This window comes from Sulfitobacter sp. SK011, from assembly GCF_003352065.1.
Taxonomy (GTDB): Bacteria; Pseudomonadota; Alphaproteobacteria; order Rhodobacterales; family Rhodobacteraceae; genus Sulfitobacter.
The window spans coordinates 2,167,562-2,224,561 of record NZ_CP025803.1 but is presented as its reverse complement, the minus strand read 5'-3'; the positions used below and the strand labels follow the sequence as shown (position 1 = coordinate 2,224,561).

Genomic DNA, 57,000 nt, shown 5'->3' with positions numbered 1-57,000 from the left:
TATCTGGATTATGCCATGTCGGTCATCGTCAGCCGTGCCATTCCAGACCTGCGCGATGGTCTGAAACCGGTCCATCGGCGGATCATTTATTCGATGTACGAAAAGGGCATTACCCACGACAAAACATACCGTAAATCCGCAAAATCGGTTGGCGATGTGATGGGCTCGTATCACCCGCATGGTGATTCAGCGATTTACGACGCGCTTGTGCGGATGGCGCAGGACTTCTCGATGTCGGTGCCGCTGATTGATGGTCAGGGCAACTTTGGCTCCATGGATGGCGATTCTGCTGCGGCGATGCGGTATACTGAATCCCGGCTCGACAAGGTCGCGTCGTACATGACCAGTGATCTGGACAAAGACACTGTCGATTTCATGGACAACTACGATGGCAAGGAACGCGAGCCATCGGTGCTGCCGTCACGTTTCCCGAACATGCTGGTGAATGGCGCTGGCGGGATTGCGGTTGGTATGGCCACCAACATTCCGCCGCACAATCTGGGTGAGGTTATTGATGCCTGTCAGGCGTTGATCGAAGACCCTGATCTGACCACGGAACAGTTGATCGAATATGTCCCCGGCCCCGACTTTCCGACGGGTGGCATCATGTTGGGCCGGGCCGGTGCGCGCAAAGCCTATCTTGAAGGGCGCGGCAGCGTGATCATTCGTGCCAAAACGCGGGTTGAGGAAATCCGCAAGGACCGCTGGGCCATTGTCATCGACGAGATCCCCTATCAGGTCAACAAATCCGCGATGATCGAAAAGATCGCCGAACAGGTACGTGAAAAGAAGATCGACGGCATTGCCCATGTTCAGGACGAAAGCGATCGCAACGGCGTGCGCGTGGTGATCGAACTCAAGCGCGACGCGACGGCCGAAGTGGTGATGAACCAATTGTTCCGCTTCACCCAGATGCAGACCTATTTTGGCTGTAACATGCTGGCGCTCAACGGCGGTCGGCCGGAAACACTGACGCTGCGCAAGTTTCTGACCGCGTTCATTGATTTCCGCGAAGACGTGGTGGCCCGCCGCACTGCGTTTTTGCTGCGCAAGGCACGTGAACGCAGCCATATCTTGTGTGGTCTGGCCGTGGCTGTGACCAATATTGACGAGGTGGTCGCCAGCATCCGGTCGTCGGCTGATGCCGCTGAGGCCCGTGAAAAACTGATGACCCGGCGCTGGCCTGCGCGCGATATCCTGCCCTACATCGCGCTGATTGACGATCCAACCCACACGGCCAACGACGATGGCACCTATAACCTGTCCGAGGCCCAAGCCCGCGCCATTTTGGAGCTGCGGTTGCAGCGCCTGACCCAGATCGGTGTCAAGGAAGTCACGGATGAACTGGAAGAACTTGCCTCTAAGATCAAGGAATACCTTGAGATTCTGGGCAGCCGTGAGCGGATCATGAGCATCATCGCGGATGAGCTGAAAGAGGTGCGTGATCTCTTTGCCGTGCCGCGTCGCACCGAGATTGTCGACTGGTCCGGCGATATGGAAGACGAAGACCTGATCGCACGCGAGGACATGGTCGTGACCGTCACCTCCGGCGGCTACATCAAACGCACGCCTTTGGCCGATTTCCGCAGCCAGCGCCGCGGTGGTAAGGGCGTTTCGGGCATGGCCACCAAAGAAGAAGACGTGGTGACCACGCTTTTTGTCGCCAACACCCATACGCAACTGTTGTTCTTTACGACCGACGGTATGGTCTACAAGCTCAAGACATGGCGCCTGCCGCAAGGGGGCCGCACGTCCAAGGGCAAGGCGATTGTGAACATCCTGCCGATCCCGACAGGTGTCAGCATTGCCGCGATCATGCCGGTGGACCGTGCCGAGGATGAGTGGGACGATTTGCAGGTGGTTTTCGCCACATCGGCAGGCACCGTGCGCCGCAACAAGCTGAGTGATTTCACCAATGTGATGCGCAATGGCAAGATCGCGATGAAGTTCGAGGATGACCACGCCGATACCACGCTGATCAATGCACGCATCGCGTCAAACGATGATGACGTGATGCTGGTCACAAACTCTGGCCGTGCAATCCGGTTCCGCGCAACAGATGTAAGGGTGTTCAATTCACGCGCCTCCGTGGGTGTGCGCGGCATCAAGTTGAGCGGCAAAGACAAAGTGGTGTCCATGTCGATCATCCGTCATTTCGACGCAACATCCGATGAACGGCAGGCCTATCTCAAGATGCGCCGTGCGGTCGCCGGGTTGGCCGATGATGCGGACATGTCTGACGAAGAAGAGATCAACGCAAACGCAACAATCTCACCCGACAAATATGCGGAAATGTCCGCCGTTGAGAACCTTATCCTGACGATCAGTGCCAAGGGCGCGGGCAAGCTCAGCTCCAGTCACGACTATCCTTTGCGCGGTCGCGGTGGTCTTGGCGTCACGGCGATGGACAAGGCGATGCGCGGTGGCGACATTGTGGCGTCCTTCCCCGTCGAGCTGGATGATCAGATTATGCTGGCCACATCCAAAGGCCAATCCATCCGGGTGCCGGTTGAGGGTATCTCGTTCCGCTCGCGCAGTGCTGGAGGCGTCAAGGTTTTTGATACCGGCAAAGGTGAAGTCGTCGTCAGCGTGGCATGGATTGCCGATCAGGGCGACGAAGTTGACGAGGATGTAGAAGCACCAGAGGCCTAAATCAGCTTCGGTTTCACACTCGATGTGCAGCGCACCCCCAAAAAAATACGCCCTCCGGCATCAAGCCTGAGGGCGTTTGTCATTCATCCATCCAGTTCGTGGATTTATGAGGTCGGGAATCACCCGTTCCTGAGGGGCGCATCAAACGTGTTTTTCCGTCCGTTCCGGCCCTATAACGCGTAAATATCTGCAAACTTGGTTTTCAGATACGACAGCAATGGCGCTTCTGATGGGGCGGTTCCTGAGGCGCGTTCAATGACGTCACGCGGTTCATAAAGCCCACCATGAATCTGCACATTTTCGCGCAGCCATGATGTTGCACTGCTGGTGTCGCCCTGGGCAAGTTCATCGTCCAGCCCCGGCACCGCCTTTCGCAGCGCCTCATTCAGACATCCGGCGTAGACATTGCCCAGACTATAGGTCGGGAAATACCCAATCAGACCTACGGCCCAATGCACATCCTGCAAGACGCCGTCAGAGGGACGGTCGACGGCAAAGCCAAAGTCAGCCTCAAACCGGTCATTCCATGCCGCCTCAAGGTCATCGACCTGCAGATCATGGGTGATCAGCGCCCGTTCCAGATCAAAGCGCATCAGCACATGCAGGTTATATTGCAGTTCGTCAGCCTCGGTTCGGATGAACCCGTCCGAGACACGATTGACTATGCGATAGAAGGTTTCCGCATCAGCCACACCGAAATCACCAAAGGCTTCTTTCATCTGGCCGTAAAGCCAGCCGGTGAACGCACGGCTGCGGCCCAACTGGTTTTCGTAGATGCGGCTTTGGCTTTCGTGTACGCCCATCGACACGCCCCGCCCCAAAGGCGTCAGCAGATAGTCAGGGTCGATGCCCTGTTCATAGGCGGCATGGCCGACCTCGTGAATGGTGGAATAAAGGCAGTTGAACGGGTCCAGTTCGTTGGTGCGCGTGGTGATGCGCACATCAAGGCCGCCACCGGACGAGAATGGATGCACCGCCTTGTCCACGCGGCCCCGGCTCATGTCATAGCCAAAGGTCTTGGCCAATTGCCGCGTCAGTTTCATCTGCGCGCCTTCGTCAAACACGCCTTCCAGCACGGGCGGTGCCTCCGCCTCGCGCACGGCGGCACGCAGCGCGCTCAATTCGGGACGCAGGGCACCGAACATCGCTGCCAGATCAGCGCCAGTGGTGCCCGGTTCGTAATCTTCCAGCATCGCGTCATAGACATCACCGCCAGCGGATAGGGCCTGACCCTCCTCGCGCTTCAGCCCGATGACTTCGGTCAAGGTTGGGGCAAAGGACGCAAAATTGTCCTTCGCACGGGCTTCTGCCCAGATGCCCTGGGCTTCGGATGTCACGCGGGCAATGCGGGCGGCCAATTGGGCGGGCACTTTGCTCGCGCGGTCATAGCTGCGTTGAATAAGACGCATATTGGCGCGGCCCACATCATCCAATGTTGCCTGGTCAATACCTGACAGCCAATCGCCGACGCGCGGGTCAACGCGGCGGGCGTGCAACATGCTTTCCATTGCGGCCATTTCTTCACCGCGCTGCGGGGCGGCGGCACGGGGCATCACGGTTTCCTGATCCCAGCCAAGGCGCCCGGCCACCTGCGACAGCGCTTCGGTTTCGCGTTGAAATGCCATCAGGTCGTCATATGCAGTCATGGTTTCGTTCCTCTCAAAGATGTGGCGATCGGATAGGCGCTCAGGAACCGCGCCCGCAGGATAAGCACCCACAGGACCACGGCCAGTGTCTGATGACAAAGGGCGATGTGCACCGGTGCGGCATAAAGAACGGTGGTGATGCCCAGCACGACCTGCAAGGCCAAAGCGGCCATCACCGCATTGAAGGCAAAGCGGGTGTGGGGGTGCGCCGATTTGCGCCCGCGTAGCCAAACGACAATACCAAATGCGAGCAGCAGGTAGCCCACAACGCGGTGAATGAATTGCACCAGACCGGGGTTTTCAAAGAAATTGCGCCAACCGGGGGTCAGATTGAACGCATCGGGCGGGAAGAACTGCCCCTGCATGAGCGGCCAATCGACAAAATACCGGCCCGCATCAATTCCCGCGACCAGCGCCCCGATCAGGATTTGCAGAAACGCGAAATGCAGCAACCCGGTGGCAAGGCCAAATTGCCGGGTCTCTTTTGCGCGGCGGGCCTGCATCAGGTCACGCTCTGACCGGCCCAGCATCAGCATGTACCAGGTGATAAAACCCAGAATGACAAAGGCCAGCCCCAGATGGGTGGCCAATCGGTAGCTCGCCACATCTGTGGTCCCTGCCCCGGTTGTGACACCGGATGCGACCATCCACCACCCGATGGCTCCCTGGGCACCGCCAAGCGCGCCCAGCAACAGCAATCGTCCGGTCCAGCCGTTGGGGATCTGCTTGCGCAGCAAGAACCAGAAAAAACCAACGGCCCAGACCAGACCGATCACCCGGCCCAATTGCCGGTGGCCCCATTCCCACCAATAGATGCGCTTGAAATCGGCCAGTTGCATCCATGAGTTCTGCACCTGAAATTCGTCAATCTCTTGATACTTGGCAAATTCAGATTGCCAGTCTGCGTCATTCATCGGCGGCATTGCCCCGGTGATGGGACGCCATTCGGTGATCGACAGGCCAGAATCCGTCAGGCGCGTGGCACCGCCAACAGCGATCATCACAAACACCAGTGCAAAAAGGATCATCAACCAGATGCGAATGGCCCCGCGCGCGCCGCCGCGCCCGCGGTCAATCACGCCGGTCGCCACCACGGGTCGCGCAGCCTCGGGCGTGCCGACTTCCTCAAATAACTTGCGTTTTTCTGCCATTGGCGGGCCTCATATCTCAGCTTTCCTTGATAGGTAGGCCACCACAGCGCGAAGGTCTAGTCGCGCTCTTTCCAACGTACCATTTGCCGCATCATGCCATGCAGCATCTGCACGTCTGCACGGGTCAGCGGCATCCGAGACCACATGTTGCGCAGGTTCAGCTTCATTGAGGTGGCCTTGTGTTCGGGGAAAAAGAACCCGGCCTCGTTCAGGCGGTCCTCAAAATGCGCGCCCAGATGCTCAATCTCACTGTTGTTGGCCCAATCGGTGCCTGCCATCTCAACCGATTGCGCCGTCACATCGCCCTGTGCGCGCATCCATTCATACCCCGTCAGCAACACGCATTGCGCAAGGTTCAGTGAGGCAAAATTCGGATTGACCGGCACCGAGATGATCGCGTTCGAGCGCGCGATATCGTCGTTTTCCAACCCGGCCCGCTCGGGGCCAAAAAGCACTGCAACCCGCTGTCCGGACCCAATGCGCGTCGCGGCTTCTTTCATTGCGGCCTCTGGGCTGAACACGGGTTTGGTCAGGTCACGGCCCCGCGCCGTGGTGGCAAACACAAAATCGCAATCCCCCAGGGCAGAGGGCAGATCGCCAAACAGGGCCGCCTCGTCCAGCAGCCGCCCGGCCCCGGACGCCAGTGCGTCAGCCGCCGGATTGGGCCAGCCATCCCGCGGGGCCACCAGCCGCATGTGATCAAGGCCAAAGTTCCACATCGCGCGCGCCGCAGCGCCGATGTTTTCGCCCATTTGCGGGCGCACCAGAACAAAGGCCGGGATCGTGGGGGGCTGTGTCGTTTCTGTCATGTCCGCCTCTTACGCGCCGCACCACGGTATCGCAAGAACGCCTTGGCTTCGCGTTTCAATAGACGTTTTCTTTTTGCCCACCTTCGGCTAGGGACTGATTAAGAAACCAAAGGACTTTGAGCATGGACACGCCCGAGCAGCCGCAGATCTATCTGATCACCCCGCCCGAGATTGAACTCAGCAGCTTTCCCAGCACTTTGGCCGCTGTTTTGGACGCCCATCCGATTGCCTGTGTGCGTCTTGCCCTGTCAACAAAGGATGAAGACCGTCTGAGCCGCGCTGCCGATGCGCTGCGTGAAGTGACCCATGCCCGCGATGTGGCACTGGTGATCAGCGATCATTTGCTGTTGGTCGAACGGCTGGGTCTGGACGGCGTGCACCTGAGCGATGCGGCGCGGTCGGTGCGCTATACCCGCAAGGAACTGGGCGACGACGCGATTGTCGGCAGCTTTTGTGGCACCTCGCGTCACGAGGGCATGGCGGCGGGCGAAGCAGGTGCGGATTACGTCAGCTTTGGCTCCGTGCAGGCCAGCACATTGGGTGATGGCAGTTTTGCCGAACTGGACCTGTTCCAGTGGTGGTCTGAGGTGATCGAGGTTCCGGTCGTGGCCGAAGGCGCGCTTGACGAGGGTATGATGCGCACGCTGACGCCTTTCACTGACTTCTTTGGTCTGGGCGACGAGATCTGGCAGGCCGACGATCCAAAGGCCGCTTTGAAAACCCTGATTGCGGCGATGGCGTAAGGCGCTTTAGAAAAACGCCCGTTCTATGAACCAATAGGCACCGACACCGGCGATCACGCAAGACGCGGGTATCGAAATCAGGCGGCGGTACCAATCACGCCTGATTGCCCAGCCAACCAGAAAAAAGGCGATGGCGATCACCGTTAACTGGCCAAGCTCAACCCCAATGTTGAACCCGACAAGTGCCGGGATAAACTGCCCTTCAGGCAAGCCAAATTCGCCAAGCACGGAGGCAAAGCCAAGACCGTGCAACAACCCAAACCCAAAGATCACCAAAGGCCGCCACCTCGTCAGTCCCGACGTAAAGACGTTTTCAATCGCCACATAGGTAATCGAGGCGGCAATCAACGGCTCCACAATCGAGGCCGGCACCGACACCCAGCCCATGGCCCCCAAGGCCAATGTCACTGTGTGGGCCAACGTGAATGCCGAGACCTGCCAGATCAGTGGGCGCAAATGGGTGGACAAAAAGAACAGCCCCAGCACGAACAGAATATGGTCTAGTCCTTTGGGCAGGATGTGATCAAAGCCCACCGGGATATAGTTTGCGAAAGCCTGCCACGTGGTCTGTTGGCCACCGCCGCCAAGGTCAATTTCGGGGCTGGTTTCGCCGCCGCTCAGATAACCGGTAAAGGGCTCTTCCACACCCTGCTGGCGCAGCACCATCGCGCCTGCACCTACAGGCCAGGTGACGGTAACTTTGCCTGCGTTCTGCGACAGGTTGCCAACCAGCCGCCAGGTCGAAATGCGCGGCAGTTCGATATCCACCTCCTCAGGAATATCCAAATACGCCGCGCGCAGGGTCACAGGCGTGCCATCCACAACCACCAGCGGCACCGCGTTCCAGCGGGTCAGCAGATCAGGTGCGCGGGCGGCAATATCGTTGCCGGACAGGGCGCGCAGGGCGTCGTAATCGTCGGCATTCTCTGCGTTGTTGGTGTCATCCACTGTATCGAGATCGATACCAGCCAGAAAAGTTTCCACATTGAGGCGCAGATCAAATGAAAGCTGCCCGTCTTCCACTGTCATGTCAGCAATGGTCGGCTGCACTTCGTGGGCGTTCACAATGGTGCCACAGATCAACAGCATGCTTGACAAAACGCTCAACAAGGCCAGCTTTGCCCTATCTCTAATGAAAGTGTTTGCCATGTTCTTGTCCCGTCTGCTGCTTGTCGCCTCTTGCGCCCTACCGCTTACGCCAGCGGCTGCACATGAATACTGGATTGAGCCTCAGACGTATCAAGTGGCACCGGGCGACACAATCCAGGCGGACTTCAAAAATGGCCAGAATTTTGTCGGGACCACGCTGGCGTATTTTGACCGCAGCAGCACGCGGTTCGAGACGGTCTTTGATGGTGAGGTCAATCCAGTGGCGGCCCGCACCGGGGATGCGCCGGCCTTGCAGTTGGACGCCCTGAATGCGGACGGCCTGTTGGTAGTGGTCTATGAGACAGCACCGTCAACGCTTACCTACAAGGAATGGGAGAAGTTTCTAAAGTTCGCAACGCACAAGGATTTTCCCAATGCTGCGACAGACCACATCGCAAAGGGCTGGTCGCAGGAAAAGTTCAAGGAAAGCTATACCCGCCACGCCAAAGCGTTGATCGGGGTTGGCAGCGGCGCGGGCGCTGATGCAGCACTTGGGCTGGCAACCGAATTCGTCGCGCTAAGCAACCCTTATGCCGCGGGGTTTGACGGACAGATGTCGGTGGCCTTGCGCTATCAGGATCAGCCGCGTCCGGATGCCCAGATCGAGGTTTTTGACCGGTCCCCGGATGACAGTGTGGCCATCACATTGCACCGCACCGATGCGATGGGCGAGGCGACGATTCCCGTGACACCCGGACACGACTATCTCTTTGATGCGGTGGTTCTGCGCCCTGCCCCGGACGCCGCTGACGACCCCGATGCACCGGTTTGGGAAACGCTTTGGGCGGCGCTGACCTTTGCGGTGCCGCAATAAGCCTGCTTGCATGACCCCCGCAGGCCCGGCTAAATCCGGGACATGACTGACACACCTGACATTTTATGCATCGGCTCTGTCCTTTGGGATGTCATTGGCCGTTCTGAAACGGCCATGCGCCAAGGCTCTGACATGCCGGGACGGATCACGCGATTGCCCGGCGGTGTTGCGCTTAATATTGGCATGGCGCTGGCGCGTTTCGGGCTGACGCCTGCATTGCTCAGCGCGGTGGGCCGTGACGCTGAAGGCGATGAGTTGATCAGCGCTTGTGCCACACGCGGGTTGATCACCGATTACGTCTATCGCTCCGATGATCTGCCCACAGACCGCTACATGGCCGTCGAAGGTGCCAACGGGTTGATCGCAGCGATCGCAGACGCCCATTCGCTGGAGGCGGCGGGTGACAAGATTTTGCGACCCCTGTCGGATGGCACCCTGCCCGCGCCCTACACTGGTGCGGTTGCTCTGGATGGCAATCTGACGCTGGATCTGTTGTCTCAGGTGGCGCGTAGCCCCTTGATGGCAAAAGCAGATCTGCGTGTGGCCCCGGCATCCCCCGGCAAGGCGCTGCGGCTTAGCCCGTTTTTGCAAGCGCGGCGCGGCACGCTTTACGTGAACCTCGAAGAGGCCGGGCTGCTGTGTCAGACCGGATTTACCGATTCCACCCAGGCCGCGACGGGTTTGCTGGCCCGCGGGGCGGCACGTGCGGTTGTGACCAACGGTGGCAACCCCGCCACTTTGGCCGAGGGCAGCGATGTCATCACCCAAAGCCCGCCGCCTGTGCATGTTGCCCGTGTCACTGGGGCTGGCGATACGTTCATGGCAGCGCATATTGCCGCCGAACTGAAAGGCCAAAGCGCTGCTGATGCCTTGCACGATGCGCTGCAGGCCGCCGCCCTTTATGTATCTGGAGAGACCAAAATATGAGTAAATTTCCCATGACCTTCAGCGCCGAAGTGGCCAAGGCCCGCAAGGACGGGACGCCCATTGTGGCGCTGGAAAGCACCATCATCACCCATGGCATGCCCTATCCGCAAAACCTTGAAGTCGCACAACAGGTCGAAGCGGATGTGCGCGCATCCGGCGCGACACCTGCGACCATCGCCGTTATCAATGGCGCGTTGCATATCGGGCTGGACGCGGATCAGCTCAGTGACCTGGCGCAGGCCAAAGGTGTCGCAAAGCTCAGCCGGGCCGATATGGCCGTGTGCATTGCATCGGGTCGAACAGGTGCGACGACCGTTGCAGCCACAATGATCGCGGCCCATCTGGCGGGCATCGCTGTTTTTGCCACGGGCGGCATTGGCGGTGTGCACAAAGGGGCCGAAAACAGTTTTGATATCTCGGCCGACCTGATGGAACTGGGTCTGACCCCCGTGACTGTGGTCGCCGCCGGGGCCAAGGCCATTCTCGACGTGGCCAAGACGCTTGAGGTCCTCGAAACCCAAGGGGTGCCGGTGATTGCCTTCGGGCAGGACAGCTTTCCAGCCTTTTGGAGCGCGACATCACCGCTCAAGGCACCGTTGCGGATGGATGACCCTGCCGACATAGCACGGGCGCATAAGACCCGCGCTGCATTGGGCCTGCCGGGGGGACAGTTGGTCGCAAACCCGATCCCAAAGGACGCCGAAATCCCTGCTGCTGACTTGGCACCGGTGATTGCCCAAGCCCATAGGGATGCCAATGCCCATGGGATCAGCGGCAAGGCGGTCACGCCCTATCTGTTGCAACGGATATTTGAACTGACGGAAGGGCGGTCACTGACGGCGAATATCGCTTTGGTGCGCAACAACGCACGGTTGGCGTCGCAAATTGCGGCATATTTGAATGCTGAATAAAGCTATTACACACTGTTGATGGCTCGGTTATTGTAGCAGGCCACCAAAACACTTAGCTATATTGGATTCCAATACGGACAACGACGATCCATGAACACGCCCTTTGATACTGAACAACCCATCCAACACCGCCGCAGTCTGGTCGGTCGGCTGCGCGCATCATTCCTGACCGGTCTGGTGGTTATTGCGCCGGTTGGCCTGACCATGTGGCTGATCTGGACGGTGGTCGGCTGGATCGACGGCTGGGTGTTGCCGCTGGTGCCCCAGGCCTATCACCCCGACCGGATGATTCAGGACTTCTTTGGCCTCGATCCGTCGTCGCAGATCAACGTGCGCGGCCTTGGCGTTGTGATCTTTTTGATCTTTACCATCATCGTCGGCTGGACCGCCAAGGGCCTCTTGGGCCGCTCTTTTATCAGGTTCGCGGAAAGCCTTGTTGAACGCACCCCGGTGGTGCGCACGATCTATTCAGGGATCAAACAGATTTCCGAGACGATCTTTGCCCAGTCCGAGCGCAGCTTTGAAACGGCGTGTCTGATCGAATACCCACGGCGGGGCATCTGGGCGCTTGGGTTCATATCGACCAGTGCCAAGGGCGAAGTGGCCGAAAAATCGGACCCGTCGGGCGAGGTGATGTCGGTCTTTTTACCTACCACGCCCAACCCTACGTCCGGCTTTTTGCTGTTTGTCCCCAAGAAAGACGTGATTGAACTGGACATGAGCGTTGAGGATTCCGCGAAACTGGTGATTTCAGCCGGGCTTGTCTACCCAAGCGGCTTGCCTGATCCGAATGGACAGCAGGATCTGCTGAAATTGGTGGAAAACGTCAAAGCCAAGGAACAGCAGAAGACGGAAGAAACCGTCAACTGAACATGCCCGGCAGATCAGTGGAGCTGCGCTTGCCGATATCCTGGCCATGATTGGCCAGAAACTGATCCGCCGCGTTGAACCCTGCTTCTTTGAGGCTGGCAATGACCGCTGGGTTTGGTGTCATCTTGGTTGCCACTGACAATTGTTCCATCAGCGCATCATCTGCGATCATGTGAACATTGACCCGCGCCATCTTTCCTTGCGGGATTGTGCCATCGTCCAGCAATCGTTGCACAAATTCGATGGCGCGCAGTTCTCGCAGCAAGCTTGAATTAAAGCTGATCTCGTTGATCCGGTTCTGGATCTGTTGCGGTGTCTTGGGGATGCTGTCGCGCTCCAGTGGATTGATGTTGATCACCACGATATCGTCGGGCAAATCATTGCCAAAAAAGGGAAATAGCGCGGGATTCCCGGTATATCCTCCATCCCAGAATGCTTCGCGGCGCCCGGTGCTGGGGTCGTCAATCTCAACGGCCTGAAATACGGTTGGCAGGCAGGCCGATGCCATCAAGGCTTGGGGGGTGATTTCATCGCCACTGAAAACCTTGATCTTGCCATTGCGCACCCGCGTGGCGCAGACAAACAGCAAGGGACCAATCCTGTTGCACACTTTCTCATAGTCAAACTTTGCCACGATATCGGACAGCGGATTGCGGTAGAACGGCCCGTAGGCATAGGGCGACGTGATACTGGTCAGGGTGTTCGACAGCGCCTGTGGCAAGGAATATTCCATCGCCTGACTTAAGGCCCCAACCCCAAAAGGAGCCATCCAATAGGCCATACGCAAATCACTGACGCCTGATACTTGCGCCCACAGCCACGCCAGATTTTCGCGCGCGCTGTCCCGACCACCGGTGATCATCCCGGCCTTGAGCGCTGCTCCATTTAATGCTCCTGCCGATGTGCCCGATATCCCGCAAATCTCAATGTCATCATCTTGAAGCAACCGATCAAGCGCACCCCAGGTGAACGCACCATGCGCGCCACCCCCCTGAAGCGCGAGATTGATGCGTTTTTTGGCCATCTACAGCGCCGTCCATCCGCCATCGACACTGATTGTCGTGCCGGTGATCTGAGCCGCCGCATGAGAGCAGAGGAATGTCGCTGTACCGCCCATCTGTTCAACCGTTGCGAATTCCTTGCTGGGCTGGCGGGTCAGCATCACGTTTTCGATGACCTCTTCGCGGGTCATGTTGTATTCCTTCATCGTGTCGGGGATTTGCTTTTCCACGATTGGGGTCAGCACATAGCCCGGACAGATCGCGTTGCAGGTGATGTCTTCTTTGGCCGTCTCAAGGGCCGTGGTCTTGGTCAATCCGACAATACCGTGTTTTGCCGCGATATAGGCCGCTTTGAAGGGTGACGCGGTCAGCCCGTGCGCCGAGGCGATGTTGATCACCCTGCCCCAGCCCGCGTCGCGCATCATTGGCAGGGCAACAGCGGTGGTATGAAACGCCGATGACATGTTGATCGCGATAATGGCATCCCATTTCTCAACCGGGAAATCGGGGATCGGGGCGACATGTTGAATACCGGCGTTGTTCACCAGAATATCGCAGACACCTGCGTCTTTGATCAACTGCCGGCACTGGTCGCCCTTGGACATGTCCGCTTTGATATAGCGCGCCTTGACCCCGGTCTCGTTCGCGATCTTTTTGGCCAATGCGTGATCTTCGTCATGATCGGTGAAAGAGTTCAGCACAATATCCGCCCCGGCGCGGGCCAGTTCCCATGCGATACCAAGGCCAATGCCAGAGTTTGATCCGGTGATCACCGCGGTTTTACCGCTGAGGTCGATTGTATAGGCCATGGGTCTTTTCCTTGTCTTTATGCTGCATGTGCATCATGCCTTGCCGCACACGCAAAGGGAACGCACAATTGCGTGGCGTGTCGCAGACCAAGGTAACAGGGTGCCAAAAAAAAAACGCCAGCACGAAGCTGGCGTTAAGTTATTGAGGCAGGTTTCATACAGGCAAGAAACCTATCGAGCAGTAACTTCCTTATAAGCGCTCAGTCGCCGCGCGCCAAGTTAAAAGTTTGATTACACTAGAATCCCCGGTTATGGATTGGCTCAATGAAACAAGGGCTGAGCGGGATTGTTGCAATAATGGCAATAAATATTTTCCAAAAGATGCGGTGCGTTGCGGGCGTTTCTTCACTGATTCTCTGGGGTGCGATGGCGGCGGCAGAACCTCAACATGGGATATCTATGTACGGTGACCCTGCCCTACCACCTGATTTTGTGTCATTGCCTTATGTGAACGCCGATGCCCCCAAGGGCGGCAAGATCACCCTTGGCAATACGGGCGGCTTTGACAGCCTCAATCCGTTCGTGCGCAAAGGCACGGTGCCATGGCAGTTGTCATTCTTCACCCACGAGAGCCTGATGGGCCGATCCTGGGATGAACCGTTTGCTCTTTATGGTCTTTTGGCCGAATCGGTTGAGACACCCGATGACCGGTCCTGGGTCGAATTCACGTTGCGGGAGGACGCCCGCTTTTCCGACGATTCTCCCGTTACGGTTGAAGATGTGATTTTTTCCTACGACACGCTCGGCACTGTTGGGCACCCAAAATACCACGGGCTGCGGTCGCAGATTGAAAAGATTGAACAAACCGGCCCGCGTTCTGTCAGGTTCACCTTCAACACCGACAACCGTGAGTTGGCGCTTTTGGCAGGCATGCGCCCGATCCTTTCCAAGGCCCAGTGGGATGGCAAGGATTTTGCCAATGCCCCGCTGGCTGAGATCCCGATTGGCTCTGGCCCCTACGTCGTCCGCGACTATCAGGCGGGTCGGCAAGTGGTGCTGGACCGGAACGCAGATTATTGGGGGGTCGATGTGCCGTTTCGCAAAGGCACCAACAACTTTGACCAGATCGTCATCGATTTTTACGGCGATGCCGCGGTGCTTTTTGAGGCGTTCAAAGCAGGCGAGATTTCGGCGGTGCGCGAATTCAACGCCGAGACCTGGGCCAGCCAATACACCTTTCCTGCCATTGAACGTGGTGACGTGGTCAAATCCAGCTTTGCCCATCAAAAGCCATCCGGCATGACCGGTTTTGTGATGAACACCCGGCGTGCACCTTTTGACGACTGGCGGGTGCGTGATGCGCTGATTGCGGCGTTCAATTTTGAATACATCAACGAGACATTGACCGGCGGCGCGTTGCCGCGGATTTCGTCCTATTATTCCAATTCCCAACTGGCGATGCAGCCCGGTCCGGCCCCGACCGAGGTCGCGTCATTGCTGGCACCCTTTGCAGATGAGTTGTTGCCCGGCACAATCGACGGCTACGCTTTGCCTGTGGCCGACGGCTCAGTGCGCAACCGTGCGGGCATCCGGTTGGCTCTCAAGCAATTGGAGGCCGCCGGATATTCCGCCAAGGATGGCACCATGCGCGGCGCGGATGGCGCACCGTTGTCGTTCAAGATCCTCATGTCAAAAGGCAGCAGTCAGGATCTCGCCATCGCCGAGCTGTACCTGCAAGCGCTCAACCGTCTTGGCATCGCGGCCGAGATCGAAACAGTGGATGATGCGCAGTTTGTGGCACGCACCAACGAGTTTGACTTCGACATGACCACCTTTCGCCGTGCGCTGTCGCTGAGCCCCGGCAATGAACAAAAGTTCTATTGGGGCTCAGAGGCCGCTGACCAACCCGGATCGCGCAATCTGATGGGGGTTAAATCACCTGCGATTGATGCCTTGATCGACACGATGCTGTCGGCGCGCGATGCGACGGATTTCACCGCTGCCGTGCGTGCGCTTGACCGAGTCCTGACGGCGGGCCGCTATGTGATCCCGTTCTGGCAATATAACGAGGGGTTGATCGCGCATGACGCCCAGATGAAATACCCCGAAACCTTGCCGATCTATGGCGATGGCCCGAATTTCATGCCCGAGGTTTGGTGGTGGGAGCCCAAAGGCTGAGTGTCATAAAACCGTAACGTCGTGCGGATAGGCGACTAGGTATCCTTCTATCTTTCCAAAGGCGCGTTGTACCACATGAACATCCTTGTCCTCTGTACGGGCAATTCCGCCCGCTCCATCTTGTTGGAATCACTGCTTAACCATGATGGAAAGGGCCGTGTCACCGCCTATTCCGCGGGCAGCCAGCCAGCGGGTCAGGTGAACCCGCATGCCATCGCTCTGCTCAGCGCCAAGGGGCATGACACGATTGGCTTCAGATCAAAAAGCTGGGATGAGTTTGGCACTGACGATGCACCCGAGATGGACATTGTGATCACCGTGTGTGGATCTGCCGCCGCAGAGACCTGTCCGATCTGGCCCGGCGCACCGCTGCGCGCGCATTGGGGTGTCGAAGACCCTGCCGCCGCATCCCCCGATCAGGCAGAAGCTGCATTTGCAGATGCCTTTGACATATTGCAGCGCCGCGCAGAGGCGTTCTTGGCCGCCCCACTAGAAACAATGGACCGTGCCACCCTGCAGGACCACCTGAACACAAGCGGGTTGATCGCATGATCCGCCGATTGGTCGCCGAAGGGCTTGGCACCGCGCTGCTGCTGGTCTCTGTCATTGGCTCTGGCGTGATGGGGGCGTCGCTGGCGCAAGGCAATGTGGCGATCACACTTCTGGCCAATGCGATTGCCACGGGCTGCATGCTTTATGTGATCATCGCGGTTCTGGGGCCGATTTCCGGGGCGCATTTCAATCCTGCAGTAAGCCTGGCCTTTGCGTTGCGTGGTCGCATGCCGATGCGCGATATGCTGGGATACATCGCGGCTCAGATCATGGGCGGGATCATCGGCGTGTTGGTCACGCACCTCATGTTTGAACTGCCGGTTTGGCAATGGTCGATGACTTTGCACCGAACAGGCGGCGCGCAGTGGCTGTCAGAGATGATTGCGACTTTTGGCCTGCTGATGGTGATCTTTGGCGGCCTCAAGGCGCGCGCCGAAGCCGTACCAACCCTGGTGGCACTTTATATCACCGGGGCCTATTGGTTCACCGCCTCAACCAGTTTTGCCAATCCGGCTGTCACCATTGCACGCGGGTTTTCCGATACGTTCGCGGGCATCAATCCGGCACATATTCCGGCCTTTATCGTGGCGCAGCTGGTTGCGGTGGGCATTGGTCATTTCGCCCTCAAGGCGTTGTTCGACGAACAATGACAAAAAGCTAGACCAGGGACGTGACCCAGAGAATGGTCGCATCTTCATGGCTGATTGATATGACGTTGTGCCCCATTGCCGCATCGTAATAGGCACTGTCACCACGGCGCATGTCCACGGGTTCATAAAATTCTGTGTAAAGCCGGATGACCCCGGTCAGGACATAGAGGAATTCTTCGCCGTCGTGGCGCACCCAGCCGTCAAATTCTTCCATGGCGCGGGCCCGAATGAGGGCGCGGTAGGGTAACATCTGTTTCTTGCGCAGCGTATCGGCCAAGAGTTCATGTTCATAGGTGGTGGTGGCCTTGGCCGCCCCTTCCCCTGATTTGGTCAGGGCCATGCGCCCGGTGATCTTGTCCGCCGCAGGGGGTGTAAACAGTTGCGGCACCGAAATTTCCAACCCCACCGCGAGCTTTTTCAGCGCATCATAGGTCGGTGACATCTGTCCATTTTCGATCTTGGACAAAGTGGACCGCGCAAGGCCCGCCTGTTTTGCCGCCTGTTCAAGCGTCCATTTGCGCGCCTTGCGCAATTCGCGGACCCGCGCGCCCAGATCGATGGGGGGCACCACGTCAGTTTCGCCAGACGTGCGGGCAACCTGGATCAGGGTTTTTGGGCTCTCAACGCTCATGATGGTGGCTATAGCGGCCCGTGTGCTCTCTTGCAACGCGCACGATGCTGCGCTAGCGCGGGGGGCATGTCAGAACCCCTGCAATCCAGCCCCTTTGGCCCCTGCCCCAGCCCGTTCAATCTGGCGGCGCATGTGCTGGCGCGGGCGGATGATCTGCGCGACAAAGTTGCCCTGTCACTGCTGTCGCCTGATGGCGATCAGGATTGGACATTCGGTGCGGTCGAGCGTGCGGTGCGTGGCATTGCCACCGGGCTGATCCGTGCGGGGTTTATCCCCGGTGACACCCTGTTGATGCGGCTTGGCAATACCGTTGATTTCCCGCTTTGCTATTTGGGCGCATTGGCCGCCGGCATGGTGCCGGTTCCGACCTCTGCAGCGCTGACAGAAGCTGAGGTGGTCAAGATCATCGACGATCTGAACCCCCGCGCCATTCTGCGGGATGCGCAGGTCGCCTGCCCCGCGTTCGGTTGCATCCTGACTGTGCCGGAGTTGCAGGCCATGTGGGCCTTGCCCGCTGCCGACTGGCACATGGGGGATGCGGATCGGCTTGGCTATATCATCTATACCTCGGGCACATCGGGCAAATCCACGGCTGTGATGCACGCGCACCGTGCCATATGGGCGCGGCAGATGATGTTTGACGGCTGGTATGGCTTGCGCCAATCGGACCGGGTGCTGCACGCAGGCGCGTTCAATTGGACCTATACGCTTGGCACCGGGTTGATGGACCCCTGGACAATCGGGGCAACGGCGCTGATCCCGGCACCCGGCACCTTAGCCGATGACATCCCTGCCTTACTGGCGCGTCACGAGGCGACGATTTTTGCCGCGGCACCGGGTGTGTATCGGCACGTTCTGGCAGCTCAGGAACTGCCGCCAAATTTGCCGCATCTGCGACATGGCCTGAGTGCTGGTGAAAAAATGGCGGGCACCGTCAGGGCAGCTTGGGAAAAGGCCACCGGAACCGCCGTTTATGAAGCCTTTGGCATGTCGGAATGTTCGACCTTTATCTCGGCCAGCCCCAGTGCCCCGGCCACTGGGAGCACGATTGGACGACCGCAACCGGGCCGCCTGGTCGCAATCATGGGCGATGATGGACCTCAGCCCGCAGATACCCCCGGCACCATCGCCATTCACCGCAGTGATCCGGGACTGATGCTGGGCTATCTCGGCGCGCCTGATCAAACTGCGGCACGCTTTCAGGGTGATTGGTTCTTGACGGGCGACCAAGGCGTGATGGACGCAACAGGCCAGATCACGTATCTGGGCCGCAACGATGACATGATGAACGCAGGTGGCTTTCGGGTATCGCCCCTTGAGGTTGAGGCCGCATTGGCAGATGCTCCCGGCGTGGACAGTATCGGGGTCTGTCAGGTGCAGATCAAACCGGATGTGTTTGTGATCGCGGCTTTTTATACCGCCACCGCCGCACTGGACGAGGCCGCCCTGCACCTTTATGCCCGGAGCAAGCTGGCGCGTTACAAACAGCCGCGTCTTTATGTTCACCTGCCAGCGTTGCCCTTGGGTGCCAATGGCAAATTGCTGCGACGGTCCCTCAGGGCCGCATTTGAGGCTCAGAACCATGCGTGAACCGATCAAGCTTGATGTGATGTCCGACCCGATTTGCCCGTGGTGCTATATTGGCAAGGCGCATCTGGACCGCGCACTGACGGAGCACCCCAACCATCCGTTTGTCATTGAATGGCATCCCTTTCAGCTGAACCCCGATATGCCGCCCGAAGGCATGGACAGACGCGCGTATCTGGAAGGGAAATTTGGCGGCAAGGAAGGTGCGGTGCGCGCCTATGCGCCGGTTGTCGAACACGCCAAGGCGGCGGGCCTGACCATCAATTTCGAAGCGATGAAGCGCACGCCAAACACGCTCAATGCCCACCGCCTGATCCATTGGGCGGGGATTGAAGGACGTCAGACAGCGGCGGTATCCGCGCTTTTCAAGGCCTATTTTGTCGATGCCCGTGATATCGGTGATGTCGAGGTTCTGGCAGATATCGCTGACAGCATCGAGATGGACGCCGCCGTCACCACAAAGCTTTTGCAAACGGATGTGGACTCCCAGGACATTCGGGATCGCGATGCGCACAGCCGCAAGATGGGCATCACTTCGGTCCCCACCTTCATCGTTGCTGGCACACACGCCGTCCCCGGTGCGCAATCGCCAGAGCTTTGGGCACAGGTGATCGCGGAAATCGCTGCGCAACAGCAATAATCAGCGACCAATGTGACGGCCCCAGGGGACAGCCGCCGCAGTGAAATACCCAATTTCCTTTTGCGTCTGAGAAAATGTTGCCGTAGTCTGGTGTCAATGAGGGGCAAAAGCCTCCATCCAATAAAAAATTGAGCGGGTAATATGGCAGACGAGCACACAACACCGGACGCGGTGGTCAAAATACGTCCATCTGAACATCAAAGATCTGTGGCAGTTGGGGCCTTTGGGCGATCGTTTGACACGATCGGCGGGCAATCCGGCACGGCACGCGCGATCAAGGCCGTTTGGCGCAATGAAACGGGCCCCTGTTCTGGCGCGTCCTCGGAAACAGAAACACCGTGACCCAGATTGCAGGCCGACACCGTGTCATTTTGACATACGGTCGCTTTGATCAGTTTGGCCAGAATCACATCAGACTTTTGCGCGGTCTGGCGGCACTTGGGGATGAATTGATCGTTGGTTGCGCCAGCGATAATTTCGCCCAGCTTCAAGGGCACCCTTGTCTGCAGTCTTTTAAGATGCGCCGGGCAATGCTGGACAAATGCCGGTTCGTGTCTCGTGTCATTACGGAAGAGAGCTTTGAACAAAAGCATACCGACGTGATCAACTACAATGTTTCTGTTCTTGCGATACGCGCTGCATGGGCCGGTCAGTGTGATGATTTGCGTGATATTACCCAAGTGCATTACCTGCCGGACCATGAAGAGGTGAATGCCCATTTGGGGACACGCCATACAGCTTTGGCATAATTAACGTTTGTTGATTGTGCAGCGCGCAACCTTAGGTTAAGTCTGACGCCAAGTCGCGTCACAAATGGCCCGATTATTTTTCGGAGCGTTGCGTGCCGTTTAAAGACAATAATTTCAAATTGGGCCGTGTTGAATTTGTCGCGATGATCGCAATGCTGTTTGCGACCATAGCATTCTCGATGGATGCAATGTTGCCTGCACTGCCTGAAATCGCGGCAGAACTTGCCCCTGATATGGCGCAACGCGCGCCGTTGATCCTCACGGCATTCTTTCTGGGCATGGGTATCGGGACGTTCGTCGCAGGCCCGCTTTCCGATGCATATGGACGGCGCACAGTCGTTTTTGTCGGTCTTGCAATTTACATCATCTCTGCGGCCGTTGCTTGGTACAGTTCCACCCTTGAGATCATGCTGATTGCCCGCATCTTTCAGGGGCTGGGCGCATCCGGCCCGCGGGTCGTGTCCGCCGCGATCATTCGCGATCTGTTTGTAGGGCGTGAAATGGCGCGGATCATTTCGTTTGTGATGCTGGTCTTTACGCTGGTTCCTGTGCTTGCACCGGCGATTGGGGCGCTGATCATTTCCGTATCCGGGTGGCGCGGTATTTTTCTGGCGTTTATCATCTTTGCGGTGACAATTGCTGGTTGGATGGCCATCCGCCTGCCTGAAACCTTGCCGGTCGAGCGCCGTCGCCCGCTCAGGTTGCGCCTGATGTGGGTTGCTGTGGTCGAGATTTTCAGCCACCCCACCGTGCGGATATCCATTCTGGTGCAGACACTTGCGATGTCGATGCTGATTATCACACTGATGCTGGTGCAACCGATCTATTCTCAGGTCTTCGACCGCTCCACCAGCTTTCCGTTTTGGTTCGGCGGCATCGCCCTTGTGGCGGGCAGCGCCAGTATCATCAACGCGCTGCTTGTTGTCCGCTATGGCATGCGTCGGTTGGTAACGATCACGCTGGGGGCGCAAATCCTGTTGTCCGGGGCGATGCTGATGTTCAGCCTTGCAAGCCTGACAGAGCCTTATGGCTTTGTGGCATTTGTGGTCTGGCAGACCTGTCTGTTCTTTCAGGCCGGACTGACCTTGGGCAATCTGAATGCCATCGCGATGGAACCGATGGGCCATATCGCTGGCATGGCGGCGTCGGTCACGGGGGCTTTCTCAACAGTCATTGCCGCCTTGGTGGTTGTGCCAATCAGCGCATTGTTCGATGGCACCACAACGCCTTTGGTCATGTCGGTGCTGTTTATGGCAGCGGTCGGTTTTGCACTCATGCTGCAGATGGGCCGCGTGGAGGCGCAGCAAACCTCAAATGCAGCGTAACCCGCAGGCCCGAGCCATCTGTGCCCATTTAATGGGCGGATAACTGCCAGATTAACTTTTGATTCACTTTCAGGTTGATATGATTCAGCTTAAGCGCGCAACTTGCTGCATATTGTTGCTTTGGTCAGGTCCACGTCTGCGCTGCTGAAATGACATGTTCGCCTGACCCGAATGATCTGCTTAATCTGCATCAAAAGGGACACTGCCATGACCTCCACAACCCTCGATGACAACATCTCTGCTTTGGAACGCATCCTGTCGCGTGCCAGTGACCAGGAGAAAGCAACGCTGGCAAGACGCCTGCACGATTTGCTTAACCAAAAGAGACCTCCAAGATACGCGGCTGTCAGCACCGCCGACGAGGAAGAAGATTTTTTTGACAATATGCCAGTCTAGAACGGGCCATCGTTGGTGCCGGTTTATCCGCGCTTTGCGATCGTCTTTTCCTTGGCAATCACGTGCTCTGCCAGATCACGGGCGATGGCAAATGCGCCTTTGATCTTGTCGACATCGTTCTTCCAGTCCCGGCGCACGACAATCTTGTTGTCTTTGACCTTTGCCAAACCACGTTGATCCTGAATGAACGACACCAACCCTTCGGGTGATGCGAATTTGTCGTTGTGAAACTGGATCGTGGCCCCCTTCGGCCCACCATCCAGTTTTGCAATGCCGGCGCGTTTGCACATCGCCTTGATCCGCACCACCAACATCAATGTGTTCACCTCGCGTGGCAGCTTGCCAAAGCGGTCAATCAATTCGGCCGCGAAACCTTCCAGCTCGACCTTGGTGCTTAGGCTGCTCAGGCGGCGGTAAAGGCCAAGCCGGACATCCAGATCGGGGACGAATGCCTCGGGGATCAACACCGGCACACCCAGATTGATCTGCGGGGCCCATTGATCATCTGCTTCGCTCAGGCCCTCCATTTCGCCCGCTTTGATCTTGGCAATCGCTTCTTCCAGCATGCTTTGATACATTTCAAAGCCAACATCGCGCATCTGGCCTGATTGTTCTTCACCCAGCAGATTTCCGGCCCCGCGAATGTCCATGTCCTGCGATGCGATGGTGAACCCGGCCCCCAAGGTATCAAGTGAGCCCAGCACCCGCAGACGCTTTTCGGCGGTGGCGGTCAGTTTTGCCCGTGGTTTGGTGGTCAGATAGGCATAGGCGCGGGTTTTGGAGCGCCCTACCCGGCCCCGGATCTGATAGAGCTGTGCAAGACCAAACATATCGGCGCGGTGTATGACCATCGTGTTCGCTGTGGGGATATCGAGGCCGGATTCAACAATCGTGGTGGCCAGCAGGATGTCATATTTACCGTCATAAAAGGTGTTCATGCGGTCGTCCAGTTCACCCGCCGCCATCTGACCATGCGCCACCACATAGCTCAGTTCAGGCAGTTGCGATTTGAGGAATTCCTCAATCTCGGGCAGATCACTGATGCGCGGCACCACATAGAATGATTGCCCGCCGCGGTAATGTTCGCGCAACAGGGCTTCGCGCAGTGTCACGGTGTCGAATTCGCTGACATACGTCCGGATCGCCAGTCGGTCGACGGGCGGTGTGCCGATGATGCTGAGGTCGCGCACCCCTGTCAGGCTCAGTTGCAGGGTGCGTGGGATTGGTGTTGCGGTCAGGGTCAACACGTGAATGTCCGTCCGCAATGCCTTGAGGCGCTCTTTATGGCCGACGCCAAAGTGCTGCTCTTCGTCGATGACCAGCAAGCCGAGGTTCTGAAACCGGATGCCTTTGGCCAACAGCGCATGGGTGCCAATCACGATGTCCACGGTGCCGCGCGCCATGCCATCGCGGGTCAATGCGGCGTCCTTGGCGCTGACAAACCGGCTGAGCTGGCGCACGTTGATTGGAAAGCCGCGAAACCGTTCGGCAAAGCTCTTGTAATGTTGGCGCGCCAGCAAGGTCGTGGGCGCGATGACCGCCACCTGAACCCCTGACATGGCCGCGACAAACGCGGCGCGCATGGCCACTTCGGTTTTGCCAAATCCCACGTCCCCACAGATCAGTCGATCCATCGGCGTGCCGCTGGTCAGATCATCAATCACGTCGCCAATGGCGCGCAATTGATCGTCGGTCTCGGTATAAGGAAAACGCGCGCTGAATGCGTCCCACATGCCGGGCGGTGGTTCCAAGACCGGGGCCTTGCGCAGGGCACGTTCGGCAGCAATGCGAATAAGCTTATCGGCCATCTCGCGGATGCGTTCCTTGAGCTTGGCCTTTTTCGACTGCCATGCGCCGCCGCCCAACCGATCAAGCAGACCTTCTTCGTGGCCGTATTTTGACAGCAGTTCGATGTTCTCAACCGGCAGATAAAGCTTGGATTTTTCTGCGTATTCAAGCACCAGACATTCATGCGCGGCCCCGGCGGCGGTGATTACCTCCATGCCGTGGTATCGGCCGATGCCGTGGTCCACATGTACAACCAGATCGCCGGGTGTGAGGCTTTGTGCTTCGGTCAGGAAATTCTCGGCGCGGCGCTTGCGTTTGGGAGCGCGGATCAGGCGGTCACCCAGCACATCCTGTTCGGAAATGACCGTCAGCTGGCCCTCACCAAACGGTGCCTCAAATCCATGTTCCAACGCCCAGACCGCCAGATGCAGCCCGCGTTTGCCCAGGCGTTTGGCATTGGATATCGGAATGGCTTCGGCCAACCCTTCATCCTCTATCAACCCGGTCAGGCGTTCGCGCGCGCCCTCAGAATAGCTGGCAATCAGTACCGGCCCGTCTTGAAGTTTCGCTTTAATATGCGCTGCCAAGGCCCCAAAAAGGCTGATGGATTCCTGTTGCCGTTCTGGGGAAAAGTTGCGCCCGATCCGCGCGCCAGTGTCCAACACCCCTGGCCCCGTGGGTTGTGGCAATGGGTTGAACTGGATCAACCGGTGGTCCGCTGTGGCCAACAACCACGCCTCATCGGTCAGGTATAAACCTTCGGGTGGGCTTGGCTTGTAAACGCTGTCCATTCTGGACCGGTTCGCCATCGCCAAACGCCGAGTTTCATATTGATCCGCAATGCTGTCCCAGCGGGCCAACCGCGTGGGCGTTGTCTGATCATCGAGCGTGACCGTGGCACCTGGCACGTAATCAAAGAGCGTTTCCAGATCGTCGTGAAAGAATGGCAGCCAGTGTTCGGCACCTTGATGTTTGCGCCCCGCCGAGATTGCCTCGTAAAGAGGATCATCGGTGCCTGCCGCACCAAATTCAATGCGATAGTTCTGCCGAAACCGGGTGATTGCGGGCTCATCCAATATAACCTCGCTCACCGGGGCAAGCTCAATCAAGTCCAGTTTTTCGGTGGTGCGCTGCGTGACCGGGTCAAATCGGCGCGCCCCGTCCAATGTGTCACCAAATAGATCCAGACGCACCGGGCCCAGATCACCGGGCGGATAGATATCAATGATGCCACCGCGAATGGCATAATCACCCGGTTCCATCACCGTGGGGCTTTGGACAAATCCCATCCGCACCAGAAATGTGCGCAAGGCCGCCTCGTCAATGCGGTGGCCCACCTGGGCACTGAACGCGGCATCGCGCAGGATCGCGCGCGCAGGCACGCGTTGGGTTGCGGCGTTGAGGGTTGTCAGCAGGATGTATTTGTCCGGCATCCCATGCACCAACCCGGCCAGCGTGGCCATGCGTTGTGCGGAAATATCGGCATTGGGCGATACCCGATCATAGGGCAGACAATCCCAGCCGGGAAATGTGACCACGGGCATGTCAGGTGCGAAAAACCGCAACGCCGCGTGCATCGCCGCCATGCGTTTGTCATCGCGCGCGACATGCACGACAGGCACGCCCTTTTTGGCAATCTCATCCAGGATTGCCTTTGCGTCATAACCTTCTGGGGTGCCGGAAAGGGTGATTTTGGTCTGTTCAGCCATGGGGCCTCATTTGGCACCGATGGGCGCGCTGTCAACCACCAAGAGGGCCAATTGCCATATTTTGATACATGCCCCACAGGGCCGTTACAAAAATCGCAACCATCCCAATGATCTGGGTGTAAAGACGATGCCGTAACAGGCGTTTGTGCAACCGTTCGCCCTTGGCATCCTCAAGCTGGATCAGCCGCGCGGTCGATATGCTCAGAATGCCGACAATCGACAGCGGAAAGGCCAGCAAGAACACCGCCTGTGCAAATTCCATATTGTAGTAAAATGCGAGAAGCCCCAGCATGGTCAGACCAAAGCACCCGAAACCCAGTAACCACAGGCCCGACAGCTGGGCGATGTACATCATCCGGTTCACCATGATGCGCACCATGTCTTCAAGGTCGACCTGCGCCTGACCACCTTGTCTGCGCGCGCGCAACACCATGTCATAGGGCACGCCAATCACCCAGTGGCTGGCAGTTGACCACACAACTGCAAGCACGATCCAGAACCACAGGTTCGAGAAGGATCGCATGTCAATCAGTTCAAAAAGTATCTGATACCAGTCCAAGGTTTGGCGTCCATCATTGGCAAAGTCCGGTCGTCATAGCGGGGGTTTGCGGCAATTCCTACCCTTGAGGCGCGTGATTTTTCGTGGCAAGCCAAGGTGGCCACCATTTGAGGTATTTTTGCATGCACCCTGTTCACGCCCCCTTTCCCGCTATGCGTTTACGCCGAACCCGCGCGACCCCCGCCATCCGGGCTTTGGTGCGTGAAAATGCCCTGTCGGTTGGGGATCTGATCTGGCCGGTATTTGCGCGCAGTGGCGAGGGCATTGAAGAACCGGTGCCGTCGATGCCCGGCGTGATGCGGCGGTCCGTGGATAAGGTGGCCGAGGCCGCGCGCGCCGCTGCCGATCTGGGGATCGGGGCGATGTGCGTCTTTCCCTACAGCGGACTTGCCGACCGGACCGAAGATTGCGCCGGGGCCTGGGACCCCCAAAACCCCGCCAACCGCGCGATCCGTGCGATCAAAGCTGCGGTGCCTCAGATGGCGGTGATGAGCGATGTGGCACTGGACACCTATAACATCAATGGCCATGACGGTTTTGTGGAGGATGGTATCATCGTGAACGACCGCACCGTCGAGGCACTGGTCAAGATGGCGCTGGCGCAGGCCGACGCGGGGGCCGATATCATTGGGCCATCGGACATGATGGATGGCCGGATTGGCGCGATCCGCAACGCGCTTGAAAGTGCCGGGCATTCAGATGTGATGATCCTGAGCTATGCCGCCAAATATGCCTCGGCGTTCTATGGCCCGTTCCGTGATGCGGTGGGCGCGTCGGGCGCGCTGACCGGCGACAAGAAAACCTATCAGATGGACCCGGCCAATGGTGATGAAGCGCTGCGTCTTGTGGCGCGCGACCTCAGCGAAGGGGCGGATATGGTCATGGTCAAACCCGGCCTGCCCTATCTCGACATTTGCCGGCGCGTCAAAGACGCATTTGGCGCACCGACGTTTGCCTATCAGGTGTCAGGCGAATACGCGATGATCAAAGCCGCCAGCGCGAACGGTTGGATCGATGAAGAGCGGGTGATGATGGAAAGCCTGATGGCGTTCAAACGCGCTGGCTGCGACGGGGTGCTGACATATTTTGCACCGGACGCGGCAAAAGTATTGTCTGCGTGAATGGCTGGTTTGAGGCCAGACCTACGCGGTTTCTTCAGCGTGAAGAATGTCCGCTATGATTGGCGGCGCGAAGCCCTCTCATAAAAGGTTTACGTCGCTAGCATACCAGGATCAGTTTTCCACGACGGCCTTCAGCTCTGCGTTGAAAATTTGATACATGGGTAAAAGCTGCGCGACGAAATCCGTGGCATATGGATTGTCGACAACCTCGTCTGATTGAATGAATAAGGTCTGATACCCGCAAGTCTCAACACGATAGATATGATTATCGCGACCGCCGCCGATATCCTCCGGGAAAGGGTCAGACCAACCGAATTTCTCGCCCTCTTGATAGATCAGCGTATGTGGAATTTCGTTCGAATTCGGTTGACCGTTTTCGCCGACACCAAAGATGAAGGTGATCACCACATTTCCACCATCTTTGATGTCGCCGGTCATGGTTTGCAACGTGCCGGTGCTCCAACTTGCCATGTTTTCGAAATCCGTCAGGGTTGCCCATACATCTGCGGCCGCGGCATCAATGAGAACCGATGTGTTCACCGTCGCATGGGTCGCGCTCAGCTGGGCGATGCTGGCGCTCATCATGGTCGCGTCACACGAGGTTTCTGCGGACAGCGGCGCACCTAGCGCAACCGCCAACAGCGGTGCGGCAAGAAAAGTCGAGGTGATAAGGCAAGATCGTTTCATGATCGCTCCATTTGCGTCTGGTTTTAAAAGATTTGCAGGCAGGAAAGAGGCCGCGTCTACTTGCTTGGGTCGCCAGACGCCCAAGCCACACCCTCGCCGCGGTCCATAGTTGCCATTGTCGCCATATCGGCCTCATCAATGGAAAAGGAGAACAGATCGATGTTTTGTCGCATCCGGTCAGGGTTCAGGCTTTTGGGCAGCACGGCATACCCATTCTGCACCCCCCAACGCAGCAGAAGCTGCGCTTCTGAAACACCGTATTTCTCGGCCATGGCTTTGAACGCGGTGCTATCCGCTTTCATATCGTCGGTCTTGGCGCTGTCCTGCCCTTTTTCGACCCGCCATGTCGAGAGCGGCACGAGGCTGCTATAGGCAATCGGCGCAATGTCGTGCGCCTTCATATAGGAAAGCAGTTTCGGTTTCTGGGACCAAGGATGCAATTCGATCTGATTGGCATCGGGCATTGGCAAGCCAGCGGCCTTTATCTCGTCAAGATGGCCCTCATTAAAGTTGCTCACCCCGACGGATCGGGCTTTTCCGCGCGCTTTCAGTTCCAACAGGGCACGCCATTGTTCCAGCCGCATGTTACCGCCGTAGGGGGCGTGGATAAGATAGAGGTCCACATAATCCAATCCAAGACGCGCAAGGCTTGCGTCGCACTCCTCAAGCGTTTGCTCCCCGGTCTTGGGCGCGTCGCCCCAAGCCGGATTTCCGGGCCAAAGCTTGGCGGTCACAAACAGATCGGCGCGTGCAATGCCTTCTTTATGCAGACCACTCTTGATCCCGGCACCGACGGTTTCTTCGTTCCGGTAACCGGAGGCAGTGTCGATGTGCCTGTAGCCCGCTGCGATGGCGGAACTGATCGTCAACTCAGCATCGTCGTTTGAGATCAGATAGGTGCCGAAGCCGACCGCCGGGATGGCCGTCTCAGAGTTCAATGGAAAGGTGATTGTTGGTCCAGACATGAGGTGCTCCGCGCGTTATCTTGCTCGATGAGAAGCTAGGAGTTGGGCCGGGTCCTGTCCTGCCAATTTCTCCGTCATATCTGCCAATTCCTCCAATCATTCGGCATAAAGCGTGATTTCAACGAGGGGATTTGTTATGGATGAGACGAGGAGGCCGCGATGTCTTTTGAAAAACTACAACAGCTGGCAACAGAGCTTGCTTTAAGAGAAAGCAAGCATTCCGGCAGAGTTCTTCCCTCTGCGCATGTATTTCAACGCCGTGAAGTCAGTGCGTTCGAGGCGGTCGTCTACAATCCTGTCATCTGCCTAATTCTACAGGGAAAGAAAGAAATGCATATCGGCGACAGGCGCGTGTCTCTTGCTGAGGGCGACGCTCTCGTGGTCAGCCATGACTTACCAGTGGTGTCAAAGATCACCGAAGCCAGCCCGGAAACGCCTTATCGAGCGCTCATACTTTCCCTCGACTTAGGTGTCCTACGCAGTCTCTATGAACAGGTTGGCGAAGCGGTATCAGAAGCCCATCATGCAACGTCCCTTTCAGCCAGCGCGGCCGATCCCGCATGGATAGAGCCAATGGAACGCTACCTCGATTTGATGGACGCGCCGCTGGATGCGCAGGTCCTCGGGCCGATGATCCTGAAGGAAATACACTTTCGCCTTCTTATGTCGCCGATTGGCGGCATGTTGAGGAACCTGTTGTCGGTGGACAGCCATGCCAGCCGTATTTCCAGAGCAATTCAGCAAATCAGAGCTAATTTTTGCGACCCATTGGTGGTGGGTGACCTCGCCCAAATAGCAGGCATGAGCCAGTCGTCGTTTCACGAACACTTCAAATCAGTGACTGGAACCACACCGCTACAATATCAAAAGGACTTGCGGATGATCCAAGCGCGCGCGCTTTTGGCAAAGGGCGTCCCTTCGGTTTCCGTTGCGAGTTTTGAAGTTGGCTACGAGAGCCCCACACACTTTAGCCGGGACTATTCCCGCAAATTCGGTTGCTCGCCAAAACACCATCTTGCCCGGGCATCATAGGTTCCCAATATTGCAGATGCGGACGTTCAGATTTCAACGAATAACGGCGACTTCGTCCGTTTAGCCGTCCTCGCGTTGGTTCTTTTCCCCATGAAAAGGCACTAATCCGCCAACTTTATCGTTACCTGCCCCAAAACGCATGACAACCGGCATATTTTTGCTTAATGTTCCTGACAAGTCGGGCGAACCGGCAGCAGGCAACAATTACAGGCAGTACATGATGAAAAATCCGATTTTCTCGCGGCGCGTATTCACTTTTGGCGCGTTGGCAAGTGTGGGCGTGACCGCAGCATGCGGCAACGGCGTGGGCGGTCGCGGTGGGGCGATGATTGATGCGCGGGTCGATGCGACATTGTCAGAGATGTACCGCAGCTTTCCAAACACCCAAAACCTTGCCGCCAAGGCCAATGGCCTGCTGGTCATGCCGCTGGTGACAGAAGCGGGTCTGGGCTTTGGCGGTGCCTATGGTCGGGGTGCCTTGCGCGTTAATGACACCACCGTTGATTATTATTCCGTGACCAAGGCATCCGGTGGTCTGCAAATCGGCGCGCAGCAATATGCGCATGTGCTGTTTTTCATGACCGAACAGGCGCTGACCGATTTCCGCCGTTCCCCCGGTTGGGCGGCGGGTGCCGATCTGGAATACGTGATCTCTGACAAGGGCGACAGCGTGGCCGCAGACACAACCACCGTCCTGGCCCCGGTTCTGGCAGCGGTCTTTGGTCGGGCCGGCCTGCGCATTGGCGCGACGCTGGAGGGCACCAAATATTCGCGGATTATTCCGTAACTTCTTTCGAGAAGATCATGCTTTTGGAAGCGGGCGATTTATTTGTCCGCTTTTTTATCAGATGTGTCTGAATTGTTCGCTATAATACCGGCTGTGCGGACAAAGTTAGCTTTCGCTGCGGCTACGCCAATGACTGCTTTGTGCAAAAGCATTTTGGGCCAAAAGCTATAAAGAACCGAAAATTTGTGCGCCTAGAGAACGCGTTGTGTTGTTTGCCTTATCCGGCAAACCCATTTCGTCACGGATTGTGATCAAATGCTGCCGCGCCGGCTGCGTCACTCCATCCACTAAGGTTGTGAAGGAACCGCTGACGTGTTTTCGGGCAGTTACTCTGCCATGCCTGTATTCTTCGATCACTTCGCCCACATCAAAGCCTGTGGCAGTCATAGGCGGGATTTCCTCACCAGCCGGGTCGCCAAGCCTACACCAGGCCTCTTCGAATTCAGGCAGCATGTAATTCTTAGCCTCAAGCCAGAACGCACGGTTTTTGCCGTTGTCTTGACTCGCGTGCTCTTTCACTTCGTCCAAAGTCAGTACATAGCAAACGGGCGTGTCTGACCCGGCTCCTACCGTGATCACCCACCACCTTGACCGCAGCCGTTCTAAACTAGTGCCAAGAGGCACAGCGGACTTTTTTGAGAGGCCCTTCGACTGTATCGGATGGACACCGCTTTCGTCCTTGTTGACCGCAAACATGTCTGCACCGCGGGCGTTACGAGTCGTCATTGACACCGCCCATGCAAGTCGCGACAGCTTTGCCGCGACATGATAAATCGCACAGTTGCCCGTAATCTGGGCAGCGTTGCTCATGCTGACTTGGCCCATTGAATGCAAGCTAACCGGTGCTCGTCATAAATCGCTCTCGGTTCGCCCTTGTAATCAATTCCTGCTGCGTCCAGCCCTTTTAAGAAGCCTATCGTAACAGCATCGTTTACCTTGCCACCTGCATTGCCGAGCATCGCCGTAAGTTGCGGCAAGTTGTGAGACCTGCAATATATGCACATCCGATCAAGGCTCAACGCGCTGTTCACCCATTGGCCCCACTTCTGCGTATCCGGATCGAACACACCTGACGCAATCGCAATCTGCTTAAAGTCGGTGGGCGTTTCCGTTCTTGCCGCTTCGATCAGATGATCAACCGCCAGCTTTAAATTGAAGCCCTTAACAGTTCGCGTTGACAACTCGGCCATCGCTTTGACGCAAAGAGGCTCGCCCATCTTCCCGGCTTCGCGATGGCGGATAATAATTGTTTCGAGTTGTTCAGGCGTTCGTGTTCTTAGATGCTCAGGTGTCATGAACTACCACTACAACAAATCTAGCATTGCCAACAGCCTTGTATGCAGACCCGTCATTCATGCAGGCTGCAGCATCAGTGACTTAGGGCTCTAAGCAGACCTTGGAAGTGGGGCCACCAATACAAGCAAAACCTAGCAACCGCTACCCCATTGCCCGCAACCGTTTGATCAGGCTGGACGTGTCCCAGCGTGCACCACCCAGTTTTTGCACATCCTTGTAGAATTGATCGACCAGCGCGGTGATGGGCAGGCTGGCACCGGTTTCATCGGCGGTATCCAGACAGATGCCGAGGTCTTTGCGCATCCAATCCACAGCGAAACCGTGGTCAAACTTGTCGTCCAGCATCGTCTCATAGCGGTTGGCCATTTGCCACGAGCCGGCGGCCCCCTGGCTGATCACTTCAACCACTGCACGGCCATCAAGGCCCGCCTTCTCGGCAAAATGCAGCGCTTCGGACAAGCCCTGCACCACGCCCGCGATGGCGATCTGATTGCACATCTTGGTCATTTGGCCCGCGCCGCTGTCGCCAATGCGCCGGCAAATCTTTGAATAGACGTCCATCACCGGCTGTGCGCGGTCAAACGCCCCCTGATCGCCGCCACACATGATCGACAATTGCGCATTTTCCGCGCCGGCCTGACCGCCGGATATGGGTGCGTCGACAAAACTGATCTGTACTGCATCCGCAGCCTCGTAAAGTTCGCGGGTCACGGCGGCTGAAACAGTGGTGTGATCGACAAATACCGCGCCTTTGGTCATGCCCGCAAACGCGCCCTCATCGCCCAGACAGACCGAGCGCAAATCATCGTCATTGCCGACACATGCCAGGACAAAATCAGCATCCTTTGCGGCCTCGCGTGGTGTTGACGCGGCGGTGCCACCATATGACTTGGCCCATGCATGCGCCTTTTCGGCGGTGCGGTTATAGACGGTCACATCATGGCCCGCCTTTTGCAGATGCCCGGCCATTGGACCGCCCATTACCCCAAGTCCCAAAAATGCGAGCTTTGCCATCTGCTTTTCCTTGTCATTCAGTTGCGATATTGCGAGACCCAACACCTAACACCTCATGCGCCTTGGTCAATCGGCGCCCTGCATTTACCCGGAGCAATCCATGGCCCTGATCTTTCGTTGGCTTGTGCGTCTAGCGGCCTTGCTGATTGTGCTGACAGTTGTGGTCACGGGGCTGGTCTATTGGCTCGCCTCGCGGTCCCTGCCCGATTACAATGACGAGGTTGCGGTTTATGGGCTGACTGCGCCTGTGGAAATCGTGCGCGACAATGCCAATGTGCCGCATATTTTCGGCGCGGTTGATCGGGACGTGTACTATGGCCTTGGCTTTGCCCATGCACAGGACCGCATGTGGCAAATGATCATGCTGCGGCGCACCGCCCAAGGGCGTCTGAGCGAAGTCTTTGGCACTGCCACATTGAACACCGACCAATTGTTGCGCCGCTTTGATATCTACAGGGCTGCCGTGAGGTCGGTTGAGGCGTTGGATCCGAAGACCCGCGCCGCACTTGAGGCCTATGCCACCGGTGTCAACGCGCGTCTGGATCAGATCAATTCCGAAGCACTGGGTCGCGGTGCCCCTGAAATGTGGTTGTTCAACGCGCCAATGGCCCCGTGGAGCCCTGCGGATTCCGTCGCAATTGTGAAACTCATGGGATTGCAGCTCTCCGGCCATCTGGAGGCCGAAGTGATCCGGGCGCGGACCTCGCTGGCGTTGCCGGATCAAAAGCGTCTGGTCGATATCCTGCCCGATGCCCCGGGAACGGGGGTTGCCGCATTACCGGAATATGCCGCCCTTGCACCGGGGGTCAAACGCTTTGCCGACAACATCCCGCTTGATGCGCATCCACTCTCGCCGTTCAAACATCTGGCGTTTTCCGGGGCGTCAAATGCCTGGGCGGCGGCACCGTCGCGGTCGGCGTCTGGCGGGACACTTCTGGCCAATGACCCGCATCTTGGCTTCACGGCACCGTCGATCTGGTATCTGGCGCGGCTTGAGCTTTCCTCTGGCGGGGTGATTGGGGCGACCATTCCGGGGATGCCGGTGGTCTTGACCGGGCGCAGTGCCGATTTGGGCTGGGGTCTGACTTCCGCCAATGTCGACGATCAAGATGTCTATATCGAAGAGATCAACCCGTACAACCCAGAGGAATACCGCACACCAGACGGGTTCAAAAAGTTTGTGACCCGGTCGTCCATTATCACCGTAAAAGACGCCGATCCGGTGACCGTGACCCTGCGCTGGACCGATAATGGCCCGGTGTTGCCCGGCAGTCATTACAATCTATCCTCCATCACGCCGCCCGGCCATGTCACATCCGTCAACTGGACTGTGCTTAGCGAGAACGACACGTCGCTGTCCGCCGCCATGGCCCTGATGGAGGCAAAAACCATCGAGGATGGCATCGCCGCTTCGGCGGGCTATGTGGCCCCGGCGCAGAACCTGATGCTGGCGGACCGCGATCGCATCGCCATGAAAACCATCGGTGCCTTGCCGCGCCGGGATGCCGGTCATCAAAGCAAGGGACGCATGCCCTCGCCCGGTTGGATCGCATCAAACCGCTGGGACGGCATCATGCCGTTCACCGCCAACCCCGAATTTGTCGCACCCTCGGGTGGTATTCTTGGCAATACCAACAACAAAACCGTGGACCGACCGTTCCCCAACCATGTGTCTTACCTGTGGGGCGACACCCAGCGGGTGCAGCGCTGGCAACGGTTGATGCAGAACCGGCAGGTTCACACCCGAGACAGTTTTATCGAAGCGCAACTTGATACGGTGAGTTTTACCGCACGGTCGCTGCTGCCGCTGATCGGTGCCGAGTTGTGGTTCACCGGAGAGGCCGCGGCGGACGGCACTGCCGAACGGCAACGCCAGCGCGCCCTGTCTTTGCTGGCCGGATGGTCGGGCGAAATGAACGAACACCTGCCGGAACCTTTGATCTATGCCGCATGGATACGGGCCTTGCAGGACCGGCTGATCCAGGACGAACTGGGGCCGCTTGCGGATGAGTTTGACCATGTTGAGCCATTGTTTATCGAGCGGGTCTATCGTGACGTTGACGGTGCTGCGGTCTGGTGTGACGTGCTGCAATCAGCCCCGGTGGAGACCTGCTCGGACATGGCGCGTCTGGCGTTGGATGATGCACTTTTGTGGATCAATGAGACATGGGGATCACAACTTGAATCCCTGCGCTGGGGGGACGCGCATCAGGCAACACACAATCACGCTGTGCTGGGTGAGGTGCCGGTGCTGCGGTATTTTGTGAACATCCTGCAATCGACATCAGGCGGCGACCACACCCTGCAGCGCGGGCGGACCAAGGGCACTGACCCTGATCCTTTCCAGAACGTGCACGGTGCGGGCTATCGCGGGGTTTATGATTTTGCCGATCCGGATTCGTCGGTCTTTGTCACCTCCACCGGGCAGTCGGGGCATTTTCTGTCGCGTCACTATGACGACATGGCCCAGCTGTGGCGGCGCGGGGAATACATCCCCATGTCGCTGGACGAAGGGCTTGCGCGGGCGGCGGCGGTTGGCGTGACTGTGCTCACGCCTGCGCAATAATGAACCGGGTTATCCTATTCAACAAACCTTACGGTGTGCTGTCGCAGTTCACTGACAAGGGCACAGCTGGCACAGCGCGGCCCACCTTGTCGGCTTATATTGAGGAACCGGGGTTCTATCCCGCAGGACGGCTCGACAAAGACAGCGAGGGATTGCTGGTGCTGACGGATAATGGCGCGCTGCAGGCCCGCATCGCCCACCCCAAATACAAGCGCCCCAAAACCTATCTGGTTCAGGTCGAAGGGACGCCAGATGCCGCAGCATTGGATGATCTGCGCAGGGGCGTGGTGCTCAAAGACGGCAAGACAGCCCCGGCAGTGGTCACTCAAATTGATCCGCCGGCCGGGCTTTGGGACCGCGATCCACCAGTCAGGTTTCGCAAGTCCGTGCCAGATGCCTGGTTGCAGATTACCATTCGCGAGGGGCGCAACAGGCAGGTGCGCCGCATGACCGCGCATGTCGGGCTGCCCACCCTGCGGTTGATCCGCAGCCAGATCGGCGATTGGCACCTGAATGATCTGCGCCCCGGCGCGTGGCGCTGGTCGTCTGAAACAGGTGCTTGAGGCTCAGGTCACGGCCCGCGCGATCCACACACCACCCGTGGCCGACACCGCCGTCAGGCAAATCCCCCAGGTGAAATCAGTTGCCACCATGGCCCAGGTCCAGTCCTTAAGCGTCGCCAGATTGGTAAACTCATAGGTCCCATAGGCCATCGCGCCGATCAGTGCTGCATTGCCCAAGACCCACATGAGGCTCTTGTCCCCGTCCAGCGCGGGCAGCGACACAAACCACAACAGCACCGCGATGTAGAATGCATAGAACACAAATGCAGGCAGAACGCGGAACTGGTCAAGCAACAACCCGCCAATATCTTTTTCAAAGGTCGGCTTGATGAGATAGCTCAGGCCGAGATAATCGAGACCCAGAAAGATCGCGAATGTTGCGATGTATAAGATGATGTACGTCATTTGGAACCCCGGCAATTTCATGTCTGGCAAACGATATGGGGCGGTGCTTGGGGAATCCGACCCATTTCGTGAAAAAATTTGGGAAAGGCATCAACCTACAGTCTTTGAAACTGAGCTTCCTGAGCAGCGGACCAGCGCACAGTCAGATCAAAACCCTCATCTGTCTGGCGTTCATCCTCAACAACCTCTTGCGCAAAGAGCCATGCACGCTTTTTGCCATCGGCAAAGCTCAGGGTGAGTTCCGCCTCGCGCACAGCACCCTGCAACGCCTTCGCAATCACCTTTTGCAGCGTATCAAGTCCTTCGCCGCTGATCGCTGAGATTGCCAGCACGTTTTCGTCCCGCTCAGCGCGGGCGCGCACCGCTTCGGCGGCCTCAGCCGGCAAGAGATCCAGTTTGTTCCACACCTCGAAAGTCCGGGTTTCGGCGGGAACGCCCAATGATGCCAGAATGTCGCGCACATCCTGCGCCTGTTCTTCGGTCTCGGCATGGGAAATATCACGCACATGACAGACGATATCAGCGGCCAGCACCTCTTCCAGAGTGGCGCGAAACGCCGCAACCAGTTCGGGCGGCAGATCGCTGATAAATCCAACTGTGTCACTGAGAATAATCTCTGGCCCGTCAGGCAGCACCAGCGACCGCATCGTGGGGTCCAGCGTGGCAAAGAGCATGTCTTTCGCCATGACGTCCGCGCCGGTTAAGCGATTGAACAGCGTCGATTTCCCGGCGTTTGTATAGCCCACAAGAGCCACAATCGGATAGGGCACTTTGGCACGCGCAGCGCGGTGCAATGCGCGGGTTTTCACCACCTTGTCCAACTGGCGGCGCAAGCGCACCAATTGTTCGTCGATGGCGCGTCTGTCTGATTCAATCTGGGTTTCGCCCGGACCACCGACAAACCCCAATCCGCCGCGCTGGCGTTCAAGGTGGGTCCATGCCCGCACCAGTCGCGTGCGCTGATAGTTGAGGGCGGCCATTTCGACCTGCAACACCCCTTCGCGGGTCGCTGCGCGGTCACTGAAAATTTCCAAGATCAACCCAGTACGATCAAGCAGTTTGACGCCCCAGGCTTTTTCCAGATTGCGCTGCTGCACCGGGCTGACATGGCCATCAACCAACACCAGTTCGATCTCGGCCTCTTCCAACGTGTCGTGCAGTTCCTTGACCTTGCCAGAGCCAAACAGCATCCCGGCACTCACCGTGCGCAGCGGCACAACGTCGGCACCGACCACTTCAAGTTGCGGCAGCGCCTTGGCCAATGCCACGGCTTCGGCCAGTGCCGGCACCGGGGCGCGGCGGTCATTGTCTGATTTTATCTCTGGATGCAGAACCCAAGCACGGGTGACGCGCGGGCCATCCGTGTCGTCAATCTGAAACGGTGGACGGCTCAATTCGCGTCTTCGCCCTCGTAAAGCGAGATCGGCTGGCTTGGCATGATCGTCGAAATGGCGTGCTTATAAACCAGTTGTGACTGACCATCGCGGCGCAACAACACGCAGAAGTTGTCAAACCATGTGATGACACCTTGCAGTTTTACACCGTTGATCAGAAAAATTGTGACCGGAACCTTGGTCTTGCGCACGTGGTTCAGGAATGCATCCTGAAGGTTCTGTCTGTCAGACGCCATAGTTCAAACTCGCTTTTGTTCTTGCTGGCATCCGCGGACCGGAGACCCCCATTGGATTGAGTATGTCGTGCGTTGCAGCGAGTTTCCAGCCCAAATATCCCGCACCATGTGCAGATTGACGCCAATGCGTGTCAGGCGCGCCACAAGTCGGGTGTCAAAAGCGCAATAATCGCCAGTGTTTCAAGGCGTCCCAGCACCATCGCGCCACATAAAACGGCTTTTGCCGTGAGACTGAGTTCGATCAGTTTTATGGGTGCATCCGCCGCATATTCGGTCAATGGCCCGGTGGTTGCGAGGCTGGACACCGATAAAACCAGTGCCTGCTCGAAATCTGTGCCCGCCAAAGTCAACAGCAAGGTGATGGCCGCAAGAGAGATCGCGAACAGCATGAAGAATATCCAGGCAATAAACGCCCCATTGCTTTGCAATCGTCGCCCCGACGCGCCCGCACCGCTGACCGAACTGGGATGGACAAGCCGCTCCATCTCGCGCGAGCCATTCTGATACAGCGCAAAGACGCGCAGCAATTTTACCCCGCCTGCCGTGGTGGCCACACCGCCACCGATCAGCGCCAGTCCCATCAGGATCAGCCCCGGCGTGGCAAGGCCGGACCAGCTTTGGGCCTCGCTCCAATGTTCAGAGACAAAACCGGTGGTCGTGAGAAACGACATAACCGTAAATACAGCGCCCCAGAATGCATAGGCCGCCTGCCCCAGATTATCCATGGATTCAACATCATAGGCCCCCAGAAAATGCCGCCCAAAAAGGACTAGCGGCACCCCGATGACAATGAAAAGTCCAATCCGGAACTCGGGATCGGTCATCAGCCCGCCCTGGGTCGCGGTCACTGTGTCTTTGGAAAAGGTCAGGCGCGACAAGGCAAAGAGCATAAACAACAGCATCACCGCCTCGCCCGCAACGCCGACATCTGACGTTTGCACCCCGCCAATCGGCGAAATGCCTGATGTCGCCAGAACCGACATGGCGTGACACAGGGCCACCAGCGGCCGTTCGCCATTGGCCAGCAGCAAAAGCCACAGCACCAGCGTGAGCGCCACATAGATGGGTGCCAATGCCTGCACGCTGCGGGCCAAACGGTGTCTGGGGTTCATAGGGGCCATGCGGTTGCTGTCAGTCTGGTCGCGCCTGCCCGGTTCAGCCTGCGACGTCACCTCGAACCCGCCAAGGTGTAGCGGTGCCAAAATCGCCGAGGCCGCGACCCACATCAACAAGCCCCCCATCCAGCCAACCTGTGCGCGCCACAAATGCAACGTATCCGTCAGCCGGTCTGGATCGCGAAACATGGTGGCACCGGTCGTGGTAATGGCGCTCACCATCTCGAAATACGCATGCAGAAACAGAGTTGTTGGCAGCGCCTCGACAAAGGGAATGGCAAAGAGGATCGGCAGAAACACAAAGGCCGCAAAAAGCGACATAAGCGGCCCCAACGCACCATGCCGGGGAGTGCGTCCCGCATGGGCAATGGCAATCATGGTGAACGCAATCACCCCAAGCAACCCGGTATAGAAAAACGCCCGTGACGCTTCAAGATCACGCACAACCAGACTGTAAACCGCAGGCACGATCATCGACACCGATGCAAGGCCGAACAGCTGCAAAAACAGCGGCAGTTGCAGCGTCGTGGCGCGGATAAAGCTTTGGCGGCTCACAGCGAAACAGTGTCCCTCTTGCGGTTAAAAGAAGTCGATGGAAACTTGCATCAATTGTTCAACCTTCGGCACATCCTCAGCCAATGCAAAAAGCGCGATAACATCGCCTTCATCAATCCGGGTTGATCCGACAGGGCGCATCACCTTGTCGCCCTTGCGCAGCATCCCGATCAGGACGCCTTCTGGAAAATCAATCTCTGACACCTGTTTGCCCGCAATCGGTGAGGTTGACAGAACTTCGGCCTCAATCACCTCCGCCTCGGCATCACCGATGGAATAGACGGCGCGGACCCGGCCATGACGGATGTGGCGCAAGATGGAACTGACCGTGGTGGCACGGGGGTTGATATAGGCGTCAATGCCAAGCGGCGTCATCAGCGGAACCAACGTCGGGTCGTTGATCAGCGCAATCACATACGGGCAGCCTTCGGCCTTGGCGCGCACGCACGCCAGCATGTTGGTTTTGTCGTCATCCGTTATGGCCAGCATTGCATCAGCGCGCGCGATCCCCGCCTCTGCCAATAGCGCGGCATCCAGACCATCACCATTCAGCACGATGGTGCGTTCCAACGCTTCGGCGGCACGTTCGGCACAGGCGCGGTTTTTCTCAATCACCTTGGTCCGCATTCGGGTTGGTCCCGCCTCAAGATGCTGCGCCACAGTCAGGCCGACATTGCCGCCACCGACCAGTACCACGCGTTCCTGTTTGGTGGTCTTCTTGCCAAAAATCTCCATTGTGCGGGGGATGTCGTCTTTGTGGGAAAAGACATAACAATCGTCGCCGGCAAAAAGCTGGTCCTTGGGTTCAGGGGCAAAAAGCGACCCGTCCCTGCGCACGCCAACCACCACCGCGCGCAGGGTTGAAAACAGATCTGTCAGCTGGCGCAGGGGCGTGTTGATCACCGGGCAATCGCCGCTGATCGTGATGCCCAGCAAATGCGCTTTGCCATCCATGAACACTTCGGTGTCGAAGGCCGCGGGGGCGGCCAATCGTTGCAGGGCCGCCGCCGCAACTTCTTTTTCCGGGCTGATCACCACGTCGATCGGCATGTGATCGCGGCGGTAAAGATCAGAGTAGATTGCATCGAGATAGGATTGGCTGCGCAGGCGCGCGATCTTGCGGTTGATTCCAAAGACCGAATGGGCGACCTGACAGGTCACCATGTTGACCTCGTCGGAATGGGTCGCGGCGATGATCATATCCGCATCCCGCGCGCCCGCCCGGTCAAGCACGTCAGGATAGCTCGCAAAACCTGCGATGCCCTGCACGTCCAGCGTATCGGTTGCACGGCGCACCAGATCGGCGTTGTTGTCCACAACGGTGACATCGTTCTTCTCACCGCTGAGATGGCGTGCGATCTGCCAACCGACCTGTCCCGCGCCGCATATGATCACTTTCATGACTGCACCTTTTGCCGTTGTCGCATGTCGTCCCTACCGCGTGCCGGGTCGAGCACCCACAGTACAATTGGGATCGGTTAGAAGCCAAGACGCAGGTCAAGGCAAGGGGCAATAGAATTGTGCTCCGCGCTGATTTGGTGCAGAATGATGCCATGAAACATTATCATTTGATGGGTCTTGCGGGTGTCTTGTTCCTTGTTGGATGCGCGCCGCTTAACACCTATTACAAACCCGGCGTTTCGGTGAACGCGCTTGAGAGACAGACAACCGCCTGTCAGACACGGGCCCTGCGCGAGGTGCCATCGTCAACCCAGGTGCGCCGCACGCCGCCGCGCTATATTCCGGGATCCCGGGTCTGCAATGCGGCGGGCACATGTGTCACAAGGCCAGGCCGTTATATTCCCGGTGAACTTGTAACCTTTGACCCCAACGACGGCCTGCGCAAGCGTGTTGAAGCGCAATGTATGGCTGACAAAGGCTATGCCCCGGTGAGCATTCCACCCTGCCCTGACAGCATTGCACGCGCCACGCCTGCACGGGCAACAACCACGCTGCCGAACCTCAATCGCAATTCCTGTGTGATCCGCAATTCTGATGGTTCTTTTCAGATTGTGACCCGCGGTTAGGTTTCGCGGGGACGCCACCAGTATTTGCTGGTGCACACGTGTGCATGAAACTAGTGTTGGCAGGTGAATCACCCAAAAAAGATCTGTGACATGTCCCAGCTACAAGATGCCAAAGTATTGGTTCAGGCGCATTATGCCGCGCTGGAAAAAGCCACCCCAGAAACAATCGCGCACATTCTGGCAGAACGCTGCGCTGAGACTTGCATCTGGCGCGGGGTGCATCCGTTTGAAACACAGACCGGTCCCAATGGGGCCGCCGAGGCATTTTGGTCCCCGCTTTTGCGCAGTTTCACCAGCCTGCAACGCCGAGAGGACATATTCTTTGCCGGATTAAATGAAATTGATGGGTTCAATTCCACATGGACTGTGTCGATGGGGCATTTGATGGGGCTTTTTGATGCGCCATTCCTGAACATTCCCGCCAGCCGCAAGATCGCGATGCTGCGCTATGCAGAATTTAACCGCGTTGAGAACGGCCGCATCGTTGAGACGGCGATGTTTTGTGATCTGTTGCACCTGATGACACAGGCGGGCGCGAACAGGTTTCCAAATCAAACAGCAGCGCATTTGGTGCAGCCCGGCCCGCGCACCCATGATGGGCGGTTGTTGGATGCTTGCGATGCGCCCGAAGGCAAAAAGACCCTCGCATTGATTGACCGGATGATCGGGGCCATCTCAGCCGCCAATGAGAACCCGACAGAACGCACGCCGCATGAAGAATTGTCTGAAAACTGGACCGAAGACATGCTGTGGTGGGGGCCCGAAGGCATCGGGGCCACTTATACGATTGACCGCTACATCGAACAGCACCAAGGCCCGTTTCGCCGCCACATCAATGACCGGGTCTTCAACGGCCACCTCTGCCGGATGGCTGAAGGCAGCTATGGCGGGTTCTTTGGCTGGCCAAACCTGACGCTGACAAATGCCGGCGGGTTCATGGGTATTGCGGGCACTGACACCCGTGCCGACATGCGCGTTGTCGATATTTACCGCCGCGCAGGTGATAAGCTGGCGGAAAACTGGGTATTTATTGACATGCTGCATTTTCTAAAGATGCAGGGTGTCGATGTTCTGGGCGACCTCGGCGCGGGCTAAGCGGTCAGTGGTCAGGCATTGCGCCGAAGAGATCATCTCAATCGATTGGGGATCGGGCCCCTACTCGACGCCCTCGTCCTCATCCACATCCACATGAGCCACCCGCACGCCGGATTTGGCAGATGTCACCACGCCCAGTGACTTGAGCTTGCGGTGCAGGGCTGAGCGCTCCATGCCGACAAAGTTTGCCGTGCGGCTGATGTTGCCGCCAAACCGGTTGATCTGGGTCAGCAGATACTCGCGTTCGAAAGCCTCGCGCGCCTCGCGGAGCGGCAAGGTTGCCAAGGCACCCGACAACACGACACGGCCATCTTCTTCGCTGTGATCATCCTCGCCCGGCAATTCGCGGGCCTCAATCGGGCCGGTGCCATCGCCCAGGATCAACACCCGTTCCACAAGGTTCTTGAGCTGACGCACGTTGCCTGGCCAGATCATTGTCTGCAGCAGCGCAATCGCATCCTCGCTCAATTCACGCTGTGGCAAACCTTGCGATTTGTGCATTTCCGCAATGAAGTGTTCCGCCAAAAGCGGAATGTCTTCACGCCGTTCCTCAAGCGCCGGGACGGCAATGGGCACGACGTTCAGGCGGTGAAACAATTCCTGGCGAAAGGTTTCAGCCTTGATGGCGGCGTCGAGGTCCTTGTTTGTGCTCGACACAACGCGCAGATCGACGCGCACCTTGTCGTTGCCGCCAACACGGGTGAATTGCTGATCCACCAACACCCGCAGGATTTTTGACTGGGTGCCAAGCGGCATATCCGCCACTTCATCAAAATAGATAACGCCGCCATGCGCCTGCTCAAGCAAACCCGGTTCCACACCGCGCTCTGCATTTTCGCGGCCAAACAGCACCTCTTCCATGCGGTCCGGCTCCACACCGGCACAATTGACCGTGACAAACGGGGCCGAGGCGCGGGCCGATTGTGCGTGAATATAGCGCGCGGCGACTTCCTTGCCTGACCCGGCAGGTCCGGTCAGCATCACCCGGCCGTTGGATTTTGTAACTTTGTCGAGCTGGCCAATCAACGCCCGGAACGCAGCCGAGGCACCGATCATTTCTGAACTGGTCACATCGCGGCGTTTGAGGCTCTGGTTCTCGCGCCGCAGCCGCGAGGTTTCCATGGCGCGGCGGATGACCACCAACAGCTGATCGATATTAAAGGGCTTTTCGATGAAATCATACGCCCCCTGTTTGATCGCGGCGACAGCAATTTCGATATTGCCGTGACCAGAGATGATCACCACCGGCACATCCGGGTTATCCCGCTTGACCGCCTTGAGGATATCAATGCCGTCCATGCGGCTGTCTTTCAGCCAGATATCGAGCACCATCAGCGATGGTGGTTCCAGATTGATCGCGGCCATCGCGTCATCAGAGTTGCCGGCCAGCCGGGTGTTGTACCCCTCATCCTCCAGAATATCCGAGATCAGTTCGCGAATGTCGCGTTCATCGTCTACAATCAGAATGTCACTCATCGGTTTTCTCCACTCTACTCAGTCGTTACATGGGGGAGCAAAGGCAGCGTGATCACCGCCATGGCCCCAAAATGGTTTTGCCCGTCAAAAACGGGCGCATTGTCGAGGACAAGCGTGCCGCCGTGTTCCTCGATGATCTTCTTGACGATCGGCAGGCCCAGACCTGTGCCTTCGCTCCGGGTCGTGACGTAGGGCTCAAACAGTGCGGCCCGGTCTTCAGGCAGGCCGATGCCATTGTCGGCAATCGTCAATATCGCGCTTGTCTCATCTGTCGTAAGGGTCAGGTTGATTTGCGGGATCAGCCCCTCTGGCGGACCTTTTTCGATCAGGGATTCAATGGCTTCGCCTGCGTTCTTAATCAGGTTTGTCAGCGCCTGCGAGATCATTGTGCCGTCAATCTGCGCCATAACCGGATCATCCGGCAAATTGGCCCGGATCTTGACCCCGGGCTGTCCGGTTTGCTGCAACAACACGGCGTCACGGACCAATTGTTTGATGTCCTGAACGGATGTCTCAGGTTCAGGCATCCGCGCAAATTTGGAAAACTCGTCAACGATGCGGCGCAGATCGCCAGTCTGGCGGATGATCACACCCGTCATCTGTTCCAGCGCGTCCGCATCCTCCCCGACCTTGGGGCCGAATTTGCGCCGGATGCGTTCCGCGCTCAGCTGAATGGGCGTCAGGGGGTTCTTGATTTCATGGGCGATCCGGCGCGCCACGTCGCCCCAGGCTGCCATTCGCTGTGCACTGACCAAATCGGTCACGTCGTCAAATGCCACAACGTAGCCTTCCAGCCCGCCATCGTCCCCGCGCCGCGTGGCCATGCGGACCAGCAGGTTTTCCATTGATCCCTGACGGGACACTTTGACTTCGCCCTGTGCCACCTCGCCGGGGCCTGAGATCACTGTGTCAAAGAGCGGACCAAATTCCGGCACGGCAACTGTCAGTGCCAGCGATTGCTGTTCCTCGGTCCAATCCAAAAGCCGCATCGCCGAGCGGTTGACGAATGTCACGCAGCCTTCCGGGTCGAGCCCCACAACCCCGGAAGTGACCGAACTCAGGACCGAATCAAACAGGCGGCGGCGGCGTTCAATCTGGCGGGTGTTGTCGAGCAGCGTCTCGCGCTGACCCTTAAGCTGCTTGGTCATCTGGTTGAAATACCGGCCCAGCATCGCAATTTCGTCATCGCCGTCTTCTTCGCGGACCTGCACGTTCAGATCCCCGGCCCCGACCTGTTGTGCGGCCCCGGTCAACCGCCCCACAGGCCCAGACAGACGTTCCGCAAACCACAGGCCCAACCAGACGGCGGCCAGAATGAGGATCACGGCGAAGGCCAGATAAACCAGCGCAAATTCAAACAACAACCGTCCACGGTCTGATTCCAACTGCTGGTAAAGGCGCACCGTCTCTTTGGTCTCGTCCAGCAAGGACAGGATTTCGCCGTCCACGTCCCGGCTGACATAGAGATACCGGTCGACAAATGACGCCATCGAAACAAGCGCGCGGAACTCATTGTTGGGCCAATCTTCGATGACCAGCACCTCTTGAGATGCCGCCGCCTCCATCTGGCTGGTTGTCGGTTCCTCAAAATCAAACAGATAAGACCGGTCGCCGCGCGCCCTGATTTGTGCCGTGCCATCAATAAGATAGGCCTCGCGCAGCCCGCGCTGGATTTGCCGCTGTCCTTCGCCGAGCAGTTCACTGTCACTAAGCGAAATGCCTTGCCGCCGCGCGTTGTCGATGCTGCGCGCAAGAGCGACAGCATCCGAGATCAGGTCTTCGCGCTGCTCTGCCTCATAGGCTTGCGCGGCGTCCAGTGAATTGCTGACCACACCGCTGACGCGGTCCGAAAACCAGCCCTCTAGCCCGACATTGACCGTAAGCCCCGCAAACACCGCGACCGTCACAGTCGGGATCAACGCCATCAGCGCAAAGACCCCGGTCAGCCGCAGGTGCAGTCGTGATCCTGCGGATTTGGCGCGCCGTGCTGCAATCAGACGGGCGACCTGTGCCAGCACAAGGGCCGCAATCAGCAGCACATAAACGAGATCGAGCAACAGGATCAGCCGCAAGCCCGGCGTATTCGCGCTTTGGCCCAAGGGACCAAGGATCAGATAGGTTGCCATTGCCAGAACCGGGCCAAGCACGACCAGACCCAACGTGAAGCCATTGCGCACACGCTTGATCCGGCGCAAACGACCGAGACGTTCCAGTGTAAAACTGCGTGACCGGGTTGCCACCCGCTCTCCTCACCGATGATGTGGTGCGCGCACGCACCTACCGCCATATTTTGTGGTCCTGATCAGGGTTGATACCTGATGGCCACGGTTATGTGGCCCTTTTACATCATTTTACGACCGCGTGTCACCTCTATATCGAGGTCGGTGATCTTCTTGCGCAAAGTATTGCGATTGATGCCAAGCAGATCGGCACATTTCGCCTGATTTCCAGCGGTTGAGGCCAGAGCGATTTCAATCAAAGGAGCCTCAACTTCGCGCAGAATGCGGCTGTAAAGGCCCGGCGGCGGCAACAACGTGCCGTGCAAATCGAAATAGCGCCGCAAATGCCGCTCGACCGAAGCGCCCAGACGCTCGGTGCTGGCCTGGGCATGCAGTGGCTCCTGATCGGGCTGCGCGCCCAACACCTGCTCGGCCTCGGTCTGGGTAATCTGGGGCGCGCGGCTGGTCAGCGCCAATTGCCGCATCGCATGTTCCAACTGCCGCACATTGCCCGGCCAGGGATAGTTGGCAAAGACTTTAATCGCCCCCTCGGACAGACGCCGCGCCCCGGTATTGCCGCCCTCGGCACGCTCCAGAAAATGCGTGGCAAGCAGGTCAATGTCTTCAACCCGGTCGCGCAGGTTCGGCACATGCAGCGTCGCCCCGGACAACCGATAATAAAGATCACGGCGCAAGGTGCCGTCTTTCATCGCGGCGGCCATATCGGTCTGGCTGGTCGCCAGAAACCGGGGGCTGTATTCACCCGGTGCATCCATCATCCGCGCAATACGCGCCTGAAGGGTTTGGGGAATGTCGCCGATCTCATCAATCAGTAAAGTCCCCCCACGCACCCGCGCCAGCACCCGCGCTGGCCCCTCTAAGTCTTGCAGATCGCCGGCTGTTACGGTGACAAACGGCAGGCTGCGGCGGTCGGAATAGTCGTGTATCGCCTTGCCGATCAGCGATTTTCCCGTACCACTTTCCCCCCAGATCAATACCGGCAGATCCGCATTCATCACCCGCGCCACAACGCGGTAGAGCGATTGCATCACCGGGGTGCGCCCCACCAGCGGCAGTTCGTCCTGAGCGTCACCATCACCGGTCGGCATCGCACGCTTTGGCGTGCCGTCCCGGTCCAGCGCCCGTGCGGTGCGTTTCATCAGGTCGGGTAAATCAAATGGCTTGGGCAGATAATCAAAGGCGTCCGCTTCTGCCGCCTTGATCGCCGTCATGATCGTATTTTGGGCCGAAATAACAATCACCGGCAGATCAGGCCGATCCAGTGAAATCTTCGGTAGCATCTCCAACCCGTTGCCATCGGGCATTGCGACATCGGTGATCACACAATCGCCTTTGCCCTCAGCGACCCAACGCATCAGGGTCGTCAGGCTTGAGGTGGCATGCACCTTGCATCCTGCGCGGGTCAGCGCTTGTGTCAAAACGGTGCGAATCGTGCGGTCGTCGTCTGCGACCAGAACGGTACCATCCATTATGTCTTCTCCGATTCTAAAGGGGCGCGGGATAGCGAAATGCGAAACACGGTTTTGCCAGGCACCGACGTGACCGAAATCCAGCCGCCGTGTTCCGAGATGATCTTGCTGACCAAAGCCAGCCCAAGGCCGGTGCCGTTTTCACGACCCGAAACGAACGGATCAAACACATCGCCCTTGATGTGTTCGGGCAATCCGGGGCCATCGTCGATGATTTCGATCTGCAAAGGCAGCGATTGGCCTGACCCATCAGATCGGCGCAACCGGAATGAATGTTCAAAGTAGCTGTGTAGACGGATGGTGCCCCCGCCCTCGCCCGCCGCTTCTGATGCATTTTTCAGCAGGTTCAGAATTACCTGCAGCAACTGGTCCTTGTCGCCCAAAGCCATGGGCAAGGAGGGATCATAATCCTCAATTATCTTCATCTGCGCGCCAAAACCCAGCAGTGCCGAGCGGCGTGCGCGGTCCAGCACATCGTGCAGGTTGACGGGCTGGCGCACGGGTTCGGTCAGATTTCCGAACTGCTCAACCTGCTCCAGCAGTTTGACGATACGGCGGCTTTCGGCAACGATCAGGTCCGTCAGCTCCAACTCATCCGGCGCAAGGTTCATTGACAGAAGCTGCGCCGCACCGGTGATGCCGGCCAGCGGATTCTTGATTTCGTGAGCCAGCATTTCGGCCATGCCGATGGCGGATTTTGCGGCGGATTTCACCGTGTGATTCTGGGTCATGCGCCCGGCCAATTCGCGCGGCGTGATCATCATGATCATATGACCGGGCGCCTCGGCCAGCGGCGCAATCTGCAACCCGCATTGCAAAGGCGCACGTTGACCCGAGCCCACATCCACGTCATTCACGAACAGCGGTGTACCCTGTTCACGTGACCGTGCAAAAGCCACCTCGAACGGGTCATCAATTGCGATGATATCCCAGACCGGGACCCCCACAACCGATTTCGTTGACGCATTGAGAAACCCTTCGGCAGCCGGGTTGATGTCGATGATCTTGTCATCGGGCGCGATGATCACTGCAGGAACCGGCAATGAGGCCCAGATGCGCAAGTCTGATTTCATGCCGCGGCCACCATATCTGCATCCCCTTGCATCGCCTGCGCGATCAAGGCTTGCGTCTGTGCCACCGTTTTTGCGGTCAGCACCGCACGGCGCAGATCGGCAGGCGTGCCGCAGGTATCCATGTACCAGCCCAGATGTTTGCGTGCGACACGGTGGCCCAATGTCTCGCCGTAAAAGCACAGCATGGCCGCATAATGCCCTGCAACCATGTCTGTGAAAGCTGCCCCTGACGGGATCGTCGGTGCCGGGGTGCCGTAAATATCGTGGGCAATCTGCGCCAAAAGCCACGGCTTGCCCTGCGCACCGCGCCCGATCATCACGCCGTCAGCGCCCGCTTGTTCAAGTGCCGTTCGCGCGGTTGCCGTATCGACAATATCGCCATTGGCAATGACGGGGATTTGCACCGCATCCTTGATCTGGCGGATCGCGCGCCAATTGGCGTGACCTTTGTAAAACTGGCACCGGGTGCGGCCATGAATGGTGATCATCCGAATGCCCGCCGCCTCGGCGCGCACCGCAATCTCGGCCGCGTTCAGCATCGCATCATCCCACCCAAGCCGGGTCTTGAGCGTCACCGGCACCTTGACGGCCCCCACAACCGCTTCGATCAGGCGCAGCGCATGATCCGGCGTTTTCATCAGCGCCGATCCGGACGCCCCTTGTGTGACCTTTTTCGCGGGACAGCCCATGTTGATGTCGATGATCCGCGCGCCCTGCGCCTCGATCATCCGGGCGGCTTCGGCCATCGGTTCTGCCTCGCGCCCGGCGATCTGAACGGCGGTGCCTTCAATACCCAGTCCCAGCTCGGCTTTTTCGCGGGTGCCAGGGCGGCGACAGAGCAGTTCATGGCTCGCCACCATCTCGGACACCACCAACCCGGCACCGAAGGACGCGACAAGCGTTCGGTTGGGCAAATCGGTGATTCCGGCCATCGGGGCCAGGAATACCGGGTGAGGTGAGTCGAAAGGCAGCGATGGGGGCATCACATGCTTAATCCTTAATCCTTGCGGCCATTGGGGTGGTTTAGCGCCAAGGTGCTGCAAGCTCAATGAAATTGGCAGGTAAAATGCGGTCGCTTGCCGAGGTATGCCTAAATTATAGGCAGAATATCGCGGTGATTGCGTGCCTGCCCTGCTTTGCCTAGACAGACATCATGCAAAAGGCCACTCATCCATGACAACAACAGCGCTGATCGTTGCCGCCGGGCGCGGCACTCGTGCGGGCGGGCATAAGCCAAAGCAGTGGCAAATGCTGGCCAGCGCGCGGGTGATTGATCACACATTGGCCGCTTTTCAAAATCATCCGGGGATCGACCGCATTGTGGTGGTCCTGCATCCTGATGACATGGCCCATGCCGCTGCGTTTGAGGATCAGGGGATCACTGTCGCCGAAGGGGGCGCAGATCGTGCCACATCGGTGCGCCACGGCCTCGCTGCGTTGGGAGATGAAACGCATGTGCTGATCCATGATGCCGCACGGCCCTGCGTGTCGGCACAGGTCATTTCTGGCGTGCTAGACGCGCTTGTCACCGCCCCTGCGGCGGCACCGGGACTGGCGATCACAGACGCGCTTTGGCGCGGTGCAGATAGCCGCATCACCGGCACCACAGACCGCGCCGGGCTTTTCGCGGCACAGACGCCGCAAGGTTTCGAAGTGGCCGCAATACGCGCCGCGCACGACACCTATGCGGGCACCGCTTTGGATGATGTGGAGGTTGCGCGCGCCGCTGGGATCACCGTCACGATGACCCCGGGCGATGCGGACAACATCAAAATCACCACCGCAGATGATTTCGCCCGCGCGGCCCGGATATTGGAGAACAGAATGGACATTCGCACTGGCAACGGCTTTGACGTGCATGCCTTTGGCCCCGGCGATCATGTAATGCTCTGTGGCGTAAAAATCCCATATGATCAGGGGCTTGTCGGTCATTCTGATGCTGATGTCGGGATGCACACGGTGACAGACGCGATTTACGGGGCGCTGGCGATGGGCGACATTGGCCAACATTTCCCGCCCTCTGATCCGCAATGGAAAGGCGCATCAAGTGATGTGTTTCTGCGCCATGCGGTCGGGTTGGCCCGCGAGATGGGTTTTACGCTTTGCCATGTCGACTGCACGCTGATTTGTGAGCACCCCAAGGTGGGCCCGCACAGCGCTGCGATGCGCGCAGTGATGGCGGACATCCTCGACATCGACATTGCCCGCATGTCGGTCAAGGCAACCACAACCGAGCGGCTTGGGTTTACCGGGCGCGGTGAAGGGATCGCCGCAATGGCCACAGCAACATTGGTGAAATCATGAAAATTGCCCAGCTGACTGCAACGCTTTTGGGCGTCGGATACATCCGTCCGGCACCCGGCACATGGGGGTCACTGGTCGCCCTGCCCTATGCGTGGCTTGTCCATATCATCGGCGGGTTTCCGTTGTTGATCTTCGGCGTGGTCGCAGCGTTTTTGATTGGGTGGTGGGCAACCGCAAAAATGACCCAAGGGTCGGACGATCATGATCCATCAGAGATTGTCGTGGATGAATTGGTCGGGCAGTGGATTGCACTCTTGCCGCTCAGCTATGCCGCGTGGTCGATGCAGATCAGCATTCTGGCGATGTGGCCCGGTTGGATCGCGGCCTTTGCGCTGTTCCGGCTGTTCGATATCTGGAAGCCATGGATCGTGGGCTGGGCGGATCGGCGCGGTGACGCGATGGGTGTGATGCTGGATGATGTGTTTGCCGGCGTGTTTGCCGCGATTGGTGTGATGGCCCTTGCGGCGCTCTATCACGGGACGTGACCGAATGAGCATCCCCGCCCAACTCCTTGCTGAGGCTATCAAAAAAGGTATCATGATCACCTGCGCAGAAAGCTGTACGGGCGGCATGCTTGCCGCGGCACTCACCGATCTGCCGGGATCGTCTGCGATGTTTGACCGCGGTTTCGTCACCTACACCAACGCCGCCAAGATCGACTTACTGGGCGTGTCAGCCGCAACATTGCGCGACCACGGTGCGGTATCAGAAGAGACCGCGCAGGAGATGGCGCAAGGGGCCCTGTCCCGATCAGATGCACAGATCGCGGTGTCCATCACCGGGATTGCTGGCCCCGGCGGATCGGATCACAAACCCGAAGGCCGCGTGTGTTTCGGTTTGGCCACAGCCAGCAAGCAGCACAGCGAAACCCATGATTTTGGTGCTTTGGGACGCGCTCAGGTCCGCATCAAGGCCCGCGATCATGCGCTGGCGCTTCTTGCGCAGGCGGTTGCACAAGCGCCCTCAAATTAGGCAGAGCGGCACCGGAGCCGCCCAAATGTTGTGCAATTGCAGTTTTGCATAATTAATTGGCGCTCTGATCCTTTCCCATGCAGTCCGCGCAGGCTTTGAGCTTCTCCCATACTTTTGACTGCCCGGAGAGACACCAATGAATGCTGCCGATTCCGCATGGATCATGACCGCCACTGCCCTTGTCTTGTTTATGACGCTCCCGGGGCTGGCCCTGTTTTACGGCGGGCTTGTGCGCGCGCGCAACGTGTTGAGCGTGTTCATGCATTGTTATGCCATCGCCTGTCTGATGAGCGTGCTGTGGTTTTTTGTCGGCTATTCAATCGCATTTGGCCCCAGCGAGAGCGGGCTTTGGGGAGGCTTGGCCAAGGCGGGCCTGAACGGGGTGACTTCGGACAGCCTAAGCGGCAGTCTGCCGGAAATCCTGTTCTTTGCGTTCCAGATGACGTTCGCGATCATCACCCCCGCCCTGATTGTCGGTGCCTACGTCGAACGGATCAACTTTGGCTTTATGCTGCTGTTCTCAAGCCTGTGGATGCTGATTTGTTATGCGCCTGTCGTGCATTGGGTCTGGGGCGGCGGCATGTTGGCCGATGGTGGTATTTTTGGTGAAACGGGCGTCAGGGATTTCGCGGGCGGCATCGTGGTGCATGAGACAGCAGGTCTGGCAGCATTGATCATCGCCATTTTCCTTGGACCGCGCAAGAATCAGACAACACCGCCACACAACCCCGGTTTTGTAATGATCGGGGCCGCGATGTTGTGGGTCGGCTGGTTTGGGTTCAACGGCGGGTCGCAACTGGCCGCTGATGGCGGTGCCGCAATGGCAATCACCGTCACCCATATCTCCGCCGCGACTGCGTCGCTCACCTGGGCGCTGTGGGAACGGATCAAGTTTGGCAAAGCCTCACTCGTCGGCATCGTGACGGGCACCATCGCCGGGCTTGCCTCAATCACACCTGCCTCCGGGTTTGTCGGGCCTTGGGCCGCGCTTTTGATCGGTGCTGTGGCAGGTATCTTGTGTCAGGAAGCGGTTGTGCTGATCCGCAACCGGTTCAAGATTGACGACACGCTGGATGTTTTTGCGGTGCACGGTGTTGGCGGAATATTCGGCACAATCATGATCGCGGTGCTGGGTGCTGGCACATGGGCCGCTCAACTTGGGTCGCTGGTGATCGTGGGCGCGTTTACGACGGTGGTCACGCTGGGCCTGATCGTGATCTGCCGGGCCATCATTCCGATGCGCGTGGATCTTGAGATTGAAACCAACGGCCTCGACCTCAGCGTGCACGGCGAACGGGCCTATGACATGAGCAGTTGATCGGTGAGATCGCGCAGGTTTTCGCCCTGCGCGATCTGCCACAGATCATCGGCGCGGGCATCGCCCAACAAGGCAACCCCTTTTGCACCCAATTTCTCGGCCCGTTCTGCCAAGCTCATCGGTGTCATCAAATCATGCCGCAACCGCCGCAATGCGCCGGTGCTTTCGGTCACCGTGATTTCCGCCTGGGTTTCAGTCAAACGGTCGTCTTGGGACACTTTGACTTTTTCGCGCAGTGCGCGCACTTCATCATCGACACAGATCGCATCGCAAAAGCTGGCGATCGCACCGGTATCATGGCCCGCAAGTTTCATCGCGGCGGTCTGGGCATAGCTGAATTTGGCGGCAAGTCCGGTGGTTGGTTCGGCGATATTGCAAACCGACATCCAGCGCGGATGGGTGCGAATATGAATTCCGGACACGTTTTCTGAGGTCAGCCGCAGGTCGCCCAATGCCTCAAGCATGGCGTGCAGGCCATGACAACAGGCGTGAAATTTATGGCTGATTGTGGTGATGTGCCAATCGCCCTTGCCCGGACGGATATCTTCGTTTTGACCCTGGTGCGTTGCGGCAAACCCCAGTGGGCCCGCCATGCCGTCATGGGCCGCAGTCATGCCCGCATGTGCCCAAAGCGTCGCCTCAACCCCGGTACGCGCGGCGAGCCCCGCGTTGAGCGGCTTGGCCATGGTGCCAAACTGTGCCTTCAGGCCCGATGCCATCGACGCACATAGCCCAAGGGCGTGCCGCATCTCTGACGGATCAAGACCCAACAGGCGCCCGGTGGCCAGGGTGGCCCCAAATGCCCCGGCGGTGGCGGTCTGGTGATACCCCACCTGATAATGCGCACGGCCCAGCCAGAGACCGGTGAGGATCGACGCCTCAATACCGATTGTCGCGGCCTCAGCCGCCTCATGCATCGGCGCATCGACCTCTTCAGCCAGCGCCAGAACGGCCGGGATCACGGCGACCGACGGATGACCAATATGGGCAAAATGCGTGTCATCATAATCAAGCGCATGGGATAGCGTCCCATTGATCAACGCCGCCGTGGCAGCAGGTGCTGTGCCGCCACCAATCACCGTCGCCGGCCCCTGCCCGCGCGCCAGTTGTGCTGCCACAAATTCATCAAAGTCCGGTGCGCGCGCACCTGCAATACCACATACCGCCCAGTCAAATAGTGACAGCCGCATCATCGTCAGCGCGTCTTGTGGCGGGGTCACAGCGGCAAATTTAATCAGCTGATCCGTAACCGTCATGGCTCAACTGGGGCATAAAGTTCGGCGGCGCGGCTTTCAAAGGCACGCACGACGCGGGTCATCGCCTCGTTGAACACCACGCCAATGATCTTTTGCAAAATGGCGTTGCGAAATTCGAAATCGACATCGAAATGCACGTTGCATCCACCATCTGTGTCTTCAAACGCCCAATTCGACAGCATGTGCTTGAACGGCCCGTTCAGATATTCAGTATGAATTCTCTTTGTCTCAGGCCACAGCACAACCCGGCTGGTGAAGCGTTCGCGAAATACTTTGAAACTGATCACCAGATCGGCGTCCATGACCCGATGATCGCCACGGTCTTCGTTGGACCGGATGCGCGCAGCAGCAGTCCATGGCAGGAATTCGGGGTACTTGCCCACATCCGCAACCAGATCGTACATCTGTTGCGCGGTGTAAGGCAGCGACTTGGTCTCTGAATGGGTAGGCATTGATTTCCGGTGCTTACAGCGTTAGCCCTATCTCACTGTTTCACTGCATAAATTCAAGGGCAAAGCCATGCCAGATCGCGCGTATGTCATAGACGAAATGATCTCGGCCAAATCCATTGCCGCCCGAATCGAAGAATTGTGCCGCGCCATTCGCGACGAATTCGAAGGCACGGACAAACTGGTTGTGGTGGGATTGTTGCGTGGTTCATTCGTGTTCATCGCGGATCTGGTGCGCGAGCTGGACCTGCCGATCGAGGTCGATTTCCTTGAGGCGTCAAGCTATGGTGATGGCATGGAAAGCAGCCGGGAAGTGCGCATTCTCAAAGACTTACGCGGCGCAATTGAAGGGCGTGACGTGTTGTTGGTTGAGGACATCGTCGATACCGGTCACACGCTGCATCATGTTACAAACCTGCTGAAATCGCGCGAACCTGCCCGCCTTAAAACCATCGCGCTTCTGGACAAGCCAAGCCGTCGCGAGGTCGATATGAAAGCCGACTGGACCGGCTTTGAAATCCCCGACGAATTTGTCGTGGGTTACGGGATCGACTTTGCCCAACGCAACCGCAACCTGCCGTTTATTGGTAAGGTGCGGTTTGTATGAACCCGAATTGGCTCTTCCGCATGTCGCGATGGGCGCGCAATCCCCCGTCACCCACACGGGTCAAGCTGGTGTTTGGCGTGATCGCACTGGCGGCTGCGATTTGGGGCCTCGAATGGATGGGCTGGTGGCCGGACTGGGCCACCGCAGAACGGATACCGCGCAAATTCTGATCATTTCGCCCCTTTCAAAACGGCCCAGACGCTCACGGAAATGTTTACTCCTGCGGGAATGCCTTATGTTAGGTTCGGATCAACAAAGGAGAACTATATGACATCTTTACCGCGCCTTCCATTTGCCATCGGGTTAAGCATTGCCATTGTGGCAACCGCCGGCCTTGCCGCAACCGCGAGCGACAAGGCGGTCGCCGCCCGCCATGCACAGATGCAAATGATCAGCTATAACACCGGGTTGTTGGGTGACATTGCCAAGGGGGACGCTGAATTTGACGCGGCGTTGGTGGCTTCAGCAGCGGCAAACCTGAATGCGCTGGCGAAGTTGGACGGGACTTCATTATGGATCGCAGGCACCGAACAGGGTGCCATCGAAGGGTCCCGCGCCAAGGCTGAAATCTGGACGGATGCGGCCGGTTTTGCGGAGAAATTTGCAGCACTGGAAAAGGCCAGCGCCGACATGATGGATGCCGCCGATCTGGATGCGGTAAAAGCAGGCATGGGTGCCATCGGCGGGGCTTGCAAGGCATGTCACGATACATTCCGCGGCCCAAAGAACTAAGCCTTGCGCAGGTTTCTAACAGCAGGTTTGGCCTGTGCGGCCCTCGCCGCCGGGGGCTTT

General features: G+C 58.1%; 56 protein-coding genes (2 of these 56 only partly in view). 30 read left to right on the top strand and 26 right to left on the bottom strand.

Features of this window, described 5'->3' with window-relative positions; all coding sequences use genetic code 11:
* On the top strand, positions 1-2,652 hold the 3' portion of the coding sequence (gyrA, locus tag C1J02_RS10940) for a DNA gyrase subunit A (protein WP_114878610.1). 105 nt of this gene lie to the left of the window's left edge; the window shows 2,652 of its 2,757 coding nt (coding positions 106-2,757); its start codon lies beyond the left edge, outside the window; the stop codon is at positions 2,650-2,652.
* A 170-nt stretch (positions 2,653-2,822) separates the two neighbouring features.
* On the opposite strand, the gene C1J02_RS10935 is transcribed toward gyrA, so the two are convergent.
* The 3 genes from C1J02_RS10935 to C1J02_RS10925 are packed head-to-tail and all read right to left on the bottom strand — an operon-like array spanning position 2,823 to position 6,258.
* Positions 2,823-4,298, bottom strand: a complete 1,476-nt coding sequence (locus C1J02_RS10935) for a carboxypeptidase M32 (protein WP_114878609.1) — start codon at positions 4,296-4,298, stop codon at positions 2,823-2,825.
* The gene (gene ctaA, locus C1J02_RS10930; RefSeq protein WP_114878608.1) at positions 4,295-5,449 is read right to left on the bottom strand and encodes a heme A synthase; all 1,155 of its coding nucleotides are present in this window, start codon (positions 5,447-5,449) and stop codon (positions 4,295-4,297) included. The genes C1J02_RS10935 and ctaA overlap by 4 nt, the downstream gene beginning before the upstream one ends.
* 56 nt (positions 5,450-5,505) lie before the next feature.
* Positions 5,506-6,258 (bottom strand): RNA methyltransferase, encoded by a 753-nt coding sequence (locus tag C1J02_RS10925; RefSeq protein WP_114878607.1) that lies wholly within the window; start codon positions 6,256-6,258, stop codon positions 5,506-5,508.
* Between the two features lie 122 nt (positions 6,259-6,380).
* Here C1J02_RS10925 and C1J02_RS10920 point away from each other — a divergent pair, with 122 nt between their 5' ends.
* Positions 6,381-7,001 carry a thiamine phosphate synthase gene (locus C1J02_RS10920; protein WP_114878606.1) on the top strand — a complete coding sequence of 207 codons (621 nt, stop codon included), beginning with the start codon at positions 6,381-6,383 and terminating at the stop codon, positions 6,999-7,001.
* A gap of 6 nt (positions 7,002-7,007) precedes the next feature.
* On the opposite strand, the gene C1J02_RS10915 is transcribed toward C1J02_RS10920, so the two are convergent.
* Complete coding sequence (locus C1J02_RS10915; protein ID WP_254693284.1) at positions 7,008-8,090, bottom strand: HupE/UreJ family protein; 1,083 nt, start codon at positions 8,088-8,090, stop codon at positions 7,008-7,010.
* Between C1J02_RS10915 and C1J02_RS10910 the strand changes: the two genes are divergently transcribed.
* From C1J02_RS10910 to C1J02_RS10895, 4 genes are all read left to right on the top strand, one after another.
* Positions 8,089-8,964, top strand: a complete 876-nt coding sequence (locus C1J02_RS10910; RefSeq protein ID WP_254693085.1) for a DUF4198 domain-containing protein — start codon at positions 8,089-8,091, stop codon at positions 8,962-8,964. The two genes, C1J02_RS10915 and C1J02_RS10910, sit on opposite strands and share 2 nt — an antisense overlap.
* A gap of 42 nt (positions 8,965-9,006) precedes the next feature.
* Positions 9,007-9,891 (top strand): PfkB family carbohydrate kinase, encoded by an 885-nt coding sequence (locus C1J02_RS10905; RefSeq protein ID WP_114878603.1) that lies wholly within the window; start codon positions 9,007-9,009, stop codon positions 9,889-9,891.
* Positions 9,888-10,802 (top strand): pseudouridine-5'-phosphate glycosidase, encoded by a 915-nt coding sequence (locus tag C1J02_RS10900; RefSeq protein ID WP_114878602.1) that lies wholly within the window; start codon positions 9,888-9,890, stop codon positions 10,800-10,802. Before C1J02_RS10905 ends, C1J02_RS10900 begins: the two co-directional genes overlap by 4 nt.
* A 90-nt stretch (positions 10,803-10,892) precedes the next feature.
* Positions 10,893-11,672, top strand: a complete 780-nt coding sequence (locus tag C1J02_RS10895; RefSeq protein ID WP_114878601.1) for a DUF502 domain-containing protein — start codon at positions 10,893-10,895, stop codon at positions 11,670-11,672.
* Here C1J02_RS10895 and C1J02_RS10890 read toward each other — a convergent pair.
* A complete protein-coding gene (locus C1J02_RS10890) occupies positions 11,665-12,696 on the bottom strand; it encodes a patatin-like phospholipase family protein (RefSeq protein WP_114878600.1) in 1,032 nt (343 codons plus the stop codon). The genes C1J02_RS10895 and C1J02_RS10890 overlap by 8 nt on opposite strands.
* Positions 12,697-13,482 carry a 3-hydroxybutyrate dehydrogenase gene (locus C1J02_RS10885; protein WP_114878599.1) on the bottom strand — a complete coding sequence of 262 codons (786 nt, stop codon included), beginning with the start codon at positions 13,480-13,482 and terminating at the stop codon, positions 12,697-12,699. It lies immediately after the preceding gene.
* 399 nt (positions 13,483-13,881) lie between these two features.
* Between C1J02_RS10885 and C1J02_RS10880 the strand changes: the two genes are divergently transcribed.
* The 3 genes from C1J02_RS10880 to C1J02_RS10870 all read left to right on the top strand — a co-directional run bounded on the left by C1J02_RS10880 (position 13,882) and on the right by C1J02_RS10870 (position 16,802).
* Entirely contained in the window at positions 13,882-15,600 is a 1,719-nt protein-coding gene (locus C1J02_RS10880; RefSeq protein ID WP_114880515.1) for an extracellular solute-binding protein, read from the top strand.
* Positions 15,601-15,675: 75 nt separating this feature from the next.
* On the top strand, positions 15,676-16,152 hold the full coding sequence (locus C1J02_RS10875) for an arsenate reductase ArsC (protein WP_114878598.1): 477 nt from the start codon (positions 15,676-15,678) through the stop codon (positions 16,150-16,152).
* A complete protein-coding gene (locus tag C1J02_RS10870) occupies positions 16,149-16,802 on the top strand; it encodes an MIP/aquaporin family protein (RefSeq protein WP_114878597.1) in 654 nt (217 codons plus the stop codon). The genes C1J02_RS10875 and C1J02_RS10870 overlap by 4 nt, the downstream gene beginning before the upstream one ends.
* A 7-nt stretch (positions 16,803-16,809) precedes the next feature.
* Here C1J02_RS10870 and C1J02_RS10865 read toward each other — a convergent pair whose 3' ends face one another.
* Positions 16,810-17,433 (bottom strand): helix-turn-helix domain-containing protein, encoded by a 624-nt coding sequence (locus tag C1J02_RS10865; protein ID WP_114878596.1) that lies wholly within the window; start codon positions 17,431-17,433, stop codon positions 16,810-16,812.
* A 66-nt stretch (positions 17,434-17,499) separates the two neighbouring features.
* On the opposite strand from C1J02_RS10865, the gene C1J02_RS10860 reads away from it, so the two are divergent.
* The 6 genes from C1J02_RS10860 (at position 17,500) to C1J02_RS10835 (ending at position 22,130) form a co-directional block, all read left to right on the top strand.
* The gene (locus tag C1J02_RS10860; RefSeq protein ID WP_114878595.1) at positions 17,500-19,023 is read left to right on the top strand and encodes a class I adenylate-forming enzyme family protein; all 1,524 of its coding nucleotides are present in this window, start codon (positions 17,500-17,502) and stop codon (positions 19,021-19,023) included.
* Positions 19,016-19,660 carry a DsbA family protein gene (locus C1J02_RS10855; RefSeq protein ID WP_114878594.1) on the top strand — a complete coding sequence of 215 codons (645 nt, stop codon included), beginning with the start codon at positions 19,016-19,018 and terminating at the stop codon, positions 19,658-19,660. The genes C1J02_RS10860 and C1J02_RS10855 overlap by 8 nt, the downstream gene beginning before the upstream one ends.
* Before the next feature lie 141 nt (positions 19,661-19,801).
* Entirely contained in the window at positions 19,802-20,002 is a 201-nt protein-coding gene (locus tag C1J02_RS10850) for a hypothetical protein (protein WP_114878593.1), read from the top strand.
* Complete coding sequence (locus C1J02_RS10845; protein ID WP_162798305.1) at positions 19,999-20,409, top strand: adenylyltransferase/cytidyltransferase family protein; 411 nt, start codon at positions 19,999-20,001, stop codon at positions 20,407-20,409. Before C1J02_RS10850 ends, C1J02_RS10845 begins: the two co-directional genes overlap by 4 nt.
* Before the next feature lie 143 nt (positions 20,410-20,552).
* On the top strand, positions 20,553-21,734 hold the full coding sequence (locus C1J02_RS10840) for an MFS transporter (protein ID WP_114880514.1): 1,182 nt from the start codon (positions 20,553-20,555) through the stop codon (positions 21,732-21,734).
* Between the two features lie 207 nt (positions 21,735-21,941).
* Positions 21,942-22,130: a hypothetical protein gene (locus C1J02_RS10835; protein WP_162798304.1), complete on the top strand. Its 189-nt coding sequence runs from the start codon at positions 21,942-21,944 to the stop codon at positions 22,128-22,130.
* A 23-nt stretch (positions 22,131-22,153) separates the two neighbouring features.
* Here C1J02_RS10835 and mfd read toward each other — a convergent pair whose 3' ends face one another.
* Positions 22,154-25,627, bottom strand: coding sequence for a transcription-repair coupling factor (mfd, locus tag C1J02_RS10830; RefSeq protein ID WP_114878590.1), 3,474 nt, complete (start codon positions 25,625-25,627; stop codon positions 22,154-22,156).
* Between the two features lie 31 nt (positions 25,628-25,658).
* Positions 25,659-26,186: a component of SufBCD complex gene (locus C1J02_RS10825; RefSeq protein ID WP_114878589.1), complete on the bottom strand. Its 528-nt coding sequence runs from the start codon at positions 26,184-26,186 to the stop codon at positions 25,659-25,661.
* 122 nt (positions 26,187-26,308) lie between these two features.
* Here C1J02_RS10825 and hemB point away from each other — a divergent pair, with 122 nt between their 5' ends.
* Entirely contained in the window at positions 26,309-27,307 is a 999-nt protein-coding gene (hemB, locus tag C1J02_RS10820) for a porphobilinogen synthase (protein WP_114878588.1), read from the top strand.
* 111 nt (positions 27,308-27,418) lie between these two features.
* On the opposite strand, the gene C1J02_RS10815 is transcribed toward hemB, so the two are convergent.
* A complete protein-coding gene (locus C1J02_RS10815; protein ID WP_114878587.1) occupies positions 27,419-27,994 on the bottom strand; it encodes an SRPBCC family protein in 576 nt (191 codons plus the stop codon).
* Between the two features lie 56 nt (positions 27,995-28,050).
* Positions 28,051-28,959, bottom strand: a complete 909-nt coding sequence (locus C1J02_RS10810) for an aldo/keto reductase (RefSeq protein ID WP_114878586.1) — start codon at positions 28,957-28,959, stop codon at positions 28,051-28,053.
* Positions 28,960-29,118: 159 nt separating this feature from the next.
* On the opposite strand from C1J02_RS10810, the gene C1J02_RS10805 reads away from it, so the two are divergent.
* Together C1J02_RS10805 and C1J02_RS10800 are read left to right on the top strand one after the other, a co-directional pair.
* Positions 29,119-29,991 carry an AraC family transcriptional regulator gene (locus C1J02_RS10805; RefSeq protein ID WP_114878585.1) on the top strand — a complete coding sequence of 291 codons (873 nt, stop codon included), beginning with the start codon at positions 29,119-29,121 and terminating at the stop codon, positions 29,989-29,991.
* 220 nt (positions 29,992-30,211) lie between these two features.
* Positions 30,212-30,778 carry a YSC84-related protein gene (locus C1J02_RS10800; RefSeq protein ID WP_114880513.1) on the top strand — a complete coding sequence of 189 codons (567 nt, stop codon included), beginning with the start codon at positions 30,212-30,214 and terminating at the stop codon, positions 30,776-30,778.
* Positions 30,779-30,943: 165 nt separating this feature from the next.
* Here C1J02_RS10800 and C1J02_RS21070 read toward each other — a convergent pair whose 3' ends face one another.
* The 3 genes from C1J02_RS21070 to C1J02_RS10785 all read right to left on the bottom strand — a co-directional run bounded on the left by C1J02_RS21070 (position 30,944) and on the right by C1J02_RS10785 (position 33,088).
* Entirely contained in the window at positions 30,944-31,588 is a 645-nt protein-coding gene (locus tag C1J02_RS21070; protein ID WP_205389797.1) for a hypothetical protein, read from the bottom strand.
* A complete protein-coding gene (locus C1J02_RS10790; RefSeq protein WP_114878584.1) occupies positions 31,585-32,073 on the bottom strand; it encodes a hypothetical protein in 489 nt (162 codons plus the stop codon). The genes C1J02_RS21070 and C1J02_RS10790 overlap by 4 nt, the downstream gene beginning before the upstream one ends.
* Before the next feature lie 142 nt (positions 32,074-32,215).
* Positions 32,216-33,088 carry an NAD(P)-dependent oxidoreductase gene (locus tag C1J02_RS10785; RefSeq protein ID WP_114880512.1) on the bottom strand — a complete coding sequence of 291 codons (873 nt, stop codon included), beginning with the start codon at positions 33,086-33,088 and terminating at the stop codon, positions 32,216-32,218.
* A 100-nt stretch (positions 33,089-33,188) separates the two neighbouring features.
* Between C1J02_RS10785 and C1J02_RS10780 the strand changes: the two genes are divergently transcribed.
* Both C1J02_RS10780 and C1J02_RS10775 read left to right on the top strand, forming a co-directional pair.
* Entirely contained in the window at positions 33,189-35,654 is a 2,466-nt protein-coding gene (locus C1J02_RS10780; RefSeq protein ID WP_114880511.1) for a penicillin acylase family protein, read from the top strand.
* The gene (locus C1J02_RS10775; RefSeq protein WP_114878583.1) at positions 35,654-36,217 is read left to right on the top strand and encodes a pseudouridine synthase; all 564 of its coding nucleotides are present in this window, start codon (positions 35,654-35,656) and stop codon (positions 36,215-36,217) included. The genes C1J02_RS10780 and C1J02_RS10775 overlap by 1 nt, the downstream gene beginning before the upstream one ends.
* 3 nt (positions 36,218-36,220) lie before the next feature.
* On the opposite strand, the gene C1J02_RS10770 is transcribed toward C1J02_RS10775, so the two are convergent.
* The 5 genes from C1J02_RS10770 to trkA form a co-directional block, all read right to left on the bottom strand.
* A complete protein-coding gene (locus tag C1J02_RS10770) occupies positions 36,221-36,622 on the bottom strand; it encodes a DUF2177 family protein (RefSeq protein WP_114880510.1) in 402 nt (133 codons plus the stop codon).
* Positions 36,623-36,717: 95 nt separating this feature from the next.
* Positions 36,718-38,016 (bottom strand): GTPase HflX, encoded by a 1,299-nt coding sequence (gene hflX, locus C1J02_RS10765; protein ID WP_114878582.1) that lies wholly within the window; start codon positions 38,014-38,016, stop codon positions 36,718-36,720.
* Positions 38,013-38,252, bottom strand: a complete 240-nt coding sequence (gene hfq / locus C1J02_RS10760; protein ID WP_093915014.1) for an RNA chaperone Hfq — start codon at positions 38,250-38,252, stop codon at positions 38,013-38,015. Before hfq ends, hflX begins: the two co-directional genes overlap by 4 nt.
* 131 nt (positions 38,253-38,383) lie before the next feature.
* Positions 38,384-39,922: a TrkH family potassium uptake protein gene (locus C1J02_RS10755; protein WP_114878581.1), complete on the bottom strand. Its 1,539-nt coding sequence runs from the start codon at positions 39,920-39,922 to the stop codon at positions 38,384-38,386.
* A 24-nt stretch (positions 39,923-39,946) separates the two neighbouring features.
* A complete protein-coding gene (gene trkA / locus C1J02_RS10750; protein WP_114878580.1) occupies positions 39,947-41,323 on the bottom strand; it encodes a Trk system potassium transporter TrkA in 1,377 nt (458 codons plus the stop codon).
* A 152-nt stretch (positions 41,324-41,475) separates the two neighbouring features.
* Here trkA and C1J02_RS10745 point away from each other — a divergent pair, with 152 nt between their 5' ends.
* A complete protein-coding gene (locus tag C1J02_RS10745; RefSeq protein WP_114878579.1) occupies positions 41,476-41,949 on the top strand; it encodes a hypothetical protein in 474 nt (157 codons plus the stop codon).
* 90 nt (positions 41,950-42,039) lie between these two features.
* A complete protein-coding gene (locus C1J02_RS10740) occupies positions 42,040-43,044 on the top strand; it encodes a nuclear transport factor 2 family protein (RefSeq protein WP_114880509.1) in 1,005 nt (334 codons plus the stop codon).
* Between the two features lie 60 nt (positions 43,045-43,104).
* Here the strand turns inward: C1J02_RS10740 and C1J02_RS10735 are convergent, their stop codons facing one another.
* From C1J02_RS10735 to dusB, 5 genes are all read right to left on the bottom strand, one after another.
* Positions 43,105-44,520 (bottom strand): sigma-54 dependent transcriptional regulator, encoded by a 1,416-nt coding sequence (locus C1J02_RS10735; RefSeq protein WP_114878578.1) that lies wholly within the window; start codon positions 44,518-44,520, stop codon positions 43,105-43,107.
* Positions 44,521-44,534: 14 nt separating this feature from the next.
* Positions 44,535-46,760 (bottom strand): PAS domain-containing sensor histidine kinase, encoded by a 2,226-nt coding sequence (locus tag C1J02_RS10730; protein WP_114878577.1) that lies wholly within the window; start codon positions 46,758-46,760, stop codon positions 44,535-44,537.
* 101 nt (positions 46,761-46,861) lie between these two features.
* Positions 46,862-48,229 (bottom strand): response regulator, encoded by a 1,368-nt coding sequence (locus C1J02_RS10725; RefSeq protein ID WP_114878576.1) that lies wholly within the window; start codon positions 48,227-48,229, stop codon positions 46,862-46,864.
* A complete protein-coding gene (locus C1J02_RS10720; protein ID WP_114878575.1) occupies positions 48,229-49,302 on the bottom strand; it encodes a nitrogen regulation protein NR(II) in 1,074 nt (357 codons plus the stop codon). The genes C1J02_RS10725 and C1J02_RS10720 overlap by 1 nt, the downstream gene beginning before the upstream one ends.
* Positions 49,299-50,285, bottom strand: coding sequence for a tRNA dihydrouridine synthase DusB (gene dusB / locus C1J02_RS10715; RefSeq protein ID WP_114878574.1), 987 nt, complete (start codon positions 50,283-50,285; stop codon positions 49,299-49,301). The genes C1J02_RS10720 and dusB overlap by 4 nt, the downstream gene beginning before the upstream one ends.
* Positions 50,286-50,475: 190 nt before the next feature.
* Between dusB and C1J02_RS10710 the strand changes: the two genes are divergently transcribed.
* The 4 genes from C1J02_RS10710 to C1J02_RS10695 all read left to right on the top strand — a co-directional run bounded on the left by C1J02_RS10710 (position 50,476) and on the right by C1J02_RS10695 (position 53,896).
* Entirely contained in the window at positions 50,476-51,606 is a 1,131-nt protein-coding gene (locus C1J02_RS10710; protein ID WP_114878573.1) for a bifunctional 2-C-methyl-D-erythritol 4-phosphate cytidylyltransferase/2-C-methyl-D-erythritol 2,4-cyclodiphosphate synthase, read from the top strand.
* A complete protein-coding gene (locus C1J02_RS10705) occupies positions 51,603-52,091 on the top strand; it encodes a phosphatidylglycerophosphatase A (RefSeq protein WP_114878572.1) in 489 nt (162 codons plus the stop codon). The genes C1J02_RS10710 and C1J02_RS10705 overlap by 4 nt, the downstream gene beginning before the upstream one ends.
* 4 nt (positions 52,092-52,095) lie before the next feature.
* Positions 52,096-52,578, top strand: coding sequence for a CinA family protein (locus C1J02_RS10700; RefSeq protein ID WP_114878571.1), 483 nt, complete (start codon positions 52,096-52,098; stop codon positions 52,576-52,578).
* A 136-nt stretch (positions 52,579-52,714) separates the two neighbouring features.
* Positions 52,715-53,896: an ammonium transporter gene (locus tag C1J02_RS10695; RefSeq protein ID WP_114878570.1), complete on the top strand. Its 1,182-nt coding sequence runs from the start codon at positions 52,715-52,717 to the stop codon at positions 53,894-53,896.
* Here C1J02_RS10695 and C1J02_RS10690 read toward each other — a convergent pair.
* On the bottom strand, positions 53,878-55,152 hold the full coding sequence (locus tag C1J02_RS10690; protein ID WP_114878569.1) for an MmgE/PrpD family protein: 1,275 nt from the start codon (positions 55,150-55,152) through the stop codon (positions 53,878-53,880). The genes C1J02_RS10695 and C1J02_RS10690 overlap by 19 nt on opposite strands.
* Positions 55,149-55,604 carry a type II toxin-antitoxin system RatA family toxin gene (locus C1J02_RS10685; protein WP_114878568.1) on the bottom strand — a complete coding sequence of 152 codons (456 nt, stop codon included), beginning with the start codon at positions 55,602-55,604 and terminating at the stop codon, positions 55,149-55,151. Before C1J02_RS10685 ends, C1J02_RS10690 begins: the two co-directional genes overlap by 4 nt.
* A 67-nt stretch (positions 55,605-55,671) precedes the next feature.
* Here C1J02_RS10685 and hpt point away from each other — a divergent pair, with 67 nt between their 5' ends.
* From hpt to C1J02_RS10670, 4 genes are all read left to right on the top strand, one after another.
* A complete protein-coding gene (gene hpt, locus C1J02_RS10680) occupies positions 55,672-56,208 on the top strand; it encodes a hypoxanthine phosphoribosyltransferase (protein WP_114878567.1) in 537 nt (178 codons plus the stop codon).
* Positions 56,205-56,378 carry a hypothetical protein gene (locus C1J02_RS21065; RefSeq protein ID WP_205389796.1) on the top strand — a complete coding sequence of 58 codons (174 nt, stop codon included), beginning with the start codon at positions 56,205-56,207 and terminating at the stop codon, positions 56,376-56,378. Before hpt ends, C1J02_RS21065 begins: the two co-directional genes overlap by 4 nt.
* A gap of 97 nt (positions 56,379-56,475) precedes the next feature.
* A complete protein-coding gene (locus C1J02_RS10675) occupies positions 56,476-56,940 on the top strand; it encodes a cytochrome c (protein WP_162798303.1) in 465 nt (154 codons plus the stop codon).
* A gap of 3 nt (positions 56,941-56,943) precedes the next feature.
* On the top strand, positions 56,944-57,000 hold the start of the coding sequence (locus C1J02_RS10670) for a cytochrome c (RefSeq protein WP_114878565.1). The gene runs 834 nt beyond the window's last position; 57 of the gene's 891 nt are visible here — the first part of the coding sequence; it begins with the start codon at positions 56,944-56,946; its stop codon lies off the right edge, out of view.

Bases quoted from the DNA above. Each gene is read 5' to 3' on its own strand.
- C1J02_RS10935 (WP_114878609.1), bottom strand. From the start codon at position 4,298: ATGACTGCATATGACGACCTGATGGCATTTCAACGCGAAACCGAAGCG.
- ctaA (WP_114878608.1), bottom strand. From the start codon at position 5,449: ATGGCAGAAAAACGCAAGTTATTTGAGGAAGTCGGCACGCCCGAGGCT.
- C1J02_RS10925 (WP_114878607.1), bottom strand. From the start codon at position 6,258: ATGACAGAAACGACACAGCCCCCCACGATCCCGGCCTTTGTTCTGGTG.
- C1J02_RS10920 (WP_114878606.1), top strand. From the start codon at position 6,381: ATGGACACGCCCGAGCAGCCGCAGATCTATCTGATCACCCCGCCCGAG.
- C1J02_RS10910 (WP_254693085.1), top strand. From the start codon at position 8,089: ATGCTTGACAAAACGCTCAACAAGGCCAGCTTTGCCCTATCTCTAATG.
- C1J02_RS10915 (WP_254693284.1), bottom strand. From the start codon at position 8,090: ATGCTGTTGATCTGTGGCACCATTGTGAACGCCCACGAAGTGCAGCCG.
- C1J02_RS10905 (WP_114878603.1), top strand. From the start codon at position 9,007: ATGACTGACACACCTGACATTTTATGCATCGGCTCTGTCCTTTGGGAT.
- C1J02_RS10900 (WP_114878602.1), top strand. From the start codon at position 9,888: ATGAGTAAATTTCCCATGACCTTCAGCGCCGAAGTGGCCAAGGCCCGC.
- C1J02_RS10895 (WP_114878601.1), top strand. From the start codon at position 10,893: ATGAACACGCCCTTTGATACTGAACAACCCATCCAACACCGCCGCAGT.
- C1J02_RS10890 (WP_114878600.1), bottom strand. From the start codon at position 12,696: ATGGCCAAAAAACGCATCAATCTCGCGCTTCAGGGGGGTGGCGCGCAT.
- C1J02_RS10885 (WP_114878599.1), bottom strand. From the start codon at position 13,482: ATGGCCTATACAATCGACCTCAGCGGTAAAACCGCGGTGATCACCGGA.
- C1J02_RS10880 (WP_114880515.1), top strand. From the start codon at position 13,882: ATGTACGGTGACCCTGCCCTACCACCTGATTTTGTGTCATTGCCTTAT.
- C1J02_RS10875 (WP_114878598.1), top strand. From the start codon at position 15,676: ATGAACATCCTTGTCCTCTGTACGGGCAATTCCGCCCGCTCCATCTTG.
- C1J02_RS10870 (WP_114878597.1), top strand. From the start codon at position 16,149: ATGATCCGCCGATTGGTCGCCGAAGGGCTTGGCACCGCGCTGCTGCTG.
- C1J02_RS10865 (WP_114878596.1), bottom strand. From the start codon at position 17,433: ATGAGCGTTGAGAGCCCAAAAACCCTGATCCAGGTTGCCCGCACGTCT.
- C1J02_RS10860 (WP_114878595.1), top strand. From the start codon at position 17,500: ATGTCAGAACCCCTGCAATCCAGCCCCTTTGGCCCCTGCCCCAGCCCG.
- C1J02_RS10855 (WP_114878594.1), top strand. From the start codon at position 19,016: ATGCGTGAACCGATCAAGCTTGATGTGATGTCCGACCCGATTTGCCCG.
- C1J02_RS10850 (WP_114878593.1), top strand. From the start codon at position 19,802: ATGGCAGACGAGCACACAACACCGGACGCGGTGGTCAAAATACGTCCA.
- C1J02_RS10840 (WP_114880514.1), top strand. From the start codon at position 20,553: ATGATCGCAATGCTGTTTGCGACCATAGCATTCTCGATGGATGCAATG.
- C1J02_RS10835 (WP_162798304.1), top strand. From the start codon at position 21,942: ATGACCTCCACAACCCTCGATGACAACATCTCTGCTTTGGAACGCATC.
- mfd (WP_114878590.1), bottom strand. From the start codon at position 25,627: ATGGCTGAACAGACCAAAATCACCCTTTCCGGCACCCCAGAAGGTTAT.
- hemB (WP_114878588.1), top strand. From the start codon at position 26,309: ATGCACCCTGTTCACGCCCCCTTTCCCGCTATGCGTTTACGCCGAACC.
- C1J02_RS10815 (WP_114878587.1), bottom strand. From the start codon at position 27,994: ATGAAACGATCTTGCCTTATCACCTCGACTTTTCTTGCCGCACCGCTG.
- C1J02_RS10810 (WP_114878586.1), bottom strand. From the start codon at position 28,959: ATGTCTGGACCAACAATCACCTTTCCATTGAACTCTGAGACGGCCATC.
- C1J02_RS10805 (WP_114878585.1), top strand. From the start codon at position 29,119: ATGTCTTTTGAAAAACTACAACAGCTGGCAACAGAGCTTGCTTTAAGA.
- C1J02_RS10800 (WP_114880513.1), top strand. From the start codon at position 30,212: ATGAAAAATCCGATTTTCTCGCGGCGCGTATTCACTTTTGGCGCGTTG.
- C1J02_RS21070 (WP_205389797.1), bottom strand. From the start codon at position 31,588: ATGAGCAACGCTGCCCAGATTACGGGCAACTGTGCGATTTATCATGTC.
- C1J02_RS10790 (WP_114878584.1), bottom strand. From the start codon at position 32,073: ATGACACCTGAGCATCTAAGAACACGAACGCCTGAACAACTCGAAACA.
- C1J02_RS10785 (WP_114880512.1), bottom strand. From the start codon at position 33,088: ATGGCAAAGCTCGCATTTTTGGGACTTGGGGTAATGGGCGGTCCAATG.
- C1J02_RS10780 (WP_114880511.1), top strand. From the start codon at position 33,189: ATGGCCCTGATCTTTCGTTGGCTTGTGCGTCTAGCGGCCTTGCTGATT.
- C1J02_RS10775 (WP_114878583.1), top strand. From the start codon at position 35,654: ATGAACCGGGTTATCCTATTCAACAAACCTTACGGTGTGCTGTCGCAG.
- C1J02_RS10770 (WP_114880510.1), bottom strand. From the start codon at position 36,622: ATGACGTACATCATCTTATACATCGCAACATTCGCGATCTTTCTGGGT.
- hfq (WP_093915014.1), bottom strand. From the start codon at position 38,252: ATGGCGTCTGACAGACAGAACCTTCAGGATGCATTCCTGAACCACGTG.
- trkA (WP_114878580.1), bottom strand. From the start codon at position 41,323: ATGAAAGTGATCATATGCGGCGCGGGACAGGTCGGTTGGCAGATCGCA.
- C1J02_RS10745 (WP_114878579.1), top strand. From the start codon at position 41,476: ATGAAACATTATCATTTGATGGGTCTTGCGGGTGTCTTGTTCCTTGTT.
- C1J02_RS10740 (WP_114880509.1), top strand. From the start codon at position 42,040: ATGTCCCAGCTACAAGATGCCAAAGTATTGGTTCAGGCGCATTATGCC.
- C1J02_RS10735 (WP_114878578.1), bottom strand. From the start codon at position 44,520: ATGAGTGACATTCTGATTGTAGACGATGAACGCGACATTCGCGAACTG.
- C1J02_RS10725 (WP_114878576.1), bottom strand. From the start codon at position 48,229: ATGGATGGTACCGTTCTGGTCGCAGACGACGACCGCACGATTCGCACC.
- C1J02_RS10720 (WP_114878575.1), bottom strand. From the start codon at position 49,302: ATGAAATCAGACTTGCGCATCTGGGCCTCATTGCCGGTTCCTGCAGTG.
- dusB (WP_114878574.1), bottom strand. From the start codon at position 50,285: ATGCCCCCATCGCTGCCTTTCGACTCACCTCACCCGGTATTCCTGGCC.
- C1J02_RS10710 (WP_114878573.1), top strand. From the start codon at position 50,476: ATGACAACAACAGCGCTGATCGTTGCCGCCGGGCGCGGCACTCGTGCG.
- C1J02_RS10705 (WP_114878572.1), top strand. From the start codon at position 51,603: ATGAAAATTGCCCAGCTGACTGCAACGCTTTTGGGCGTCGGATACATC.
- C1J02_RS10700 (WP_114878571.1), top strand. From the start codon at position 52,096: ATGAGCATCCCCGCCCAACTCCTTGCTGAGGCTATCAAAAAAGGTATC.
- C1J02_RS10695 (WP_114878570.1), top strand. From the start codon at position 52,715: ATGAATGCTGCCGATTCCGCATGGATCATGACCGCCACTGCCCTTGTC.
- C1J02_RS10690 (WP_114878569.1), bottom strand. From the start codon at position 55,152: ATGACGGTTACGGATCAGCTGATTAAATTTGCCGCTGTGACCCCGCCA.
- C1J02_RS10685 (WP_114878568.1), bottom strand. From the start codon at position 55,604: ATGCCTACCCATTCAGAGACCAAGTCGCTGCCTTACACCGCGCAACAG.
- hpt (WP_114878567.1), top strand. From the start codon at position 55,672: ATGCCAGATCGCGCGTATGTCATAGACGAAATGATCTCGGCCAAATCC.
- C1J02_RS21065 (WP_205389796.1), top strand. From the start codon at position 56,205: ATGAACCCGAATTGGCTCTTCCGCATGTCGCGATGGGCGCGCAATCCC.
- C1J02_RS10675 (WP_162798303.1), top strand. From the start codon at position 56,476: ATGACATCTTTACCGCGCCTTCCATTTGCCATCGGGTTAAGCATTGCC.